Source organism: Roseateles sp., from assembly GCF_031397715.1.
Classification (GTDB): domain Bacteria; phylum Pseudomonadota; class Gammaproteobacteria; order Burkholderiales; family Burkholderiaceae_C; genus Paucibacter_A.
This window is the reverse complement of record NZ_JANNMI010000393.1, coordinates 1-40,737: the sequence shown is the minus strand read 5'-3', so window position 1 is coordinate 40,737 and position 40,737 is coordinate 1. Positions and strand designations below refer to the sequence as shown.

Here is a 40,737-nt window from a genome sequence, read left to right as displayed (position 1 = left end):
GATCACCATGCAAGCGACGATGAAGAGCAGGCCGTAAATGGCCAGGTTGTTCAGCGACAGCAACCAGCGCTCATTGCCGAACAGGCGCTCGTACTGGGCCAGGCCAACGAAGTCGTCCTTGGGGAAGGTGCGCGCACTGCTCAGCGACACCCGCAGCGACCACAGCACCGTGCCCAGATAGCCCAGCAAGACGGTCAGCGCCATCGGCAGCAAAGCGGCCCAGGGCGTGACGCGGCGAAAAATGGAAAGCTTCTTTTTCATGGCCTGGGCGACATCAATTGTTCAAGGCTGCCGCTAGGTCTTTTTGCACCTTCTCGACCGGCATGCTGCGGTTCCAGTAGGCGGTCAGAATGTCCTGCATGGCCCCGTTCTGATCCGGCGTCAGGTAGACCTCGCCATTGCCCAGCTGGCGGGTCTTGTCCTTCATGATGGCCACGCCTTGTTGGCCGCAGATATCCAGCTGGCTGGCATCGATATCGCTGCGCGCGGGGATCGAGCCCTTCTTGATGCTGAAGGCGATTTGGGTCGCCGGTGACGTGGCGACACTGGCCAAGAGCTTTTGCGCCTTGACGGCGTCCGGCTGCGTGGTCTTGGGGAAAACCAACACATCGCCCTGAATGATGTAGGGCGAGTTGGGCCCGAAGCCGGCGATGCAGCCATAGTCGCGCCCGGCCACTTGCTTGGCCAGCGCAAACTCGCCCTTGGCCCAGTCACCCATGAACTGCACGCCGGCCCGGCCGTTGATCAGCAAGGCGGTGGCATCGTTCCAGTTACGGCCCGGCGAGCCCTTGTCGACATAGCTTTGCAGGCGCTTGAAGCTCAGCAAGACGTGTTTGAACTCGGCCGAATTGATCGCCTTGGCGTCGCGGTCACGCATCACCTTCAAATACAGCTCACGCCCGCCGACATTGCTGAGCACGGCGGCGAAGACGGTGTTGTCTTGCCAGGGTTGGCCGCCATGGGCCAGGGCTATCAGACCGGCCGCCTTGAGCTTGTCGAGCGCGGCAAAGAGCTCGTCCATGCTCTTGGGTTCATTCGCGATGCCGGCTTTTTTGAAGGCTGCCTTGGAGGTCCAGATCCAGGCCGGCATATGGATATTGATGGGCGCGGCGTAGAAATGCCCCTTGACCTTGATCACATTCAGCACGGTCTCGGGCAAGACCTTGTCCCAGCCGCCCTGCGCCGCCGCCTCGTCGACATTGTTCAGCAGACCCTGTTCGACCACATCAAGAAACTGCTTGGAGGTATTGAACTGCGCGGCGGTCGGCGGGTTGCCGCCGACGATGCGGTTGATTGCCACCGAGCGAGCCTGCTCGCCCAGGGCCACCGCCGTGTCCACCCAGACGCCGCCGGCGGCGCGGTAGGCATCGGCCATGGCCTTGACGGCCGCCGACTCGCCGCCCGAGGTCCACCAATGGATCACCTCGGCCTTCAGCGGCGCAGCGGCGGGCTTGGGGCTAGGCTGCGCGCCGGCTGTGGCCGTCGCCAGGGCAAGCACAGTCATGCCAAAAACTTGTCTGCTGATGTTCATTTTTCTATCTCTCCGGCTTGCAAGAAATTCGCGTACCAATGGCCGCTGGCCTTGAGGGTACGTTGCTGCGTCTGGAAGTCGACATAGCTGAGACCGAAGCGTCGCACATAGCCCTCGGCCCATTCAAAGTTATCCAACAGGCTCCAGGCGAAATAGCCCTTGACCGGCACCCCCGCCGCGATCGCGCGGGCCGTGGCGGCCAGGTGGCGCTCCAGATAGCTGCGGCGCTGCTCGTCGTTGATGCTGCCGTCGGGCAGCAATTCATCGTCATAGGTCGAGCCGTTTTCGGTCAGATAGACGCAGGCCGGTGCGTAGTCAGCCTGGATGCGGGTCAGCAGGGTCACCATGCCTTCGGGGTCAACTTCCCAGCCAAAGGCGGTGCGCTCCACCTCCGGGGTCTCCACCACACGGGTGGCAATCGGGCCCAGGCCCGGGGCGTTCTCAACCCGCTCAGGGAAGTAGTAATTGACGCCGAGGAAATCGGTAGGCGTGGCGATGTCATGCAGGTCGCTACTCAAAAGCACCGGCGCATCGTCACCGAGCAAGGCAAGGATATCGGCCGGGTAGCCGCGGCCCTGCAAGGGGTCGAGAAACCAGCGGTTGCGCAGGCCGTCATGGCGCAAGGCTGCGGCGGCATCTTCCGTGCTATCGCTGGCGGGCGAGATCGGATGCAGGCTCAGGGTGATGCCGACCTTGGCATCGGCAACCTGACGGCGAATCAGCGGCACCGCGCGGCCATGCGAGAGCAGCAGATGATGGCAGACCAGCAAGGCGGTCTTGTGGTCGGTCAGGCCGGGCGCATGGTTGCCCTCATGGTTACCCAGAAAAGCGGTGCAAAACGGCTCGTTGTGGGTGATCCAATGCTTGACCCGGTCGCCCAAGCGGCGCGTCACCGCCTCGGTGTACTCCAGAAAAGCGTCGACGGTGGCGCGGTTGGCCCAACCGCCCTGCTCCTGCAAGACCTGGGGCAGATCCCAGTGGTAGAGCGTGGCCCAGGGCTGCAGGCCGCGCTCCAGCATGCCGTCCACCAGGCGCGAATAGAAGTCCAGGCCCTGCTCGTTCAACGCGCCGCGGCCTTGCGGCAGGATGCGCGGCCAGGCGATCGAGAAGCGGTAGGCATTGACGCCCAGCGAGCGCGCCAGATCCAAATCCTCGGGCCAGCGGTGGTAATGGTCGCAAGCGACCGCGCCGCTGCTGGCGTCACGAATGCGGCCGGGCTGGCTGCAAAAGCGGTCCCAGATCGACTCGCCGCGGCCGTCTTCATTGATCGCACCTTCGATCTGGTAAGACGAGGTGGAGCAGCCCCAGCGGAAATCGGCCGGGAAATCGCTGCGCTGAATCAGGGGTGAATGGTCGTTATGTTTCATGGTTGGGCAACAGCAGTGAATTGTTTGCAGGCGATGGCATCGGCCGCGCGCGCGGCGCCGGCGACGACGCGAATATTGGCAAAGGCGGCGGTGAACGGGGCGTCGGCGGCCAGGCTGAACGGCACGTCGACGCGGCTCAGATCGACGCCTTGAGCGGCAAAGCAGGCCAAGGGGATTGTGAGCGTCTGGCGCTTGGCCAAAGGCAAGACGGCCAGGACATGGTTCAAGTTCAACGTGCCCGCGCAGCCGCTGCCGCATGCCATCGTCAGACTGACGGGCGCTTCAGCGGCGCGCTCCTGCACCAGGTCGAACACCAAGGCCGCGTCCCGGTAGGCCAGCAGGTTAGCTTTTTGCGCCGACCAGATATGCAGCTTGGCCGGCCCCGTCCAAACCAGCCGTTTGGCATCTTGCTGGGTATTGATCTGCACGCTGGAGACGCGCACCGCCGGTTGCTCGCTGGGCACCTCAAGCACGGCATTCAAGTCGGCGCCCAAGCCCCGGCTCGTCCAGGCATTGTTCAGGAACAGTCCGGCGCCCAGCTTGACGCGCAAGATGCGCGTGACGGCGTCATCGATGCGTGCCAGCGGGATGTCGCCGCGCTCGACTTGGAGCCTGGTGTTGGCGATGAAAGCGCGCCAGTCTTCGGGCACCCTCACCATGTCGATGCCGGCATTGATGGCCTGCGCGCAGCGCGCATCGCTGCAGCCGGGCACTTGGCCGATGCCGTTCCAGTCCGACACGACGAAGCCGTCAAAGCCGATCTTGTGCTTCAGCACCCCGGTCAGGAGCTTGTGGCTGCCATGCATCTTGCCGTAGTCGACGCCGCTCTTGACATCGTGCCAGCTGTGGCGGGCGGCCATCACCGTTTGCGCCCCGGCGGCCAGCGTTGCGGAATAGCCTCGGGCCTGAACCTTGATCATGTCGGCGTCAGCGGCAATCGCGCTGGGTATGCGGGGCCAGTCACCGTTGTCCGGCGAGGCCGGCGCGGCCTGGGCTGGCGCGCCCATCCGCAACAGGCCGAGGGTCGAGATTCGACCCACAACGCCTCGGCTAAGGATGCTCTGCATAACTCAGCGCGAGTGGGTGCAGAGCGTCCCTAAGTTCGCGCATGGACAAATACTTACAAGACATTGGGTCTTCAGATCAACACTGTCCAGCTGCTCGGCGGCGCCGGGCTGGCTGGCAGCCGGCGCCGACGCCGACGCCGACGCCACTTGCGCCTGCGCAGCCTGGGCCGTAACCAAGAGCAGGGCGCAAGCCGCTGCAACCGGGCTGATCTGCATGGCCAAGCCGCGGCGGCGCACCGTGCTTTGCCGTGCATCGCAGGCTGAATTCAATTTATTCATGTGGGGATGTCTCCCATGAGGGTCCTGGTGCAAAAGCATCGGCGACAGCGATCGGACATTACACTGCCCGTCATAAAACGCTAAAGCTTGCACGCATTTTTAATCATGTTAATGTTTTGTTAATTTGGTACTAACCCTTAAGTTCGTGTTTTAGGCCAACAACCGTTAACCCGCCATGAATCTATTGCTTGCCGAAGACGATGCCATCCTGGCCGACGCCCTGAATACGCAACTGCGGCGGGCCGGTTTCGAGGTCGAGCACGCGCCCAACGGCGCGGTGGCCGAGTATTTGCTGCTCAAGACGCCGTTTGACATTGCCATCCTCGACCTGGGCCTGCCGATGGTGGACGGGCTGACGGTATTGAAGCGTCTGCGCGCCGCCAAGCGCCATTTGCCGGTCTTGGTGCTGACCGCGCTGGACAGCCTGGATGACCGCGTCGCCGGCCTCAACGCCGGCGCCGACGACTACCTGACCAAGCCCTTTGACTTCCCGGAGCTGGAAGCTCGGCTGCACGCGCTGCTGCGGCGCGGGCGCCCGCTCACCACCGGGCAGGCCTTGGGCAAGCTGAACTTTGACCGCGCTGCTCGGCGCGCCAGCGTGCTCGGCGAGTCGCTCGACTTGAGCCCGCGCGAATGGTTATTGCTGGACCTGCTGCTGATGGAGCGTGACCGGGTCGTCACCAAGGAGCAGATCATGGCGGCCTGGGCGCAGGACCGCGGCGAGAACCGTGGCGAAGGCAGCGGTGGCAATTCGGTTGAGGTCTATATCCACCGCCTGCGCCGCAAACTCGAAGCTACCGGCCTGCAGATTCGCACCGTGCGGGGTTTGGGTTACTTGCTGGAGGCCGAAGCCACCGGCGGCTCGACTGCCGGCTCCCCGTCGACATGAGCAAGGCGGCGCCGTCGCTGCACCGACAGCTGTTCATTTGGCTGCTGCTGCCGCAAGTGGTGCTCTGGCTGGCGGCGGCGCTGTTCACTTACAAGCTGGCCGAGCATTACACCAATGCGGCGATCGATGCGAGTTTGTCGCAAACCTCGCGCACGCTGGCCCGCCAGGTCAAGCCGCTGGACAACGGGCTGTTCATCGATTTTCCGCGTGCCGCACAGGACATCCTGGAGGCCGACCCGAGTGACCGTGTGCTCTACACCGTCAGCATGCCGCCGGGCCAGTTCATTCTCGGCAACCGCAACCTGCCGGCGCTGCCGCAAGGCGCCAAGCCGGTTTACGGCGAGCCCTATTTTTATGACGGCACGCTGGCGGCCGTCGAGGCGGCGAGCGACGCGGATTTGGAGGCCGGCGCCACGGGCAAAAAATCTGCTGGCCAAGCCCCAGCCGTGCGGCTGCGCGTCGCCGCTTTGTTATTGCGTTATGGCACGACCGATTCGCCCGGCCAAAGCATGCTGGTGCAAGTGGCGCGCTCCAGCACCAACCGGGAGGCGTTGGCGGGCCAGATCCTGCTCGACACGGTGCTGCCGCTGTCGGCCCTGATGGCCTTGATGACGATGATTGTCTGGGCCGGCGTGCGCACCGGGCTGAAGCCGCTGGCTCTGCTGCAGCGCCAGGTCGAAGGGCGCGCGGCCAACGATTTGACCCCGATCCAGATCGACGCCGCGCCGCCCGAGGTGCGCTCGCTGGCGCTGGCCATGAACAGCCTGCTGGTCGAAGTCAATCACAATGTGGTGGCGCAAAAGCGCTTCATCAGCGACGCCGCGCATCAGCTCCGCACGCCGCTGGCGGGACTGAAAAGCCAGACCGAACTGGCCCTGCTCGACGCCCAGGACCCGGCCCTGCAAGCGCGGCTTCAGCTGGTACACAGCAGCGCCACGCGCAGCGCCCATCTGGTCAATCAACTGCTCAGCCTGGCCCGTGCCGAGCCGGAATCCGCCAGCCAGCAGGCTCGCCAACGCTTTGATCTGTCGCAGATGGCGCGTGAAATCACCACCGAGATGGTGCCGCGCGCGCTGGCGGCCGGCGTGGACCTGGGTTTTGAGGCACCCGATCAGGCGGTCAGCTCGCCGGTGCGCGGCTTCGAGTCCTTGCTGCGCGAGGCGTTGATCAATTTGATCGACAACGCGATTCGCTATGCCGGCCAAGGCGCCAACGTGACCGTGCGCGTGTATGCCCAAACGACACAAACCGCGCAGATCGTGCTGGAGGTCGAGGACAACGGGCCCGGCCTGCCGGCCAGCGAGCTGGAACATGTGTTCGAGCGCTTTGTGCGCGCCACCCATGACGGCACCGGCTGCGGCCTGGGCTTGGCGATCGTGCGCGAAATCGTCGAACGCCATGCGGGCCGCGTGCGCCTGCTGCCGGTGCTGCCGCAGGGTGCTTTAGCCAGGGTTGAGCTGCCGGCGGTCGACCCGGGATAGCACCAACGCATTTTGTTAATATTCCGTTAATAATTATCCGGGCCGACAGGGTTGCAACGCCAAGCACAAAGAGGGAGACACAAGCGGTGAAGAAGATTCAGCTGACGACGTTCGTTTTGGTCTGCCTGCAAGTGCTGGCAGCGTCGGCACGGGCCGGCGAGATCGAGGTCTTGCACTGGTGGACCAGCGGCGGCGAGGCGCGGGCGGCGCAGTCCTTGAAGGCCAGCATGCAGGCCAAGGGCCATACCTGGAAGGACTTTGCCGTGGCCGGAAGCGGCGGCGACTCCGCCATCACCGTGCTGAAGTCGCGCGTGGTGTCGGGCAATGCGCCGGCCGCCGCGCAGATCAAGGGTCCGTCGCTGCAGGCCTGGGCCAGCGAGGGCGTGCTGACCAGCATCAATGATGTGGCCAAGGCCGAGCATTGGGACGCGCTCTTGCCCAAGGTGGTCAGCGAACAGATGAAGTACAAGGGCGACTACATCGCCGTGCCGGTCAATGTGCATCGCGTCAACTGGCTGTGGCTGAACCCGGCGGTGTTCGCTCGCACCGGCGCCAAGCCTCCGAGCAATTGGGACGAATTCTTCGACGCGGCCGAGACGCTGAAAGAGGCCGGCGTGATCGCCGTGGCCCACGGCGGCCAGTCCTGGCAAGACCTGACCCTGTTCGAAACCGTCGCATTGGGCGTCGGCGGCGCGGAGTTCTACCGCAAGGCCTTGGTGCAGCTGGATCCGGCCGAATTGGGTGGCGTCACGATGGAAAAGGTCTTGGGCACCTTCAAGCGCATCAAGCCCTATACCGACCGCGGTGCGCCCGGCCGCGACTGGAATCTGGCCACCGCCATGGTGATCAAGGGCGAGGCCGGCATGCAGTTCATGGGCGACTGGGCCAAGGGCGAGTTTCTGGCCGCCGGCAGCCTGCCCGGCAAGGGCTTTATTTGCACGCCCGCGCCCGGCACGGCCAAGGCCTTCATCTATGTGGTCGATTCCTTCGCGATGTTCAAGCTGAAGAACCCGGCCAACCAGGCGGCGCAAAAAGACCTGGCCAGCGCCGTCATGTCGCCCGAGTTCCAGCAGGTATTCAATCTCAACAAGGGCAGCATCCCGGTGCGCATGGGGATGAAGATGGACAAGTTCGATGACTGCGCCAAGGCCTCGGCGCTGGACTTCACCGCCGCCGCCAAGTCGGCCGCCCTGCTGCCCTCGGTGGCCAACGGCATGGCGGTCAGCTCGGCCGTTGAAGGTGCGATCAAGGAAGCGGTCAGCCAGTTCTGGAACAGCGACAAGATGACACCGGCCGAGGCGATGAAGAGGATCGTCGGCGCGGCCAAGACTCGCCCGTGAAGCGCCCATATTTTTGATTCAGAGCAGGAACATCGTCTCGCATGAGCCCAAATTCAAACGCCATCCTGTTGGCCGATATCGGCGGCACCAATGCCCGCTTTGCCTGGCAAAGCGAGGCCGGAGCGCCGATCGAAGCGGTTTGCACCTACCCCTGCGCTGAGTTCGCCAGCCTTCAATTGGCGATAGCAGCGTACCTGCTTGAGCTCGGCCGGGGCCGACCTGGCCAAGCCGCCATCGGCATTGCCAACCCGGTGTCGGGCGACCGGGTCAGCATGACCAATCACCATTGGTCTTTTTCCATCGAACAGATGCGCCAGCAGCTGAGCCTGCGGCGGCTGGTGGTGATGAATGATTTCACCGCGCTGGCGCTCGCCCTGCCCGACTTGGGCGTCGACGAGAAGCGGCTGATTTGCGGCGGCGTGCCGCTGCCGAGCGCGGCCATGGCGCTGATTGGCCCGGGCACCGGCCTGGGGGTGTCGGGCCTGATCCCTAGCGGCAGCGGCGCCGACCTCAGGTATCAGGCGCTGGACAGCGAAGGCGGCCACGCCACGCTGTGCGCCAGCACGCCGCGTGAATGGGCGGTGCTGCAGTGCCTGCAGGCGCGCTTCGGCCATGCCTCGGCCGAGCGGGCGGTGTCGGGCCAAGGGCTGGTCTGGGTCTATGAAGCCTTGTGCAGCCTGGACGGCGCGCCCATACCGATTGATTTGAGCGCCGCCCAGATCAGCGCGGCGGCGCTGGACCACAGCGATGCCCGCGCCGACGAAACCCTGCAACTCTTCTTTGCCTTCTTGGGCGCGATGGCCGGCAATTTGGCACTGACCCTGGGCGCGCGAGGCGGGCTCTATTTGGGCGGCGGCATATTGCCGCGGCTTGCCGACCGCCTGGCTCGCTCGGCTTTTCAGTCCCGCTTTGTGGGCAAAGGGCGCTTCAGTGACTACCTGCAGACGATCCCCGTTTACCTGATCCAAACTCAGGAATCACCGGCGCTGCGCGGGGTTGCGCGGGCGCTTTGACGTCACGGATTGGGCTTGCGCTTTGAGGCCTGTGGCGTCACTAACTTCGCTACGCAAAGTGAGTGCCGCCCAAGCCGATAAACCTTGGCACCTGCGGCGCTGCCGTGATGCGATAAACAAAGACAGTCAGATTTTGGCTAGACGGCCCCGGTCAATCGCGACCAAATGTCTGCAACTCGATCCGGCGAATAGGCGCTGTCGACCCATAGGAGCAGCTCGTCCCCTCGTCTTCAGTGCCAACAATGTGCCGATCTCTAATTCAATGATGCAGCGTCTGCTGGCCTTCGATCTCTCAAGCAACAAACGCCGGGCCGGTCCAAGAGGCACTGCAGCCGTCCGCGACTGACAGGATCATCGACTGACGGCATGCGCCCAGTAATCAGTGGGGTATCCGTACGCTACCGCCACGCCACGCCACGCCAACGCCACGCCAACGCCAACGCGGAACTTTCCGGGTGCCAAGCCATGGTCTCAGCGGACACGGCCAACTGAAATATCGCCTGACACAATTGCCAGTTGCAGGCCGGCTTCATCGTCCACATTAGGGATTCACCGCCACGCCACGACTCCTACAATTTGACGCTCTGCTGCTTCGGGGTTCCCGGTGGACGACCGCATCACGCCAGACTGGAGCGCGCTGAACCTGATCGGTGAATCACCGCAGTTCCGCCAGGTGCTCGATCAACTACAACAATGGGCGGCGGTCGATGCCACCGTGCTGCTGCGTGGCGAGACCGGTACCGGCAAGGAGCTGGCGGCCCGGGCGGTTCATTACTGCAGCGCCCGCCAGGCCGGACCCTTCGTGCCACTGAACTGCGGTGCGGTGCCCGACTCGCTGTTTGAGGCCGAATTGTTCGGCCATGCGCGCGGCGCCTTCACCGATGCCAAGGGCGAAAGCCGCGGCTTGGCCGGGCTGGCCGAGGGCGGCACGCTGTTCCTGGACGAGATCGACTCGCTGTCCGCCCGCGCGCAGGCGGCCATCCTGCGGTTCGTGCAGGACCGCAGCTACCGCCCGGTCGGCGCTACACGCTTCCATCAGGCCGACGTACGCCTGATCGCCGCCAGCAATGCCGACCTGGCGGCGCTGGCCAACAGCGGCCACTTCCGCACCGACCTGCTGTTCCGTCTGGACCTGCTGACCGTGCACCTGCCGCCGCTGCGCGACCGCCCTGGCGACGCTCTGCTGCTGGCCGAGACCTTTGTGCGCCGGTTCTGCGCGCAGTACCGGATGCCTGGCCGCACGCTCAGCGCCGCCAGCCGCGACGCGTTGCTGTCACCGCATCAGACTTGGCCGGGCAATGTGCGCGAGTTGGAACACCGGGTGCACCGCTGTTTCCTGCTGGACAGCCGCATGACGGTAGAGATGGGCCTGGCATCGCCGCCCCCGAATCCCCCCGCCAATCTTTCCGCCAATCTCTCCCCATATGCCTGCGCCGACGTGGCCACAGCCACCGACTTCCGCACGACGCCCTTTGCGCAAGCCAAGGCCCGCGTGATCGCCGATTTCGAGCGCAGTTACGTGCACGCGCTACTGCAGCACACGCAGGGCAATGTCAGCGAGGCCGCGCGCCTCGCGGGCAAGGAGCGTAGCCGCTTCGGGCGGCTGGTTCGCAAGTACGAGAAACGCGCGCCGTCGACACAGTAGCCGGATGCAGCAGGCGCCGTCCAAAGCTTGCGCTCCGATCAGCAAACTCCCCCACGAACTAGGTGAGGCCAAGCCGCCTCACCTGCTGCCATTGCGCCTCACCTCAACTACGGCCAAACCGCCCCACCCTGGGCCCTCAGCAACGCCAAGTCATTGATTTCCTAGTCATTCATGCGCCGCAAGGCCTGGCACGCTTGATGCGACACCCCAAGCGGATGGCATGGCGCCATGGGGCAAAGCGATGGACAGCACATCTCCCCTGGGCCCGACCGTGGGTGAGACCGCGGCCTGGATCCGCAGCTACCTGGATGAGTACCCAAAGGCCGCCGACACAGCGGTAGGGATCCAGCGCTGGTGGCTCGCGCCGCGCCAAGGGGAAGTGGCTTTGCTGACGGTCGAGCTGGCCTTGGCCAAACTAGAAAGCGAGGGTGTGGTGAAGAACTCCGATCCGATGGCGACGAACCCCACCTACGGCCGGCGCGGCTGAGCCGAGAGCACTCTACCCATGGCCAGCCACCTCGCCATCGCCGCCGTCGCCAAGACGCTGCTGCGCCTGATCGAGGAGCGCTGCCCGCGCGACGAGTTCACATCCAACCCCTCGTTCCAGCTCTACCAGACGCACGATTTCGGCAACCAGTTGGTCAACGAGGGCTTTTCGCTGATGCTGTGGCGAGTCACCGTCGCTGCGGCGCGCAACCAGCAGCCGCGCCGCGGGCCCGACGGCATCCTGCGCCGGCCGTCGCTACCACTGGACCTGCATTTCATGCTGACGCCCTGGGCCGGCGAGGCCGAGCGGCAACTGCGCCTGCTTGGCTGGGCGATGCGCTTCGTCGAGGACAACGCGGTGCTCGACGCCAGCCAGCTGAACCACTCATTGACGCGCCGCGAGCTGGCTGTCTTCGGCCCGCTGGAGACGGTTGAACTGTCGCTGGACCCGCCCGGCCTGGCCGACTACCTTGGCCTGTGGGACAAGTACCGCTCGCGCTGGCAGACCTCGGTGATGTATGTCGCCCGCATGGTGATGCTGGAGTCCGGTTTGGCCATGGGCGAAGCTGGCCTGGTGACGACGCGCGAGATGCGCTACGGCACCGAAGCGGAGCCGGCGTCATGAGCCTGCGGGAAATGAGTCTGCGGGACCTGCGACCGGGCTTCGACACGAACGTGCTGACGCCTATCTTCGGCGTCATGTTCCGCGACCGCTTCGACGGCCGCATCGTCAGCGCGGGGCTGAAGGTTCGCCTCAGCGATCCGCAGCAGCCGAACGAGGCGCCGCGGCAGCTGTCCACCAACGCCTACGGCGCCTTCGCCTGCCACCGGCTGCGCGGCATCAATGCGTCGGGCGGCATGGCTTCGCCAGCGTCGACACGCCGCTACGAGCTGACGGTCGAGGACAAGCTCGGACGTTACCTGCCGATGATCGTGCCGATGACAGTGCCGGCCGACCTGCCGCAGCAGGGCCTGTTCGAACCGGCCTGCCTGGCGCAGTCGCCTGCCGGCGAGACGCTCGCGGCGCAGCCCCATGTGCCCCTGTTCTGCGCACCGGCCCGGAGCGTGCCCGCCGGCGTCGGCTGTGTGCGCGTCGAACTCCGCTTGGCCTCCGCCCCGGACCAGCCCGCCGCCTGGGCCTGGCTCGAACTGCGGCTCGAAGCCGATGGCCGCATACTCGCCCAGGGCCTGGCCGACCAGCGCGGCTGCGCGCTGCTGCTGTGCGCGCTGCCGGCGCCGGTGGACCTGCCGCTGGGCGGCTCCCCGGCCCACATCGCGGCGCCGCTGAGCGAATGGCCGGTGCGCCTGAATGCCTTCTGGTCGCCCGCGATCGCAGCGGCCACGGTGCCCGATCTGTGCGCACTGCAGTCGCTGCCGCCGGTGCCGCTGCTGCAAGACCTTTCGGCCTCACCCCCGACGCCCCTCGCCCCGGCCCTGCTGCTTGCCGGTTCGCCGCTGGTGATCCGCGCCAGCGGATCCTCGCCCTTTGTCTACCTAGCTGCCTAGTCGCCCAAGGAGAACTTCCATGCCCGAATACCTTGCACCCGGCGTGTTCGTGGAAGAAACCTCGTTCAGGTCCAAGTCGATCGAAGGGGTATCCACAACCACCACCGGCTTCATCGGCGCCGCCCGGACCGGCCCCGTGCATCTGCCACCGGACATCATCACCAGCCTCGGCGAGTTCGAGGAGATCTACGGCGACGGCAACGAGCTGGTCTTCGACACCGACAGCCCGCTGACCAACCACCTGTGGCAGGGCGTGCGCGCCTTCTTCAGCAACGGCGGCAAGCGGCTCTACATCGCGCGTGTGTTCAAGCCGATGGACGAGGCAGGTGCTGCGACACCGGTGCGCTACGCGCCGATCGACCCCGACACCGAGGAGGCCGCCGCTGGGGCCGTGGTCGAGAAAGGCGGCGTCAGCTACTACCAGGACGGCCATGCCCGCGTGCGCGAGCTGCTCGGCGCAGGTCTGATCGTGCGCGCACGGCATCCCGGCGTTGGCGGCAATGCGCGGGTGCGTTTCACTCTGAAGGCCGGCGGCAACATCCTCAGCGGCGGCAACATCCTCAGCGTCGGCGTCGACCCGATCACCAAGGCCGAGAAAACAACCGTGCGCTCGTTGAAACACGGCGACCTGGTCTGGTCGGCCGACCGCCAGAGCCCCGACGACGCCTCGCTGGGCGGCTTCTACCAAGCCAGCTGGGACGAGGACGCGGCCGAATGGAATTTCGACGCCGTGCCGACGCAAAGCCCGGGCGGCCCGCTGACGCTGGCCCAGCTCTTCCCCTCCCCTGCCCTAGCCCAGGGCGACGCGATCCGCGTCGTGACGCTGAGCGTGAGCTTGCTGAGCCGCGACGGCAGCACCGACCTGGGCACCTGGGCTGGGCTGCCGCTGGACCCGGAGCACCGCAGTGGCGCCAGCCGCACCAGCCGTGATTCGGCCTTCGACTACTTCGCCACGACGCCCAAATCGGCCTCCGATGCGATCCGGCTGCCGCTGGTGATCGGCCGCGACCGGGACGACATCGCCTCGGCCGGCGACGTGTTGCTGGGCCTGTTCGGCGACGACCCGGTCGCGCTGCTGGCGCCGACCAGCGAGGAAACCAAACGCCGCATTGGCGTGCTCGACAAGTTGGGGCTAGGCATCTCGGTCGACTTTCTGCTCGACGGCGGCAACGACGGCGCCCGCCCGACCGCGGCGGACTACGAGGGCGAGGCCTTCCTCGACCGCAACTACTCGCTGGGCCTGAAGCAGTTCGAGGACCTGGAGGACATCTCCATCGTCGCCGCCCCCGGCTCGACCGCCGATTACGCCAACTACGCGAGCGACGCCGACTCCATCCAGCTGCTGCTGATTCAGCATGCCGAGTACATGCGCTACCGCATCGCGGTGCTCGACAGCGCCGGGGGCCAGAGCATCGCCGAGGTGCGCAATATGCGCGCCAAGCTCGACTCCAAGTACGCCGCGCTTTACTACCCGTGGGTGACCGTGCTCGACCCGATCGGCGGCAAGGAGATCGACCTGCCGCCCAGCGGCTTCGTCGCCGGCATCTATGCCCGCAACGACGTCCAGCGCGCCGTCTACAAGGCGCCGGCCAACGAGGTCGTCTCGCTGGCGCTGGGCTTCGAGACCCTGCTCAACAAGGCCCAGCAAGAAGTGCTCAACCCCGAGGGCATCAACTGCTTCCGCTTCTTCGAGGGCCGCGGCATGCGGCTGTGGGGCGCGCGCCTGATCAGCTCCGACCCGGAATGGAAGTACGTCAACTTGCGGCGCTACTTCGCCTACCTGGAGCACTCGATTGACAAGAGCACGCAGTGGGCCGTCTTCGAGCCCAACGGCGAGAAGCTCTGGGCCAATCTGCGCCGCTCGGTCGCGGACTTCTTGCTCAACGAATGGCAGAACGGCGCCTTGCTTGGCGACAAGCCCGAGAAGGCCTTCTTCGTGCGCTGCGACCGCTCGACGATGACGCAGAACGACCTCGACAACGGCCGCCTGGTCTGCCTGATCGGCGTCGCACCGCTCTACCCCGCCGAGTTCGTGATTTTCAGAATCGGCCAATGGACGGCCGACGCGAAGTCCTGACATGAAGCCTCTCGTCCAACGAATACCTTGGCCGGTCCCCCGCGGGGACGGCGATGCTGGCGGCATTGAGCCGCAAGCACATCGCCAGCGCGGGCCGGCTTGGGAGCGGCCCGGCGCTCGGCCCGAATGCTCTTTCATGCGTCGCGGGCGCCGCGATTGCGCAATGGATAACTGAGCCCTCAAGGAGATCACCATGGCCGTCCTCAGAGAACGTCCCTATGTGCAGTTCAACTTCCTCGTCGACCTCGGCAACGGCGTCACCGATGGGGCCGACGCCGGCTTCCAGGAAGTCAGCGGTGTCGGTATGGAAGTGACCGTTGCCGAGTACCGCACCGGCAACAGCCGCGAGAACAGCGTGATGAAAATCACCGGCCTCAACAAGGCCACCGACGTGACGATGAAGCGCGGCGTGATCGGCTCGCTGTCGCTCTACCAATGGCTGGACCAGATCCGCAACGGCGACCAGAGCGCGCTGCGCACGGTCACCATCCAGCTGCAGAACGAGGACCACACGCAGATCGTCCAGACCTGGAAGCTGCTGCGCGCCCGCATCATCAAGCACACCAGCGGCCCTTTCAACGCCAAGGGCACCGACGTCGCCATGGAAGAGCTGGTGTTGGCCTACGAGCGGCTCGAGATGGAATGAAAACGAATCCCGGCGCTCGCCCCGCAACGCTGCGCCAGAGGCCACTGACATGACCCGCAACCCGCCATCGCTACGCCGCCTGCCCGGCGTCAGGTTCGACGTGCCACCGCCGACACTCGACCTGACGCTGCCGCGGATGGACATCGCGCTGTTCGTCGGCTTCGCCGGCAGCGGCCCGCTGACGGCAGCGGTCGCGGTCGAGAGCCTGGCGGAGTTCGAGACCGTCTTCGGCGGCCCGCTGCCGCTGGCGCTGGACACGGCCACCGGCGCCCGGCTAACGGGCCATCTACACGCCGCCGTGCGCGCCTTCTTCAGCCAGGGCGGGCGGCGTTGCTGGGTGCAGCGAGTGGCGGGCGCCGGCCTCAAGACCAGCCGCCTCCCGCTGCCCTCGCTGCTGCGTGTGCGCCGCCGCGGCGCGGGCCGGCCATGGCAGCTGCGCCCGGCCAGCCTGCCCGCTCGCAGCCCCGGCAGCGGCGCCGACACCGTCCAGGTGGCGGCTCGCCTGCTGCCGACGCCGCTGCGCGCCCGTGCGCTGGACAAGTACACGCTGGAGCTCGCTGCACCCTCTGCGCCCGGTGCGCCCGCTACGCCCGGTGCGCTGGGTACTGCGCTGCGCCCGGGAGACCTGCTGCGCATCGCGCTGGGGCCGATCCGCCTGCACCTGCGGGTGGCCGCGATCGACGGCCTGCGCCTGCGCATCGACGGCCGGGTCGCGCTGAAGCCGCTGCTCGGCGACGCCGTCAGCATGCAGCCCGTGCCTGAAGGCACCGAAGGCGCCGACGCCACGCCGGCCGTGCGCCATCAGTGGCATGCCGACGGGCGCCTGAGCCTGTGGCTGCGCCTGCTGCCGCAGGACCTGCCGCAGCGCGGCCAGGTGCTGGCACTGGGCTTCCCGCAGCGCCGCGCCTGGATGAGCATCGATGAGCCCGAGATCAGCGCCGCGCCGGGCCTGGACGGCCGGGTCGAGATCGTCATCACCGGCCGGCCCTGGCGGCTGTCGCTGCACAGTGCACGCCAAGCCTTCGAGGCCTGGTGCGCCGACCCGCAGCCGCGTCTGCTGCAGTTGCTGCGGCTGGACCTGCGCACCCGCTCCTCGCCCGGGCAGCAGGACTTGCTGGCCGACCTCAGCCTGGCCAGCCCGGACGACCCGGCAGACCCTGGCGCGCGCAGCGTCTTCGGCCTGCCCGACGACGAGCAGCTATTTGGCGGCAGCGGCCTCGCCACCACCGGCGCCTTCGCCGAGCGCGACGCGCTGGGCCGGCTCAGCAGCCGCTTCGACCTCGCCTCCGACCCGCTGGTCGGCACCGGCCTGCTCGTCCCTCTCGACGACCTGGACGACTTCGACGCCCAGCTGCATGCGCTGCCCAGCCCCCTCGCCGCACTGCAACGCGACGGCCTGCACGAGTTCGGCTGGCGGCTGTTCGCCGAGCCGCTGCTGACCGGCTATGGCGCCGACCTGCTGGCCCACCAGGCCGAGGCACTGCGCCTGACCGGGCCGAACCCGCGCCGGCCAGCGCCGCTGCACGGCATGCACGCGGCCTTCGGCGCCCGGCCGGATGGCTTCGCGGACGAGCCGACCTTGCTGCTGCTGCCCGATGCCATCCACCCCGGCTGGCAGCCTATCGCCGCGCCGCCCGCCGCCTGGACCGAGCTGCCGCTGCTGCCGGAGCCCAAGCCGGAACCGCCCGACCCTTGCGCTGGCGAAGCCTTCCGCGCCTGCGACAGCGCGCCGCTGCCTCGCCCCGCCTTCGTGCGCGGCCCGGACCCGCGCGCCGACGGCTCGTTGACGCTGTTCTGGACCCATGTCATCGCCGGCGCCGACTACGAGTTGCAGCAGGCGATCGAGTCTGCCTTCGACAGCGCCGTCACCATTCAGCAAGGGCAGGCCACCCGCTTCGACACTGGCCCGCGCAAGCCCGGCACCGCCTTCTACCGCGTGCGTGCCCGGCTCGGGCCACGGCGCTCGCCCTGGTCGGCGCCGGTGCGCATCGTCATCGGCCTGCAGGGCTGGGAAACACTGCCCTGGCAAGACCTGACCCTCACCGCCATCCACCGGCTGATGCTGCGCACGGCCGCCGGCCGCGGCGACATGCTGGCCCTGCTGTCACTGCCCATTGGCTACGACAGCGAGCAGGCCTGCCGACATGCGGACCGGCTGCGTTCTTCGCAGGCCGAGGCGCTGGCCGGCCCGGGCGACCCGGGCGACCCGCCGGCGATTGGCGAGAACGAGAGTCGTGCGCTGTCGCACGGCGCGCTGCTGCATCCCTGGCTGATGATCCGCAGGGACGCCGACGAAATCTGGTTCCCGCCCGACGGCCCGGTCTGCGGCCAGCTGGCGGCAACGGCGCTAGAGCGCGGCGCCTGGATCGCAGCGGCCAATCGCCCGCTGCGCGATGTCGTCTCGCTGAGCCGGCCCGGTCTGCGGCCGACGCTGGACCAACGCCAGCAGCTGCTCGATGCGCAAGTCAACTTGCTGCGCAGCGCGCCGATCGGCTTCATCGTCAGCAGCTCGGACACGCTGTCGCCAGCGGCCGACTGGCGGCCGATCAATGTGCGTCGGCTGATGTGCTTGCTGCGCCGGCTGGCGCTGCAGCGCGGCGTCACCTATGTGTTCGAGCCCAATGGCGCGACGCTGCGCCGCACGGTCGAGCGCGGCTTCGAGGCCATGCTGGACCAGCTCTACCGCCGGGGTGCCCTGGCCGGCGCAAGCGCCGCCCAAGCCTTCCAGGTCAATGTCGGCGACGACATCAACACCCGCCAGCGGCGCGACGCCGGCCAGTTCTGGGTCGAGTTGAAGGTCGCCCCGGCGCTGCCCATGAGCTTCCTCACGGTGCTGCTGATGCGCAGCGGTGAGCGCGTCCAGTCCCAGGAAGTCCACTGACATGCGCCCATTCACCGCCTTCAACTTCGCCGTCGAAATCGTGCCCGACGGTGCGTCCGCGCCCTTGGTCAGCGCGGCCTTTTCGGACTGCGACGGCATCGAGATGGCTATGGACGTGAAGACCATCCGCGAGGGCGGCAGCAACGACCGGCAGATCCGCCTGGCCGGGCCGGCCACCTTCGGCCAGCTGACGCTCAAACGAGGCATGAGCGAGGACAGTTTCGAGCTGTGGCGCTGGATGTCCGACAGCCTGGCCAACCCAGGCAAGCGTGCCCAGGCCACCGTCGTGCTCTTCGCCTCCGACGGCGCCAGCGAGCGCGCCCGCGTCGTGCTGCAGCGCTGCTTGCCGGTCAAGCTGAAGGCGCCGAGTTTCAGCGCCAAGGACGGCGCGGTCGCGGTCGAGGAGCTGCAGATCGCCTACGAGTCGTTCACGCTGCAGCCGGGGCGATGAGATGAACACGGATACCCATGCCAGCAAGGCCCTGCTGGTCGAACTCGCCGAAAACTTGCTGGACGACCTGCCGGGCGGCAAGACCGTCACGGTCCAGTTCAACCCGGAGTCGCTGAAACTCAGCTTCGCCAACCAGATCCAAAACAACAGCAGCAGCAACACCGCCGGCAGCGCCGCAGGTGGTGGCGGTGGCGGTGGCGGTGGCGGTGGTGGTGGCGGTGGTGGCGGTAGTGACCAGGCGGGTGGCACGCAGGGCCGGCAGTTCATCGGCGCGGGCACGACCAAGCTCTCGGTGCAGCTGTGGTTCGATGCCGGCCACGCCGGTGTCGACGATGTGCGCAAGCTGAGTCAGCAAGTCATCTACTTCATCAAGGGCAAGAAGGCGCAGAGCGACCCGTCCAAATTCCTGCCGCCGGGCCTGCGCTTCAGCTGGGGCTGCTTCAACTTCAAGGGCCTGATCGACAGCATCGAGGAGACCATCGACTACTTCTCGCCCGAAGGCAAGGCGCTGCGCTCGACGCTGTCGATGGGGATGTCGCAGCAGACCATCCTGATCTCCGACTTCGGCGGCAGCCCGGGCGCGCTGCCGGGCCTGCCGGCTGCGGCGAGGGCGCCCGGCACGGTGCCGATGACGCCCGCCGCCGCCGGCAGCACGCTGCAGGGCCTGGCGGCAGCGGCCGGTGCCGGCGTGTCCTGGCAGGCACTCGCCTCGGCCAACGGCATCGACAACCCACGGCAGTTAGCCGCCGGCCAGTTGCTGAACCTGTCGGCCTCCATCACCACACCGCGTTCTTGACGCAAAACAAAGGGAAGGAACTCCACCATGGCCGTCGTCATCAATGAGTTCGAAGTGTTGGACACACCGCAGCAGCAGCCCCGTGGCGACGGCAATGCCGCGCCGCCGAGCGCCGCGCCGCCGCCCGACCCCGAAGACCTGCGCAGGCTGCAGGCCGTCGCCACCGAGCTGATGCTGCGCCGCTTGGCGCACTGAATGCATTGAACCGGATCGAACCATGGAAGACGCCCGCAGCGCCATCGCCTCCGCCCGGCCCGGCTTCACGGTCGGCGGCACGGCACAAGCCCGGCTGGACGCGGGCCTGCTGCGCTTTGTCTGCAGCGAGAACGAGGCGGGCCTGGCGCACTGCGAGGCCGAGTTCGGCAACTGGGGCGACGCGGGCGGCAGCACCGGCTTCCTCTGGTTCGACCGCAGCGTGCTCGATTTCGGCAAAGACTTCGTCGTCAAAATCGGCGGCGCGACGATCTTCGACGGCCGCATCATGGGGCTGGAGGCGCGCTTCCCACCCTTGGCACCGCCGACGCTGCTCGTCCATGCCGAGGACCGGCTGCAGGACCTGCGCATGACGCGCCGCACGCGTGTGTTCGAGAACCAGGCCGATGCCGACATCGTCCGCACGATGGCCGGCGACCACGGCCTGACGGCCGACACCGACCTGTCAGGCCCCAGCCATGCGGTGCTGACGCAGATCAACCAGAGCGACCTCGCCTTCCTGCGCCAACGCGCCGCGCTGGCCGACGCCGATCTCTGGCTCGAAGGCACCCGGCTGTATGCGGCCAAACGCGCCTCGCGCAGCGACTCCGGGCTGGAACTGGTGCAGGGCGCACGGCTGCGTGAGTTCCATGTGTTGGCCGACCTGGCGCATCAGCGCACCGCGGTCGTTTGCACCGGCTGGGACGTCAGCGGCAAGGCGGCGATCTCGTCCGAGGCCGGCAACAGCGCCATCAGTGCCGAAGCCGGCGGCGGCACGAGCGGCCCGGCCTTGCTGCAGCAGGCCTTGGGCGCACGCAAGGACCAGGTCGCCCACTGCCTGCCGCTGGACAGCGGCGCCGCCCAGGCCTATGCCGAGTCGCACCTGCGGGCGCTGGCGCGGCGCTTCCTGCGCGGCCGCGGCGTCGCCGATGCCGACACGCGCCTGCATGTCGGCCGCACGGTCAAGTTGAGCGGCCTAGGGCCACTGTTCTCGGGCGCCTATGCGGTGGTCGAGACCAGCCACCGCTTCGACGTCGCGGTCGGCCTGCGCACCGAGTTCGTCGTCGAACGAGCCTGGATAGGGAACCCATGAACCTCGCCGAACAACCGATGCTGGAAGCGCTGCTGCGCTCGCGCGAGGCCGGCGGCTGGGGCGGCCTGTGGCATGGCGTCTACCCGGCGCTGGTCTCCGACATCAAGGACCCGGACAAGCAGGGCCGCGTCAAGATCCGGCTGCCCTGGTCGCCCGACGGCGCCGGGGCTTCCTGCGAGCTGTGGGCCCGCATGGCCACGCTGATGGCCGGCAACAACCGCGGCAGCTGGTTCATCCCGGACGTGGACGACGAGGTGCTGGTTGCCTTCGAAGGGGGTCAGGTCTTGCGGCCCTACGTGATCGGCGTGCTGTGGAACGGCCAGGACGCGCCGCCCGAATCGATGGACGGCGCCGGCAACAACGACAAAAAGCTGATCCGCTCCCGCAACGGCGTGCGCTTCATCATGGACGACACCGACGGCCAGGAGAGCCTGCTGATCGAAACGCCCGGCGGCCAGCGCGTCACGCTGAAGGACGGCCCCGGCGAGGTGCTGATCGAGGACAGCAACGGCAACTCGGTCAAGCTGGAAAGCGCCGGCATCACCATCAACGCCGCGGCCAAGGTCACCGTCAACGCCAGCACCGTCAACGTCTCGGCCAGCATGGTCAGCGTGGACGCCGGCATGTCCAGCTTCTCCGGTGTCGTCAAGGCCGATACGGTGATCTGCAACAGCATCATCAGCGCCTCCTACACCCCCGGCGCCGGGAACATCTGGTGAGGACCCAGCGATGAACAACAAGCTCGCCAAGCACGACATCGCCTGGGCATCGCCGCAGCCCTTCTGGACCGACCCTGCCGGCGCGGTGCAGCCGGGCAGCGCCCTGCGCCGGCCGCAGATCCTGCGCTTCACGCACGACGAGTTCATCCCCGAACTGCTGGCGCTGCTGCAGCAAAGCCCCGCGGCGCTGCCCGCGCATGCGGCCATGGCCGAGACCTGGCGCGGCCCCGGTGCCGTGCCGGCCGCCGAACCCGAGGCCTGGCTGCAGGGCAAGCCGGCGCGCTTCCTGGCCGCGCGGCGGCGCGCGCTGCTGGGCCGCACGGCCCGCGCCGCACCGGCCTCGACCGGCCTGCTGAAGCTCTACCAGCCGGCTCATCTGCGCCACTACCTGGTCGGCGGCTCGCTGGTCTGCCGCACGCCGGGCCTGCCGGACCGGCAGGTCGACCCGGCGCGCCAGAAGGTCTGCTACGTGATCCGCCGCTTGCTGCCGCGTGTGCCCAGCTCGAAGCGCGACGACCCGCTGCCGGACCCGCGACTGGCCGGCGAGTGGGACGAGTTCGGCTTCGTGCCCAATGGCAAGGCCGGGGCCTGGCGCTATATCGGCCCGGCCGATGCCGAAAGCCTTGTCGCGACGATCGCGCCGGCCGAGGAGAGGCTGGCCCTGTTCCCGGCCAACTACGTGCAGGACGACGGCCATCCGCGCCGGCTTTACATCGGCAACGTGCCGGTCGGCCGGCGCGAGGCCTACCAGGGCGCCGGCACGCAGGCGGCGAGCGGCGGCGGCAGCAGCAGCGCGGCCGGCAGCAACAACAGCGCCGCGCTCGATCCGCGCCTGGTGCTGTTCTACACCCAGGTGCTGGGCCCGTGGAAGGCGCTGGTCAACCGCGTGATGGGCAACGGCCAGGTCGGGCTCGGCGCATCCAGCGCCGACCCGGACAACAGCAGCCAGCTGAAGGCCGCCCGCCTGAGCTCGGTCTTCAAGCAGTCCAGCGATGGTCGCAGCTACGACCCCACGCAGCCCGATGCCGACACGCTGCGCACACAGCGCAGCGCGCTGCAGACCTCGTCCTGGTATCTGCTGCTGGACCTCTACAGCTTCCTGAAGGATCAACTCGGCCTGGACGTCCTGGACGTCCAGGCCGCCGCGCCGACCGGCGCCGCGCTGGCGCTGTACAACGCGCTGGACGCTGCGGCCATGCCCGATCTCGGCGACGGCGCCCTCGGCCCGCTGGTCGAGGCCGGCGGCGTATTCGGCAGCGCCGCTGTCGAGACCAACCTGATCGACGCGCTGATCCGCATCGTGCCCTTCGCCGCATCGCTGGAGACGGTGCAGGACAGCTTCACGATCCCGCCGCCGGGCAAGTCGCTGGCGGACGTCGGCGTCAAAGCCGGCTGGCCCGACTTCCTGTTCCTGTTCGCCGACCCCTGGCTGGGCGTGCTGCGTCCGCCCGAGCAGGCAGACTTCGACCCACCCGAAGGCGACTACCTGGTCGAGAAGATCCAGGCCCGCATCGACGCGCTGGCCGATCTGGTCGCCGCCGCGCTGCCTGCGCCGGACCCGGACCGGCCGGCGCCCGAGCCGACGCTGGCCTCGATGCAACCGGCCGATATGCGCGAGGCCTGGTACGTGATGCGCTTGGTCTACGAGCGGCCCGGCTGCACGCCCTTCCACGAGGCGGTCGTCAGCGCGGCGACGCCGCCGTTCCAGATGGCCGGCTTCTTCGACTCCGACGCGCCGGCCCGGCCGATCCGCATCGGCCTGCCCGTCGACATCAGCCCGGCCGGCCTGCGCAAGTTCGACAAAAACGCCGTCTTCATGATGAGCGACATGCTGTGCGGCCAGGTCGACCGCATGAAGGGCATCGGCCTCGTCGACCTGGTGCTCAGCGTGCTGCCCTGGCCCTTCCACAAACCGCTGTCGGTGCCCGAGAAGGGCGACTGCAAGGCCGGCGACGGCCTCTCGCTGGGCGTCATGTGCTCGCTGTCCATCCCCATCATCACGATCTGCGCGCTGCTGCTGTTGATGATCATCGTCAGCCTGCTGGACTTCATCTTCCGCTGGCTGCCCTATTTCATCGTCTGCTTCCCGCTACCTGGCTTCAAAGGAAGGAAGCGGTAATGGACGCCTCCAAGCTCTACGGCCGGGGCATGGCCTTCCCGCCGCGTGTGCAGCCGGACGGCTCCATCGCCTGGTCCAGCGGCGAGGAGAACGTGCGCGAGGCCATCCGCATCGTGCTGATGACCGAGCCGGGCGAGCGCCTGCACCTGCCTGGCTTCGGCGCCGGCCTGGCCCGCTTTCTGTTCGAGCCCAATATCGCCGGCACCCACACGCTGATCGCCGAGCGTATCGAGGGCGCGCTGCAGGCCTGGGAGCCGCGCGTGCGGGTCGAGTCCATCGACGTCGCCGCCGACCCTGCCGACCCGCAGGCCGCCATCGCCACGCTGAGTTACCGGCTCGTCGCCACCCAGGCACAGGAGCGAGTCTCGCTGGCCGTCTCGGTCGCGGGAACCAGGTGAAGGAATAACCATGCCGATCAAGGTACCCACCATCGACGACCGCAGCTTCCAGGATCTGGTGCGCTCGGCGCTGGCCCGCGTGCCGGTGCACACGCCCGAATGGACGCAGCTGGCGCACAGCGACCCCGGCGTCACGCTGGTCGAGCTGTTCGCCTTCATGGCCGAGAGCCTGCTCTACCGCAGCAACCGCGTGCCCGAGAACAGCAGGCTCAAATTCCTCTCGCTGCTGGGCTTGCCGCTGGCCCCGGCGACGCCGGCGCGCGGTCTCGTGCAGTTCACGTCCAAACGCGCACAGCCGGCCGCCACCACGCTGGCCGGCGGCACCGAGCTGCGCGCCGGCGACATCGCCTTCCGCACTGCCGCTGCCATCGATGTGCTGCCGATCGAATCGCGCAGTTATGTAAAGTTCGAGGTCACGCCCGGCGCGGCCGACAGCGCCTACTACCGGCTGCTCTACGCCGCCGCCGAGGCCGAGCACGCGGGCGCCGAGCTGAGCATGTACGAAACCCGCGCCTTGGATGGCCGCCAGCCGGTTGACATCAACAACGACACCGTCGACGGCGTGCTGTGGCTGGCCCTGCTGGCACCCAAGGGCGCGAACCCGGACGCCGTGCGTCAGGCGCTGGCAGGCCGCACGCTGAGCCTGGGCCTGATGCCCTATGTGGACGACGCGCCCGCCGTGCTGCCGACGCAGGGCCAGGGCCGCACCGGCGTGGGCGTGGGCGGGGGCGACCAGGCCTCGCTGATCAGCTACGAGATGCCGGTCGTCGGCAGCGCCGAGGCGAGCTACCAGGCGCGCCCCGCGCGCAGCAGCGACGACGTACTGGCCGGGCCCGGGGTCGTCGAGATCACGCTGCCGACCCGCCCCGAACAGATCGGCAGCTGGGACCAGCTCGACCCGCTGGAGGCCGGCGTTGGCGCCCGCCCGCCGGCGCTGGAGGACACCGCCGACGCCGCGCGCCTCATCAGCTGGCTGCGCATCGTGCCGTCCGCTTCGGCGCGGGCGCGCTTGCTGTGGGCCGGCGTCAATGCGGTGGCCATCAAGCAGCACATCGTGGTGCAGAACGAGCTGATCGGCGAAGGCACGGGCCGCACGGACCAGAGCTTGCGACTCGCCCGCGGCGGCGTCGTCGCCGGTTCCGTCACGATCAGCGTCATCGCCGACGGCCAGCTGCAGGACTGGCAGGCCATTGACGACCTGATGGCAGCCGGCGCCGAGGTGCGTGCGCTGGACCCGCAGCGTGCGCCGGGCCAGGTCTGGGAGGACCGCCGCGAAAGCCGCGTCTTCACCGTCGACGCCGAGGCCGGCAGCGTGCGCTTCGGCGACGGCTTGCACGGCGCCCGGCCGCCGCTGGGCGCACGCCTGGTGGCCCGCTACGAGGTCTGCGACGGCGCGCGCGGCAATGTCGCGCCGAACGCGATCAATGCCGGCCCCGCGCTGCCGCCCGGCATCAAGCCCGACAACCCGCAGCCCACCTGGGGCGGCGCCGATGCCGAGAATGTGGATGGCGGCGTCGACCGCATCAGCAGCTTCATCCGCCACCGCGATCGCCTCGTCACCGCCGACGACTTTGAACAGATCGCCCGCAGCGCGCCCGGCGTCGACATCGCCCGCGTCGAGGTGCTGGCGGCCTGGCACCCCGACCTGGGACTGAGCGAACCCGGCGATGCGCCCGGCGTCGTCACGCTGATGCTGGTGCCGCGCAAGGATCCGCGCGCGCCCGACACGCCCGCGCCCGACCGCGCCTTCCTCGACGCGCTGTGCCGCTACCTCGACCCGCGCCGGCTCGTGACGACCGAGCTGGTGCTGCGCGGGCCTGACTACCAGCCCGTCTGGCTCTCACTGGGCATCACGGTGGCCGGCGGCTTTGCCACACCGGACGTGCGCGACCGCGTCAAGGCCCGCATCATCGAATACCTGGCACCAGCACGCGGCCTGCACGGCGCCCTCGATGCCGGTGAAGACAGCGCCCTGGACTACCCCGGCATGGAGAAGGGCTGGCCGCTGCGCAAGGCCGTCAACCGGCTGGAGCTGATGGCCGAGGTGGCCCGCGAACCCGGCGTGCTGAAGGTGGACGAACTCATCCTCGCCCAAGGCAGCTCCGGCGCGGTCGAGACCGAGCTTGCGATGAGTGGCCTGCAGCTGCCTTTGATCGCCGGCCTCTCGGTCGAGGCCGGCGCCGCCGTGCCGCTGGACGCGCTGCGCGGCACGGTGGCCGCGCCCTCAACGACTCCGGCCGGCAAACGGATCGTGCCGGTGCCGGTGGTGCCGTCCGAATGCTGATGCGAGCCACGCCATGAAAGACGCCAACGGCAGCCACTTCGAACTCCTGCTCGGCCGGACCGACTGGGGGCGCTGCACCCATATCGATGCAGGCGACGGCGTCGAACGCGCGCTCGCCGGGGGCTGGGCGACGGCGGCCGGGCGCGACCGACTGCCGCTGGCCTTTGAGGCCGGCGGCATCGGCCTGGCCAAGCGCATCTCGCGCTTCCGCGCCGCCGCCAGCGACACCCCGCCCGACCCGGCCAAGCGCCTCGGCGCGGCGATGGACCGCTTCGGCAGCGTCTACTGGATCGCCGATGGCGGCGCGCGCATCGATGTGCTGTCCGGCGGTTCGCGCAGCGTGTCGGTTTTCGCCAACGCCACCGCCACCACCACCACCACGCCGGCCGAGGCCAGGCCGCGGATCAAGGGGGGCTTCGCGCCGCTGGCGCCGGCCGTACCGCTTGAGCGGCGGCTGCGCGGCCTGGCCATCACCGCCGAGCAGTACCTGGTGGCAGGCCTGTTGCCGGCACCGGGGCGGCCCGGCGGACTGCAGGTCTTCGACCTCGTCGCCGGCGGTCCGGCGCTGGAGCTGGCTTGGCCCGCGGCCTGGCACTTCGCGCCGCTTGACTTGGCGCCGCGCCCCTGCGGCGGCCTGGCCGTGCTGGACCGTGAGCAGGGCCGCGTCTGGCTGTTGGACCGGCGCCTGGGCATGCAGGCCCAGTTCCCGGTTGAACTCGCGCAGGCGCCCTCCGCCTTCGCGCCCGGCAACCCGGCGCCGGCCGCGCTGCAGCCCTGGTTCGAGCTCGCGGTCGATGCGCTGGGTGGCGGCGACCCGGTGGCCATCGAGGTGCTGGCCGACGACTCGGTGCTGGTGATGGACGGCGTCGGCAGCGACGGCTTCGCGCTAGTAACGCTCTACGTGGACGGCATCATGGTCGCCCGCCGTTCGACCGCCGTCGTGCTGGACCTGATCCCTGAAGCTGACCGTGCCGGCTTCACGCTGCGCGGCTTCGACTGTGCGCTGACGCCGCGCGAAGAGGGCGAGCGTTTGGTCATCGCCGCCGCCGATGGCAACCAGTGTTTCGCCTTCGATCTATTGCTAGGCCACAGCCCCTCGATGCTGCTGGATCCGGTCGACATCTTCTTGCCGATGCGGCGCTTCGGTAGCGCAGGCCTGGTGCGCCGCGCGGCGACATTTGCCGACATCAGCGTGCCGCAGGACAGCGGCCTGATGTATGCCAGCGCCGTCAACACGCAGCAAGCCTGGCTGCCACTGGTCGCGCAATCGCGCCCGCGCTACGCGCAGCAAGCGGCGTTCAGCACGCCGGCCTTGGACGGCGATGTGCCCGACTGCCCCTGGCACCGGCTGATCATCGACGCCAGCATCCCGCCCGGCTGCACGCTCAGCGTCGAGAGCCGCGCCGCCGACAGCGCCGCCGCCCTGCCCGACCAGCGCTGGCGCCGCGAGCCGGCGCCGATGCTGCGCGCCGAAGGGCCCGAGCTGCCCTGGCTGCTCGATGCCGCACCGCGCACCGACGTGGCGGCCGGCAAGGGCTCCTGGGAGCTGCTGTTCCAGCAGGCGCGCGGCCGCTTCCTGCAACTGCGTCTGACGCTGGCCGGCGAGGAGCTGGCGACACCGCGGCTGCTGGCGCTGCGCGCCTGGAACCCGCGCTTTTCCTATCTGCGCGAATACCTGCCGGCGCTGTACCGCGAGGACGAGGCCTCGGCCGACTTCATCGAGCGCTTCCTGGCCAACTTCGAAGGACTGTTCACGGCGCTGGAGGACCGCATCGTTGCCGCCACCGCGCTGTTCGACGTGCGCAGCGCGCCAGACGCGACGCTGGACTGGCTCGCGTCCTGGCTGGGCCTGGTGCTGGACCCGGCGGTGACGCCCGCGCGCAAGCGCCTGCTGATCCGCTTTGCGGTGCCGCTGTTCGCCTACCGCGGCACGACGCAGGGGCTGCGCCTGGCGACCGAGCTGGTGCTGTCCAAGTGCGTGCGGCCCGAGGACTTCGCGTTGCCGGCCCGCTCGCAAGATCAGCCCTACGGCATCCGCATCATCGAGCGCTTCCTGACGCGGCGGCTGCCGATGCCGCTGCTGGGCGAGACGGTCACCGACGCAGGCCCGCGCTGGATCGAACCGGCCGCGCGCTGGAGCCCGGCTGAGGGAGCGGAAGGCCTGCAGCGGCGCTATGCGGCGGCGCGCCAGGCCGCCGGGCTGGACCCGACGCTGCCCTTCCGCCCGGTCCCGCCCGCCGCTGCCGCCGATGCCTCCGGTACACGCCACTGGACCGCCTTCTGCGCCAGCGAGCTGGGCGCGGTGCCACAGCTGGCCGCTCAGCTCAGCGCCGCCTGGCAAGCCAGGACCGCCCGGCCGAAAGTGCCCGCCGCGATGGGCCCGGACCTGCCCGCCAGTTGGCCCACCGACACGGCGCAGCAAACGGCCTGGCGCGACTTCCTGGCCGGCGGCATCGCGCACGAATTGAAACGCGCGCTGGCGCGCTGGCAGCGCTTCATCGCCCGGCGCTACCGACGCAGCGACGCGCCGCAGATGGTCTCGGCCTGGGGCGCATGGCCGGCTTTCGATCTGCTGCCGCCGCCTGACAGGCTGCCGGCGAACGGCGCAGCGCTGTCGGACTGGCTGCTGTTCGAGACACGGCTGGAGCCGATGAGCGCAAACGCCCACCGATTCAGCGTGCTGCTGCCGAGCAGCGGGCCGCTGGCCGACGCGGCGGCGTTGGCGCGGCAGATCGACTTCGCGCGTCGCGTCGTCAGCTTGGCCAAGCCGGCGCACACGGCCTTCAACGTCAAACCCTACTGGGCGATGTTCCGCATCGGCCAGGCGCGCGTCGGCCTGGACACGCTGCTGGGCATCGGCAGCCGCGATCCGGCGCTGGCGCCGCGCTGGGTGATAGGCACGGGCCAGATTGGCGCCAGCCGAGTTGCCGGTCCGCCGCAGCCACCGCGCGAGCGCCTGCTGCTGGCCTGCTGAACGAACAGGAGAAACACCATGACATGCTGCACTCCCTCCAACCCGCCCGGTCCCGGCAGCGCCGCGACCGACACCTGCAAGCGCGTCAACTACACGCTGGGCATGCTGATGGGCGTGGACGACTTCGTCCAGGACCAGCTCTACGCCGGCTCGCGCCGCCGCGAGCTGGCGCGCGAGCTGCTCGGCTACGGCACCGTGCACGGCTTGGCCGTGATCATCGAAGCGGATGGCGACAAGGGCCAGCGCGTGCGCGTTACGCCGGGCATGGCTTGGCTGCCCTCGGGCACGCCGGTCTGCGTGGAAGGCGAGCAATGTGCCAACCTCAACGACTGGCTGCTGGCCAACGGCGCCTTGGTCGACGCCGGGCTGAGCGGCAGCCCGGCCGGCTTCAGCGCCTACCTGGTGCTGTCCCATCTGCAGTGCTTGACCGACCAGGTGCCCATCCCCGGCGAGCCCTGCCGCAGCGACGACGAGCTGATGGCGCCGTCGCGCGTCGCCGACAGCTTCCGGCTCGACCTGCGCGCCGTGCCACCCGCGCAGCGCGAGGAAGACGCGCTGCGCGACTTCGTCGAATGGCTGCTCGGCACCGAGCTGGTCGCCACCTCACCGGCGCTGGACGAGGCCGGCTTCGTCGCCGCGCTGCGCGCCGCCGCGCAGGACTGGCTCAACCCTTCATCCCCGCCGCTGTCGCCGCCCTGGCTGGCACCGGCGGACTATCTGGAGGGCAGCATCCCGGCCGGCGCCGACGAAGCGCTGTTCCGCACCGCGCTGCGCCTGTGGGCCACCGAGCTGCGGCCGCTGTGGATGGCGCGGCCCGACTGCAGCTGCAACGCAACGCCGATCCCGCCGCTGGACGATGCCGTGCTGCTGGCGCGGCTGGAGCTGGCCCTGGTCGCCACCGCCGACGGCTGGCAGCTCAGCGACGCGCTGGCCGATCCGGTCAGCGTCGACGAGAGCCGCCGGCCCGTGCTGCTGACGCTACGCATGCTGCAGGAGCTGCTGCTGCGCTGGCGCGACGACCGCGATGACCGCGACGGCGAGCCCGGCAACAGCGTCCTCGCCGAGACCAGCTTCGGCCTGCCGTCCTCGCCCGGCAGCTCGCTCGACTATGCGCGCGCCGACCACACGCATGGCAGCCCGACACTGCCGGCCTTGGGCGGCGACCTGTCGGGCACGCTGGACAATGTGCTGATCGACAGCCTGCAGGGCGTGCCGCTGGCGGCACCAGCGCCCATCACCGAAGGCCAGGTGCTGACCTTCAGCGCCGGCCAGTGGCAGCCGCGCCCCTTGCCTGCGGCGCCGGCGCCAACCGGCCAGTTCGTCGGCCGCGGCAGCGCCGAGGACTTCCAGATCGTTGCCGCCGGCGAGGTCCGCGTCACGCTGAGCAATGGGCAGGGCCAAGCGGAGATGGTGCCTGCTGCGGGCGGCTACGGCGGGTTGCGCTCGCTGGCGCCGCGAATCAACAGACGGCAGCCGACCCAGCTGCTCATCCCGCTGCGGGCCGCTGTGGAGAACGCCGAAAGGCTGCCCAACTACATCGTCAAGCTCACGCCGATCTGGCAGGAGAGCACGCAATTCGGCTTCGCACCCTATCTGCTCGAGCGGGTCAATGCCGAAGGCAACCGGATCGATTTCACGGTGCTGTTGCTGGCCGCGCAACAGCTCGTCGAGGGCGAGTTCCAGCTCGCTTTCCAGGTCGAAGTCAGCCACTTCGCGGACCGGAGCTAGCCATGACCACGACCGCGACCACGACCGGCCTGGGTACGCCGCTCACCGAGCAGGCCATCCGCCACGTCAATTTCTTCAACGGCCGCCTCGTCACGCAGGGCGATATGGCGCGCACACAGGAGGCGCAGCATGAGGCAGACGCGCGGCTCGGCCAAGGCATCGGCGCTGGCGTCGTGCACGGGCTGGAGATCTCGATCGCCGACGCGCCACAACGCCAGCTGCGTGTGACGGCAGGCCTGGGCATCAGCGCGGCCGGCCAGACGCTGTGCCTGGGCACGGAGCAATTGCTGGCGCTGGCCCCGACGCCCGAGCCGGGCAAGTTTGAGACGAGCGGCGGTTTCGGCGCTTTCGGCCACTGCGGCACGCTGGCCGGCGGCGGCTATGTGGCCGGCAACGGCCTCTACCTGCTGACGCTGGCGCCGCTGAGCATCAAGGTTGGCAAGGCGCCGGTGCTGGCGCTGGACCCGGGCCATGCGGGTTGCAACAGCGACGCCATCGTCGAGGCGGTGCAGCTGCGTCTGCTGCGCATCGAGGACACGCTGCTGGCTGCTCAGGGCCTGGCGGCCAACCCGGTCGGCGCGGCGGCGGTCTCGAAATGGCGCAGCGCCGTCGCCCATGCCTGCTTCGGCTACCCAGCGCTGGCCGCGGCCCATGCGCAGAACGGCGTGTCTCCGAGCAACGGCGGGCTGCTGCAGCAACTGCGCGCGGCCGCGCTGAGCGACTGCGAACTGCCGCTCGGCCTCGTCTACCTGACTGCCAGCGCCGGCATCGCCTTCATCGACGCCTGGGCGGTGCGCCGCCGCGTCGCCGGTGAGCCGGCCTCACAGGCCTCACAGGCCTGGAGTGCCTGGTTCGGGCCCGGGCTGGACGCATTGGGCGAGGCGCAGCTGGCGCAGTTCCAGCAGCAGCTGTCGGAGGTCCCGACCGGCTCGCTGGCTGGGCTGAAGGCGGCCGACTGGTTCGCCTGGCTGCCGCCGGCCGGCTTTCTCGACGCGAGCGGCACGCGCCGCGTCGACGGTATGGCCTTCCTCGATACCCGCAAGCCGGCCCACACGGTGCCGCTGGCACCCGGCGATGTGCGTGCGCTGCTGGGCCAGGCGCTGCGCCGTGATGCGGTCAACCTGGGCCTCGTCGGCAACCGGCCGCGCTTCAGGCTCTATGCGGTCGAGGGCGGGCCGCAGTGCTTCGTCCGCGAGGCGCCCAATGCGCCGCATGCCGAGGAGGTCTGGCTGGACGGCCAGCGCGCGCGGCTGCCCGGTGTCAACGACGTGCAGACAGCCATCGACGAGCTGCGCGCACGCGTCTGCGGCGAACGCAGCGTCTGGCCGGGCATGGATGCGCAAGCGCTGATCGACGGTCTGGCCCGCGGCGCGGACCTGACGCTGTGCTTCGAGGCCGGCCACTATGCGCTGGCCGGGCCGCTGCGGCTGGCGGGCCTGGGCCACCTCGTCATCCGCGGCAACGGCGCCGCCTCGCTGCTCAGTTGCCGCAGTGGCGAGGCGGCGCTGATCGTCAGCGACTGTGACTCGCTGACGATCAGTGACCTGGCCGTCGAGGGCGGCCTCATCGGCATCGGCCTCATCGGCATCGGTACCGGTACCGGCAAAGGCGAGCTGGGTGCCGGCCTGCTGGGCGCGCTGACCGTCGTTGACGTGCCCAGCGTCCACATCGAGCGGCTCAGCGCCAGCTGCGACGATGCCGCCGCGGCCGGCGCCGCCTGCATCGTCGTGCGTCAAAGCGTGGCGGTAGCCGTGACCGTGGCCGCAGCGGCTGAGGCCGCCGAGGCGCCGGACAAGTTCTTCAACCGCCTGAGCGCCTTCGGGCTCACCGACACCGGGAAGGCGGGCGATGCGTCCGGCGACGAGGCCGAGCGGCGGCGCCATTTTCGCCTGCTGAAGCGGGCCAAGAGCAAGGGCGGCGCCGACAAGAAGCCCGAGTTGCCCGAGGCCGGCCATGTCTGCATCGTCGACTGCGACCTGCAGATCGGCGCGGCGCAGATCGGCATCCTGTGCACCGACAACGCGCTGACCGAGATCCGCCACAACCGTCTGCGCGGCCGCTACCGGCTGCAGCCGCCGGAACGCGGCATCGTCGTCGCCGGCAGCTCGGCGACGTTCGTGACGATCGCGCACAACAGCGTCAGCCATGTGGCGCAGGGCATCGCGATCGGCCTGTCGCGCAGCGATGCACCCAATAGCGCGCCGCTGTCGGTCGAGCGGGCCAGCGTGCTCGACAACCAGGTGCAGATCGGCCTGGGCGAGCGCGACTTGACGCGCAACCGCTTCGGTATCTTCGTCGGCAATGCGCGCTCGCTGGCCGTCGAGGGCAACCGCGTGACGCAACCGGAGGCGGCGCTGACGGGCAAGATTGCGCTGGAGGCGATCCGGCTCAGCGGCGCCTACGGCCTGATGCTCTACGTGCGCGGCAACCACATGAGCGGCACCAGCACCGGCATCGGCTTCTCGCCGCTCGCGCCACTGCCGGTATTGAACGCGAACAACCCGCGTAAAAACGCGAATGCCTGCCTGTGGCTGTTCGAGGGCAATCTGGCCGAACAGGCGACCGAGGTCATCAAGGCCGACGCGGCGGTGCTGGACCTGATCACCGATGTGCTGAACCTGGCGGTATGACAGCCATGGGTCGGCAGCCATCAAGTTTCAACGTGCAAGCCATGGTAGGTATTGCCGGTCGTGTTCGCGGATTTCGGTCCGGGGCTGCGCTCGGTTCAGCGAGTTCGAATCTCGCGCACGTGGGGGCGGGCTTTCACCGCCCGCCCCCGAATCCATGCCCCGCGCGCAAGGCCCGTCCATGAACGGCGCGCTGCCCCACGCGATCCGCACAGCCCGCGTGCCGGCGCGCCTGGCCGGCGAGCAGCGGCTGCGCCAAGGCCTGGAACGCTGGCTGGCCGAGGCCGACCCGGCCCGGCACGGGCTGCCGGGCGATGCCATCGTGCTGGTGCGGCGCCTGGCCATGCGCTGGAACACGGTGCAGGCCGGCGACAGCGCCATCCGCTACGCGCCGCTGGCGGCGCTGCTGGCCAGCGCGCGCCGCGCCGCATCGGCCGATGGCGATGCCGAGGCGGTCTGGTTCGCCGACGAGGCCGAGCTGCTCGGCTGCCTGGCCCGCGATGCGCTGGCGGGGCTGCTGGATCAGCGCTGGTGGTGGCGGGCCGCCCTGCAGCCGCAGCGCGGCGGCCGCTGGGACTCGTCGTCGCTGCAGCAGCGACAGCAGCAACAGGCATTGACGCGCTGGCTGCAGGCGCCGCAGCAGATGCCACGCGCGCTGCAACGGCTGGGGCCGGTGCGCGCACGGGCGTGGCTGGCCAGCCTCGGCGCGGACGGCATCAGCCGTCTCGTCACAGCGCTGGCCCAGGCCTATGCACTGGCCGACGAGCTTGACGCATGGGTGCTTGGTGGCACCGAGCCGGCCTCACCGGACAGGCGCGGGTTGCAGCAGCCGGCGAGAGGCCTGGCGGCCACGGTGACGGCGACGGCGACGGCCGCCGCCGCGGCCGAGCGGTTGGTGCGGATTTGCACCGCGCTGCTGTCCGACGCGAGCGCCGTTGCCAGCCCGGCCGGCCTGTGGCGGCTGGCCTCGCTGCTGGAAACCGAATCACCCGCTCGCTTGGATCGGGCCGTCGATCGAGTACCGCCCCAGGGGAGCGGTCCAGCGAAGCTTCAAGCCAGCGAGGCGGTCAGCGAACGTGCGAGCGCCATGCCGGTACACCAGTCGACGTGGCAGCTCACACCAAAGGCGACGCCCCGGCAAGCCCGCGACGGGCCATCGAAAACACCCGATTGCGATCACGATCACAAGGGCGACGACACCGCGGCAACCACGCGGGACACGCCACCCTCGTCGAACCGCGCCGAGGCCCACCCGCCGGCCGCCCGCCCGGCGCTGCTGGCCGAGGCCGGGTTGCGAGCCGCACAGCTCGACCTCGTCGCCGCGCTGCCGCAGTGGACAGACACCCGCCACGGCGGCCTGTTCTTCCTGCTCAACGCCGCGCTGGCCCTGGGCCTGTACGGCGACTTCACGCAGCCGCGCCACCGCGGCTTGGCCTGCCCGCCCTGGCGCTTGCTGCTCTTGGCCGGCCAGGCTTGGGCAGGGCCCGGCTGGCGGCGCGATCCGCTGCGGCGCCGGCTCATAGCGCGCAGTGCCGGCTCGCAGGAGCCGCTGCCCTTGCCGCTGTGGCCGCGCCTGCATGCGCGGCTGGCCGAGGCCCTCGGCGATCACGCCGATCACGCCGCTCACGGCGATCACGCCGATCACGCCGATCTGCCCGCGCGCGCGCAGATCCGCCGCATGCTCGCCCTGCCCGCGCGGCTGCAGGACCGGGGCGAGCGCCTGGACATCTTCTATTCGCTGGCCAGGCTGCCGCTTGCCGTGCGCCTGGCCGGCCTCGACCGCGACCCCGGCTGGATCCCCGCCGCCGGCTGCGACATCCGCTTCCACTTCGATTGACGAGGAGCCGCGATGGACGCCCAGGCCATGACCGCAGCGAGCCACTTGGCGCAATGGCAGCTGCGCAGCGCACTGGCGCTGATCCTCGATGCCAACCCGCGGCTCGCCTCGCCGCAGGAAATGGTGGAGCGCTATCCGGTGCTGCATCTCTACGTCAACCAGGCGGCGCGCGCCGGCTTCGAGGGCCTGGAACTGCCCGAGGCGCTGGCGCGTCTCGATGCGCAGTTGCTGGAGCAGCCTGGGGATGCGCCGCCAAACCTGCCGCTGGAGCGGCTGCGCAGCGCCTTGGCGCTCGACGCGGCGGCGCTGAGCGGCTTCCTGCTCTGCGCCTGGATCGCCGACGAGCCGGAGCTGGCGCCGCTGGCCGAGGCGCTAGGCGGCCACGAGGGCCGCTGCACGCGCATGATGCTTTCGGGGCTGGACGCAGCGCTGGACCGGCTGATTGAGGGCGGCTATCTGCAGGAGCTGCCGCAAGGGCGCCGCCGCGTGCTGGAAATGCCCGCCGCTGTCTGGATCGCGCTGCGCGGCCAGGTGCTGCGCCCCTGGCGCTACACGCCTGGCGAGGCGCTGCCGGACTGGGCCCAGCTGATCCTGCCCGAGGCGTTGCGCGAAGCCGCCATGCGGCCTGAGGACGGGGCCTGCTGGGCGCTGCGCGGCGTGCCCGGCAGCGGGCGGCGGGCGCTGGCCGGCGCGATCGCCCGCACAGGCGGCCTCGGCCTGCTCGAAGGCCCTTCGGACGACCCGGCGCTGCCGGCGCTGGCCACGCTGCTCGGCGCCATGCCACTGCTGAGCACCGACCCGGCACCGGGCCAACGCCTGGCCCTGCCCGACTGGCCCGGCTACGCCGGAGCTATCGCCGTCAAGCTGCCACGCCACGGCGGGCTCGACGCCGCGCGCCGCCACCTGCGCTGGCTGGAGCTGGCGCCGCCCGATGCAGCCGAGCGCGAGCTGCACTGGCGTGCCGCGTTGGGGCGGGCGCCGGCCAAGTCGGCGATGTCGGCCTTGGCCGAGCTGCGCCTGCCGCGCGGGCGCATCCACACGCTGGCCGCCCAGGTGCCCGACATCGATCGCCGCCCCGGCGCACTGATGGCCGAGCTGGAGGCAGCCGGCCGCTTCATGCTGGACGGCACGGCGCGCCGCATGCCGCCGCTGGGCGAGGCCGAGACGCTGGCCCTCGGCGACGAGCTGCAGCAGGAATTCGATGCGCTGCTGGCCCGCTGCCGCCACCGCGAGCGGCTGCGCGGCGTGCTGCCGGCGGCCTTCGGCCACAGCGGCGGCGACGGTGTGCGCGCGCTGTTCAAGGGCCCCAGCGGCACCGGCAAGACGCTGGCCGCACGCCACCTGGCCGCGACGCTGGGCCGGCCCTTGTACCGGGTGGACCTGGCGGCCACGGTCAGCAAATACATCGGCGAGACCGAGCGCAACCTGGAGCGCGTGTTCGAGGCCGCCGAGGCGCTGGATATCGTGCTGCTGCTGGACGAGGGCGATGCGCTGATGGCCGGCCGCACCGGCGTCAACAACGCCAACGACCGCTACGCCAACCTGGAGACCAACTACCTGCTGCAGCGGCTGGAGAGCTTTGACGGCGTGCTGGTGGTGACGACCAATGCGGCCGAGCGCATCGACACCGCGTTTGCCCGCCGCATGGACCTGACGCTGGACTTCGCACTGCCCGACGCGCTGCTGCGCCACGGCCTGTGGCAAGGCCACCTGCCGCCCAGCCATGCGGTCAGCAGCGCCGCGCTGGACGAGATCGCCCGCCGATGCCCGCTCAGCGGCGGCCAGATCCGCAATGCAGCGCTGCACGCCGCCCTGCTGGGCTTGCAGCGCGACGGCGGCGTCGGCACCGGCGAGCTGCTGAGCGCGCTGCAGCGCGAGTACCGGCGCGCCGGGCAGCACTGCCCATCCTTGAGCGTGCTGCATTGAGGCGAGCATGGGCGCAGGCACCGCCAGCCGCGTCGCGGCAGCACCGACAGCCGCCAAGGCGCCGCAGCCGTCCTTCCGCGCGGGGACGCGCGACGCGTCAGCCCGTTCAGCAAGCGCCACCAGGGCCGCCAGCGCCGCCAACGCCGCCATTAGGCCGGCGCCCGTGTTGCAGCTGGGCGGCGGGCGGCAGCGCGCCCTGAGCGGCGGCAGTGCGCTGGCGGCGCCTGTGCTGGACCGGCTTGAGCGCGGCTTCGGTGCCGATCTGTCGGCCGTGCGTGTGCACGAGGGCGGCGACGCCGCAAGGCTGGCCCAGGCGCACGGCGCGCGGGCTTTCGCCATCGGCCAGCACGTGGTGCTGGGGCCGGGCGAGAGTTCGCGCGACATCGGCCTGATGGCGCACGAGCTGGCCCATGTGCGGCAGCCGCGCGGCGCCGCGCCGGCGGTGCAGCGCTGCGACGGCGGCGGCTGCTGCGCTTGCGGCAGCGGTGGTGGTGGCGGAGGCGGCGGCTCACTGGAAGGCGAGGCCGCGGCCGCCGCCAGCAGCATCAGCAGCGGCGGGACTTTTGCGGTCAGCGGCCAGTTATCTGCCGCGACGCCGCAGTACGAGGGCGAGGATGAAGGCATCCTGAGCGGCCTGATCTGGCGCACGGCCAATGCGCTGGTGCCGCAGCTGGTGCCCATCATGAGGCGCGGCCCCGAGGGTGTGCTGGACTGGCTCAAGGACAAGGTCAGCGGTGCGCTGCAGACGGTCGTCGACACCGCGATGGCGCCGGTCAAGACGGTCAGCGACTCGGCCAAATTCCTGCATTCACACATCGCGCCCCTGCTCTCGTCCATGCAGGAGGCCGCCGCGCGCATCGCGCAGAATGACTGCAAGCCCATCACCGACGCCGCCGCCAAAATCGAAGACATGGCGACGAAGCTGATCACGCCGGTGATCGAAAAGATCCAGGGCGTGGTCGGCAAGGTGGGCGACTTCCTCGCGGGCGTCTGGGACCGGTTCGGCACGCCGGTCTGGGACTTCCTGAAGAAATACGCCGGCGAGCAATGGCGTCAGGTGCAGCAGCTGATGGACTGGGTCTGGGACTTGGCCAAACCGGTGCGCGACCTGAGCGCCAAGGCCTGGACCTGGGTCAAGAACAAGCTCGGTATCGGCGACGGGCCCGAGGGCCAGAACGGCATTCTGCAATGGGTGCAGGCCAAGGCCAAGAGCGCCTGGGACTGGGTGCAGGCCAAGATCGAGCCCTACAAAAAGAAGATCCAGGCGGTGCTCGCCACCGTCGCCGCGGTGGCTGTACTGGTCTCGCCGGCCGGGCCCTTCGTACTCGCTGGCATCGCCATCTACGCAGCGATCCAGGGTGTCAAGTGGATCAGGGCCAACCTGGCCGGCGGCAATGCGTTGGTGCGCGCCCGCGCCCATGCGCAGACGGTGCTGATCCCGCAGATGATCGCGGCGATCAATCGCATGAGCGCGGCGGTGATGAAGATGTCCGCCGCGGTGACCGGCAAGCTCGGCGAGTTCGCCTCAGGCCTGGGTGCGATGGTCGGCGCGGCGGCCGGCTCGGCGCTCAACTTCCTCGTCGGCGCCGCGCAGTGGGTGGCGGACAAAGCGAGCGAGCTGGCCGCCTGGGCGACGACCAAGCTGGCATCGCTGGCCGACTGGGTCCAGCGCGCGATGACCCGGTTGATCGCCTTCCTGCAGCCGCTGCTGGACTTTCTGGCCAAGGTCGGCGCCCTGATCATCGACGTGACGCAGTTGCCGCTGCTGCTCGCCGGCGCGCTGTGGAAGAAGATTCCCGCCTGCATCCGCGACCCCTTCGTCGACTGGATCGTGCCGCTGATCCTGCGCCAGATCGAGATCTTCAAGGAGCTGGGCAAGAACGACGAGGCCTGGGCCAAGACCAAGGCGACGGTGATGCGGATCGTGCGCGCGGTCTTCGTCACCCGTGACCTGAAGGGCGCGATCCGCGCCACGTTCGATTTGCTGCTGCAGGTCTTCAATCTGCCGATCGAGCTGCTGGTGCAGGTCAAGAACAAGGCCTTGGCGGCCTGGGACGTGGTCTCCAAGGCGCCGATCGCCTTCATCAAGAACGCGGTCAAGGCGCTGGGTCTGGGCCTGCAGCTCTACGGTGCCAAGCTCAAGGACAACCTGCTGGCCGGGCTGGAAGGCTGGCTGTTCGGCGAGCTGGCGGACAAAGGCATCGCCAAGCCCAAGAGCTGGACCGACCCCTGGGACCTGGTCAAACTGGCGCTGGACGTACTGGGCCTGTCGATGCCGCATTTCTTCGAGCTGCTGGAAAAGCGCTTCGAAAAAGAAACCGTCGACAAGCTGCGCAGCGCCTGGCGCATGCTCACCAGCGCCTGGGACTGGATCATGGACATGAAGGCCAAGAAGCCCGGCGAGGTGGCCAAGGAGATCGTGCAGGCGGGCAAGGAGTTCGGCAAGTCGGTGCTGGAGGGCATCGTCGCCTGGATCATGGAGCGGGTCGCGATCGAGCTGACGGTGATGGCCACGGCGGCGGCGGCCAGCGCCGGCCTCTCGGAAGTGGTGAATGCGGTGCGGCGCATCTACCGCGCGATCAAGACCGCCGTGCGCTGGGCGCGCCAGATCGTCGACATGGTCAACCAGACGCTGGACGGCGTGCTCGACATCGCTGCCGGCTCACTGGCCGGCCCGGCCGAGATCTTCAACCAGGCGATGAAGAAGGCCACGCCGGCGGTCATCGGTTTCCTCGGCGACCAGGTCGGCCTCTCGGGTGTTGCCGAGTCGATCAAGGGCCTGATCGACAAGCTGCGCCTGAAGGTCGACAACGCGATCCTTGCCGTCATCGATGCGGTCAAGGGACTGTTCGCCAGCATCATTGCCGGCGCCAAGTCGCTGGCGGGCAAGCTGCTGGAATGGTGGAAGACCAAGACACCGGTCAGCGCCGGCACCAAGCGGCTAACGCTGATCACAGACGGCAGTGAGGAGGAGGTGCAGGTCTCGGTCGCCGCCTCACCGGCCAAGTCATGGAGCGACTACATCGCCTCGCTGCCCGATGAGGCCAAGGCCCTGCCCGAATACCAAACGGCGCTGGCGCTGGTGAAGAAGATCCAGACCAAGCAGCCACGCGTGATGGAAAAGGACGAGGCCAAGCGCGATGCACTGAAGTCGGCCCGCTCGAAGCGGCTGCAGGACGATATCAACGCGCTGGTGCCGCTGATCAAGGCGCTGAACAGGGTCGGCGACGCGGACATGCCGACCTCCGTGATCAGCTACAACGGCACCGGCAGCGATGACGGCGGTGCCGGCATGGAAGCCAACATCCTCAGCAACAAGCACCCGCCCGGCAGCGAGCCCGGCGACCAACCGCCGATCTGGAACAAGCTGGCCGGCCTCGGTGCC

29 protein-coding genes and 1 pseudogene are annotated in these 40,737 nt (G+C 69.1%); 25 read left to right on the top strand and 5 right to left on the bottom strand.

What is annotated here, in order from left to right; genetic code table 11:
- From RMO57_RS16985 to RMO57_RS16965, 5 genes and pseudogenes are all read right to left on the bottom strand, one after another.
- A pseudogene (locus RMO57_RS16985) lies at positions 1–261 on the bottom strand (sugar ABC transporter permease); the annotation flags it as partial.
- Positions 262–274: 13 nt separating this feature from the next.
- Positions 275–1,531, bottom strand: a complete 1,257-nt coding sequence (locus RMO57_RS16980) for an ABC transporter substrate-binding protein (protein ID WP_414896448.1) — start codon at positions 1,529–1,531, stop codon at positions 275–277.
- A complete protein-coding gene (locus RMO57_RS16975) occupies positions 1,528–2,898 on the bottom strand; it encodes a GH1 family beta-glucosidase (protein WP_310388614.1) in 1,371 nt (456 codons plus the stop codon). The genes RMO57_RS16980 and RMO57_RS16975 overlap by 4 nt, the downstream gene beginning before the upstream one ends.
- The gene (locus RMO57_RS16970; RefSeq protein WP_310388612.1) at positions 2,895–3,965 is read right to left on the bottom strand and encodes a putative glycoside hydrolase; all 1,071 of its coding nucleotides are present in this window, start codon (positions 3,963–3,965) and stop codon (positions 2,895–2,897) included. The genes RMO57_RS16975 and RMO57_RS16970 overlap by 4 nt, the downstream gene beginning before the upstream one ends.
- Positions 3,966–3,968: 3 nt before the next feature.
- Complete coding sequence (locus RMO57_RS16965; protein WP_310388610.1) at positions 3,969–4,244, bottom strand: hypothetical protein; 276 nt, start codon at positions 4,242–4,244, stop codon at positions 3,969–3,971.
- A 175-nt stretch (positions 4,245–4,419) separates the two neighbouring features.
- On the opposite strand from RMO57_RS16965, the gene RMO57_RS16960 reads away from it, so the two are divergent.
- The 25 genes from RMO57_RS16960 to RMO57_RS16840 all read left to right on the top strand — a co-directional run.
- Positions 4,420–5,133 (top strand): response regulator transcription factor, encoded by a 714-nt coding sequence (locus RMO57_RS16960; RefSeq protein ID WP_310388608.1) that lies wholly within the window; start codon positions 4,420–4,422, stop codon positions 5,131–5,133.
- Positions 5,130–6,614 carry a sensor histidine kinase gene (locus RMO57_RS16955; protein WP_310388606.1) on the top strand — a complete coding sequence of 495 codons (1,485 nt, stop codon included), beginning with the start codon at positions 5,130–5,132 and terminating at the stop codon, positions 6,612–6,614. The genes RMO57_RS16960 and RMO57_RS16955 overlap by 4 nt, the downstream gene beginning before the upstream one ends.
- 95 nt (positions 6,615–6,709) lie before the next feature.
- A complete protein-coding gene (locus tag RMO57_RS16950; protein ID WP_414896449.1) occupies positions 6,710–7,954 on the top strand; it encodes an ABC transporter substrate-binding protein in 1,245 nt (414 codons plus the stop codon).
- 41 nt (positions 7,955–7,995) lie between these two features.
- Entirely contained in the window at positions 7,996–8,967 is a 972-nt protein-coding gene (gene glk / locus RMO57_RS16945; protein WP_310388603.1) for a glucokinase, read from the top strand.
- Positions 8,968–9,571: 604 nt separating this feature from the next.
- On the top strand, positions 9,572–10,612 hold the full coding sequence (locus RMO57_RS16940; RefSeq protein ID WP_310388601.1) for a sigma-54 dependent transcriptional regulator: 1,041 nt from the start codon (positions 9,572–9,574) through the stop codon (positions 10,610–10,612).
- 241 nt (positions 10,613–10,853) lie between these two features.
- A complete protein-coding gene (locus RMO57_RS16935; protein WP_310388600.1) occupies positions 10,854–11,099 on the top strand; it encodes a hypothetical protein in 246 nt (81 codons plus the stop codon).
- A gap of 18 nt (positions 11,100–11,117) precedes the next feature.
- The gene (locus RMO57_RS16930; protein ID WP_310388598.1) at positions 11,118–11,723 is read left to right on the top strand and encodes a DUF4255 domain-containing protein; all 606 of its coding nucleotides are present in this window, start codon (positions 11,118–11,120) and stop codon (positions 11,721–11,723) included.
- On the top strand, positions 11,720–12,604 hold the full coding sequence (locus RMO57_RS16925) for a hypothetical protein (protein WP_310388597.1): 885 nt from the start codon (positions 11,720–11,722) through the stop codon (positions 12,602–12,604). The genes RMO57_RS16930 and RMO57_RS16925 overlap by 4 nt, the downstream gene beginning before the upstream one ends.
- Positions 12,605–12,623: 19 nt before the next feature.
- Positions 12,624–14,681, top strand: a complete 2,058-nt coding sequence (locus RMO57_RS16920; protein ID WP_310388595.1) for a phage tail sheath family protein — start codon at positions 12,624–12,626, stop codon at positions 14,679–14,681.
- A gap of 193 nt (positions 14,682–14,874) precedes the next feature.
- Positions 14,875–15,327, top strand: coding sequence for a phage tail protein (locus RMO57_RS16915; RefSeq protein WP_310388593.1), 453 nt, complete (start codon positions 14,875–14,877; stop codon positions 15,325–15,327).
- A 49-nt stretch (positions 15,328–15,376) separates the two neighbouring features.
- The gene (locus tag RMO57_RS16910) at positions 15,377–18,208 is read left to right on the top strand and encodes a phage tail sheath C-terminal domain-containing protein (protein WP_310388591.1); all 2,832 of its coding nucleotides are present in this window, start codon (positions 15,377–15,379) and stop codon (positions 18,206–18,208) included.
- A gap of 1 nt (position 18,209) precedes the next feature.
- On the top strand, positions 18,210–18,659 hold the full coding sequence (locus RMO57_RS16905; protein WP_310388589.1) for a phage tail protein: 450 nt from the start codon (positions 18,210–18,212) through the stop codon (positions 18,657–18,659).
- Position 18,660: 1 nt separating this feature from the next.
- The gene (locus RMO57_RS16900; protein WP_310388587.1) at positions 18,661–19,455 is read left to right on the top strand and encodes a LysM peptidoglycan-binding domain-containing protein; all 795 of its coding nucleotides are present in this window, start codon (positions 18,661–18,663) and stop codon (positions 19,453–19,455) included.
- A 27-nt stretch (positions 19,456–19,482) separates the two neighbouring features.
- Positions 19,483–19,650: a hypothetical protein gene (locus tag RMO57_RS16895; RefSeq protein ID WP_310388585.1), complete on the top strand. Its 168-nt coding sequence runs from the start codon at positions 19,483–19,485 to the stop codon at positions 19,648–19,650.
- 22 nt (positions 19,651–19,672) lie between these two features.
- The gene (locus RMO57_RS16890; protein WP_310388583.1) at positions 19,673–20,740 is read left to right on the top strand and encodes a phage late control D family protein; all 1,068 of its coding nucleotides are present in this window, start codon (positions 19,673–19,675) and stop codon (positions 20,738–20,740) included.
- Positions 20,737–21,459: a phage baseplate assembly protein V gene (locus RMO57_RS16885; protein ID WP_310388581.1), complete on the top strand. Its 723-nt coding sequence runs from the start codon at positions 20,737–20,739 to the stop codon at positions 21,457–21,459. Before RMO57_RS16890 ends, RMO57_RS16885 begins: the two co-directional genes overlap by 4 nt.
- 10 nt (positions 21,460–21,469) lie before the next feature.
- Positions 21,470–23,578 carry a hypothetical protein gene (locus RMO57_RS16880; RefSeq protein WP_310388580.1) on the top strand — a complete coding sequence of 703 codons (2,109 nt, stop codon included), beginning with the start codon at positions 21,470–21,472 and terminating at the stop codon, positions 23,576–23,578.
- On the top strand, positions 23,578–23,976 hold the full coding sequence (locus RMO57_RS16875; RefSeq protein WP_310388579.1) for a GPW/gp25 family protein: 399 nt from the start codon (positions 23,578–23,580) through the stop codon (positions 23,974–23,976). Before RMO57_RS16880 ends, RMO57_RS16875 begins: the two co-directional genes overlap by 1 nt.
- A gap of 10 nt (positions 23,977–23,986) precedes the next feature.
- Positions 23,987–26,260 (top strand): baseplate J/gp47 family protein, encoded by a 2,274-nt coding sequence (locus RMO57_RS16870; protein ID WP_310388577.1) that lies wholly within the window; start codon positions 23,987–23,989, stop codon positions 26,258–26,260.
- A gap of 13 nt (positions 26,261–26,273) precedes the next feature.
- Positions 26,274–29,234, top strand: coding sequence for a phage tail protein (locus tag RMO57_RS16865; RefSeq protein ID WP_310388575.1), 2,961 nt, complete (start codon positions 26,274–26,276; stop codon positions 29,232–29,234).
- 18 nt (positions 29,235–29,252) lie between these two features.
- Positions 29,253–30,962, top strand: a complete 1,710-nt coding sequence (locus tag RMO57_RS16860) for a hypothetical protein (protein WP_310388573.1) — start codon at positions 29,253–29,255, stop codon at positions 30,960–30,962.
- 2 nt (positions 30,963–30,964) lie between these two features.
- Positions 30,965–33,592, top strand: coding sequence for a hypothetical protein (locus tag RMO57_RS16855; protein WP_310388571.1), 2,628 nt, complete (start codon positions 30,965–30,967; stop codon positions 33,590–33,592).
- A gap of 178 nt (positions 33,593–33,770) precedes the next feature.
- Positions 33,771–35,426 (top strand): hypothetical protein, encoded by a 1,656-nt coding sequence (locus RMO57_RS16850; protein ID WP_310388570.1) that lies wholly within the window; start codon positions 33,771–33,773, stop codon positions 35,424–35,426.
- A gap of 27 nt (positions 35,427–35,453) precedes the next feature.
- Positions 35,454–37,352, top strand: a complete 1,899-nt coding sequence (locus tag RMO57_RS16845) for an ATP-binding protein (protein WP_310388569.1) — start codon at positions 35,454–35,456, stop codon at positions 37,350–37,352.
- Positions 37,353–37,359: 7 nt separating this feature from the next.
- The coding region (locus RMO57_RS16840) for a DUF4157 domain-containing protein (protein ID WP_310388568.1) at positions 37,360–40,737 on the top strand (3,378 nt) is incomplete at its 3' end.

Excerpts from the sequence above, each read along its gene's own strand:
- RMO57_RS16980 (WP_414896448.1), bottom strand. The coding sequence starts at position 1,531 with ATGAACATCAGCAGACAAGTTTTTGGCATGACTGTGCTTGCCCTGGCG.
- RMO57_RS16975 (WP_310388614.1), bottom strand. The coding sequence starts at position 2,898 with ATGAAACATAACGACCATTCACCCCTGATTCAGCGCAGCGATTTCCCG.
- RMO57_RS16970 (WP_310388612.1), bottom strand. The coding sequence starts at position 3,965 with ATGCAGAGCATCCTTAGCCGAGGCGTTGTGGGTCGAATCTCGACCCTC.
- RMO57_RS16965 (WP_310388610.1), bottom strand. The coding sequence starts at position 4,244 with ATGAATAAATTGAATTCAGCCTGCGATGCACGGCAAAGCACGGTGCGC.
- RMO57_RS16960 (WP_310388608.1), top strand. The coding sequence starts at position 4,420 with ATGAATCTATTGCTTGCCGAAGACGATGCCATCCTGGCCGACGCCCTG.
- RMO57_RS16955 (WP_310388606.1), top strand. The coding sequence starts at position 5,130 with ATGAGCAAGGCGGCGCCGTCGCTGCACCGACAGCTGTTCATTTGGCTG.
- glk (WP_310388603.1), top strand. The coding sequence starts at position 7,996 with ATGAGCCCAAATTCAAACGCCATCCTGTTGGCCGATATCGGCGGCACC.
- RMO57_RS16935 (WP_310388600.1), top strand. The coding sequence starts at position 10,854 with ATGGACAGCACATCTCCCCTGGGCCCGACCGTGGGTGAGACCGCGGCC.
- RMO57_RS16930 (WP_310388598.1), top strand. The coding sequence starts at position 11,118 with ATGGCCAGCCACCTCGCCATCGCCGCCGTCGCCAAGACGCTGCTGCGC.
- RMO57_RS16925 (WP_310388597.1), top strand. The coding sequence starts at position 11,720 with ATGAGCCTGCGGGAAATGAGTCTGCGGGACCTGCGACCGGGCTTCGAC.
- RMO57_RS16920 (WP_310388595.1), top strand. The coding sequence starts at position 12,624 with ATGCCCGAATACCTTGCACCCGGCGTGTTCGTGGAAGAAACCTCGTTC.
- RMO57_RS16915 (WP_310388593.1), top strand. The coding sequence starts at position 14,875 with ATGGCCGTCCTCAGAGAACGTCCCTATGTGCAGTTCAACTTCCTCGTC.
- RMO57_RS16910 (WP_310388591.1), top strand. The coding sequence starts at position 15,377 with ATGACCCGCAACCCGCCATCGCTACGCCGCCTGCCCGGCGTCAGGTTC.
- RMO57_RS16905 (WP_310388589.1), top strand. The coding sequence starts at position 18,210 with ATGCGCCCATTCACCGCCTTCAACTTCGCCGTCGAAATCGTGCCCGAC.
- RMO57_RS16900 (WP_310388587.1), top strand. The coding sequence starts at position 18,661 with ATGAACACGGATACCCATGCCAGCAAGGCCCTGCTGGTCGAACTCGCC.
- RMO57_RS16895 (WP_310388585.1), top strand. The coding sequence starts at position 19,483 with ATGGCCGTCGTCATCAATGAGTTCGAAGTGTTGGACACACCGCAGCAG.
- RMO57_RS16890 (WP_310388583.1), top strand. The coding sequence starts at position 19,673 with ATGGAAGACGCCCGCAGCGCCATCGCCTCCGCCCGGCCCGGCTTCACG.
- RMO57_RS16885 (WP_310388581.1), top strand. The coding sequence starts at position 20,737 with ATGAACCTCGCCGAACAACCGATGCTGGAAGCGCTGCTGCGCTCGCGC.
- RMO57_RS16880 (WP_310388580.1), top strand. The coding sequence starts at position 21,470 with ATGAACAACAAGCTCGCCAAGCACGACATCGCCTGGGCATCGCCGCAG.
- RMO57_RS16875 (WP_310388579.1), top strand. The coding sequence starts at position 23,578 with ATGGACGCCTCCAAGCTCTACGGCCGGGGCATGGCCTTCCCGCCGCGT.
- RMO57_RS16870 (WP_310388577.1), top strand. The coding sequence starts at position 23,987 with ATGCCGATCAAGGTACCCACCATCGACGACCGCAGCTTCCAGGATCTG.
- RMO57_RS16865 (WP_310388575.1), top strand. The coding sequence starts at position 26,274 with ATGAAAGACGCCAACGGCAGCCACTTCGAACTCCTGCTCGGCCGGACC.
- RMO57_RS16860 (WP_310388573.1), top strand. The coding sequence starts at position 29,253 with ATGACATGCTGCACTCCCTCCAACCCGCCCGGTCCCGGCAGCGCCGCG.
- RMO57_RS16855 (WP_310388571.1), top strand. The coding sequence starts at position 30,965 with ATGACCACGACCGCGACCACGACCGGCCTGGGTACGCCGCTCACCGAG.
- RMO57_RS16850 (WP_310388570.1), top strand. The coding sequence starts at position 33,771 with ATGAACGGCGCGCTGCCCCACGCGATCCGCACAGCCCGCGTGCCGGCG.
- RMO57_RS16845 (WP_310388569.1), top strand. The coding sequence starts at position 35,454 with ATGACCGCAGCGAGCCACTTGGCGCAATGGCAGCTGCGCAGCGCACTG.